The organism is Agromyces sp. NPDC055658, assembly GCF_053618155.1.
This window is the reverse complement of sequence record NZ_JBSHHD010000028.1, coordinates 1-54,732: the sequence shown is the minus strand read 5'-3', so window position 1 is coordinate 54,732 and position 54,732 is coordinate 1. Positions and strand designations below refer to the sequence as shown.

Sequence of the window (54,732 nt, the reverse complement as noted above, 5' to 3'; positions counted from 1 at the left end):
GGATGCCTCGGGGCCGGCCCCGAGGCATCCGTCGTCTGCGATCAGATGTGCCAGTCGTGCACGCCGCGCGCCGCGTCGGCCGTCGCGTGCGAGAGCGGGCGCACGGTCGCGGGCACGCCGACGACGAGCGAGTGCGGGGGAGCGCCGCGGGTCACCACGGCGTTCGCGCCGACGGCGCTCCACGCGCCGATCGTGATGTCGCCGAGGATCTTCGCCCCGGCCCCCACGGTGACGCCCTCCTCGAGGGTCGGGTGGCGCTTGGTGCCCGGCGGGGTGTGCCTGGGCGCCTTCCCGCCGAGGGTGACGCCGTGGTAGAGCATCACGTCGTCGCCGACGACGGCGGTCTCGCCGATGACGACGCCCATTCCGTGGTCGATGAAGAACCGGCGCCCGATGGTCGCGCCGGGGTGGATCTCGATGCCCGTCAGGAATCGGGCGAACTGCGAGATGAGCCGGGCTGGGAACCGCCAGCCGGCGACCCACATGCGATGGGTGAGCCGGTATGTCCAGATGGCGTGCAGGCCCGAGTACACGAGGAAGACCTCGAGGCCGCTCCGTGCCGCGGGGTCGTGGGCACGGGCGGTCTTGAGGTCTTCCTTCAGGCGCGAGCGGATCGTCACGCGATCAGTCAAGCAGACCCTCGTACAGGACGGTCGAGAGATACCGCTCGCCGTAGCTCGCGACGATCACGACGATGGTCTTGCCGGCGTTCTCGGGACGCTTGGCGAGCTCGAGGGCGGCGTACACCGTCGCACCCGACGAGATGCCGCCGAGGATGCCCTCCTCCTGACCGAGCCGGCGCGCGGTCGCGACGGCCTGGTCGATGTTGACGTCGAGCACCTCGTCGTAGACGGTGCGGTCGAGCACGTCGGGTACGAAGTTCGCGCCGATGCCCTGGATCTTGTGCGGGCCGGGCTGGCCGCCGTTGAGGATGGGCGACTCGGCCGGCTCGACCGCGACGACCTGCACCTCGGGCTTCCGCTCCTTGAGCACCTGGCCGACGCCCGAGATGGTGCCGCCGGTGCCGATGCCCGCGACGAAGATGTCGACGCCGCCGTCGGTGTCGTCCCAGACCTCCTCGGCCGTCGTGCGGCGGTGGATCTCGACGTTGGCCTGGTTCTCGAACTGGCGGGCGAGGATCGCGCCGGGGGTCGAGGCGGCGAGCTCCTCGGCCTTCGCGACGGCGCCCTTCATGCCCTCGGAGCCCGGGGTGAGCACGAGCTCGGCGCCGTACGCCTTGAGCAGCGACTTGCGCTCCTTCGACATGGTCTCGGGCATCGCGAGGATGACCTTGTAGCCCCGCGCCGCGCCGATCGCGGCGAGGGCGATGCCCGTGTTGCCGCTCGTGCCCTCGACGATGGTGCCGCCGGGCTTCAGCTCGCCCGATGCCTCGGCGGCGTCGACGATGCCCACGCCCAGGCGGTCCTTGACGCTCGCGGAGGGATTGTAGAACTCGAGCTTCGCGAGCACGGTCGCACCGGCGCCCTCGGTGAGGCGGTTCAGTCGGACGAGCGGCGTGCGGCCGAACGCCTGCGTGATGTTGTCGTAGATCTGAGCCATGGTCGGGCCTTTCTCGAGGGGCGGTGCGAGCGTGCCCAGCCTATGGGCGCGGCCGGGGCCGTGGGCGTGCGTTACATTCCATTGCGTGGATGCACCCGTTGAACAGCCAGGCCGGTCGCTGCGCGAGGTGCGCGACGAGATCGCGGCGACGCTCGCCTCGGCGGGCGTGCCCGACCCCGACGTCGACGCGGAGCTCCTCATCGGGCACGTGCTCGGGCTGAGCCGAGGCGGGGTGCAGGCGCGTCTCGTCGTCGGCGTCACGATCGAGACCGAGGATGCCTCGGCGCTCGCGTCGCTCGTCGCGCGGCGTGCCCGGCGCGAGCCGCTGCAGCACCTGACCGGCCGGGCGGCGTTCCGTTCGCTCGAGCTCTCGGTCGGCCCCGGCGTGTTCGTGCCGCGGCCGGAGACCGAGGGCGTCGCGCAGCTCGCGATCGACGCGCTGCGGGCGGCGGCCGAGCCAGAGCCGATCGGCGTCGACCTCGGCACGGGATCGGGCGCCATCGCGCTCGCGCTCGCGACCGAGGTGCCGCACGCGCGGGTCTGGGCGGTCGAGAAGTCGCCCGAGGCGTACGTGTGGACGCGCCGCAACGTCGAGGAAGTGGGGGCGCCGAACCTCGAGCTCGTCTTCGGCGACCTCGCCGACGCGCTGCCCGAGCTCGACGGCCGGGTCTCGGTCGTCGCGTCGAATCCGCCGTACATCCCGCTCGGCGCGATCCCGCGCGATCCCGAGGTGCGCCTCCACGACCCCGAGGCCGCGCTCTACGGCGGGGTCGACGGGCTCGACGTCGTGCGGGTGCTCTCGCAGCGCGCGCTCGCGCTGCTCCGGCCGGGCGGCGTGCTCGTGATCGAGCACGGCGAGGCGCAGTCGGCCGACATCGCCGCGATCCTCGCCGCCGACGGATGGCGCGCGATCGCCCACCACCGGGACCTGACGGGGCGCGACCGGGCGACGACCGCCCTGCGCTGAGCTACTTCGCCCGTTCGGCCTTCTCGCGCGCGGCCTTCTCGCGCTCGAGGGCGTGCTTGATCGCCTCGCGCTCGCGCTTCTGCGCCTCACGGAGCGCCTTCTGCGCCTCGCGCACCGACTTCTCGGCCTCGCGCCTGGCCTTCGCGGCGTCGCGCACGCGCTGGTCGCGGGGCAGGTCGAGCTGCGGTGGGAGCTCGGGAAGCGGCTCGGGCTCGGCGGGGGCGGTCGTGCCGCCCTGGTGGTCGACGTGGTGCTCGATGCCGTCGAGGATGCGGAGGAGCCCGAACGAGAAGTCCTCGTCCGTCTCGCCGGGGTGGGTGCCGGGCTCGGCGACGTACCCGCCGGCGGCGAGGAGCGGGCTCAGGTACGGGAATCGCTCAGGGGTCACGAGCTCCGAGAGTGCGGCGAAGGCGCTCTCGCCGGTGACCTCGCGCGGGTCTGCGGCCGCCTCGGCGGCGGCCCGGAGGTCGCGGTCCTGCGCACTGGTCGCGCGGGCGTAGCTCGTGAGCAGCAGCAGGGCCGACATCTTCTCGCCGTCGCTGAGCGGGAGGTCGCGGACCTCGCGCAGGAACCAGTCCACGATGAGCAGGCTGTTCGGCGTGATTGGGGCTCCCGAGATCGGGATGTCGACGAGCCACGGGTGCTCGCGGTAGGCGGCGCGCATGGCGAGCACCCACGCGGTCACGCCATCGCGCCAGGCACGCTCGACGTGCTCGTCCGGCACGGGCGGCTCGACGGCGCCCTCCTGCATCAGCAGGATCAGGTCGTCCTTGCTCGTCACGTACCGGTAGAGCGACATCGTGGTGAATCCGAGCGACGCGGCGACCCGGCTCATCGACACCGCCCCGATGCCCTCGGCATCCGCGATCTCGATCGCGGCGTCGACGATGCGCTCGATCGAGAGCTCGCGCTTCGGGCCGCGCTGCGGGTGGGCGGCGACGCCCCAGGCCAGGGCGACGCCGCGGGGGAGTTCGGGGTCGGCTCGCTCGTCGCTCATTCGGCTCCAGTCGGTCGGCGTCGGCCGGCTCGGGCCGGCTTCGGGTTGACCTCAGTCTAGAACTGTGTATTACTTAAACAACAGTGCATGACATAAACAGTTTGCGCCATACGCAACAGTGGTGCGAATCCCGACCGACAGGAGCACGACATGCAACTCGCCATCGAAGCGCGGGGCCTGCGCAAGGCCTTCGGCCGCACCGAGGTGCTCGCGGGCCTCGACCTCGCGGTCCCCGCCGGCAGCGTCTTCGCGCTGCTCGGGCCGAACGGCGCCGGCAAGACGACGACCATCAACATCCTCACGACCCTCGTGGCGCCCGACTCCGGCACCGCCGCGGTCATGGGTCGCGATCTGCTGCGCGAGCCGGCCGCGGTGCAGCAGTGCATCGCCCTGACGGGCCAGGCGGCCGCCGTCGACGAGGTGCTCACGGCGCGCGAGAACCTCGTGATGATGGGCCGGCTCTCGGGGCTCGCCCGGCGCGACGCCCGGCTCCGCGCGACCGAGCTCATCGCGCGCTTCGACCTCGAGCAGGCCGCCGACCGCCGGGTCGCCACCTACTCCGGCGGCATGCGTCGCCGACTCGACCTCGCCCTGAGCCTCGTCGTGCAGGTGCCGGTGCTCTTCCTCGACGAGCCGACGACCGGTCTCGACACCCGCAGCCGCCAGGAGCTCTGGGCCGTCATCCGCTCGCTCGCCGACGCGGGTACGACCATCTTCCTCACGACGCAGTACCTGGAGGAGGCCGACCGGCTGGCCGATCGCATCGCCGTGCTCGACCGCGGGCGCATCGCCGCCGAGGGCACGGCCGACGAGCTCAAGTCGCGGGTCGGCGGCGATGTGGTCGAGCTGCGCGACGCCGACGGCGTGCTGCTCCGCGAACTGCCCACCGACGGCAGCGTGCACGGGCTGCGGGCCGCCATCGACGAGCTCGACCGGGCCGCCCTCGCCGGGGCCGACGGCGTCCAGGTGACCATCCGCCGGCCGAGCCTCGACGACGTGTTCCTCGCCATCACGGCCGATCGTCCGGCGGCGGCGGCCGAGGCATCCGCCCCCGAACTCATCGCCACGAACTGAACGGAGCCCGACATGACCACGCTCACCGCAGCCCGTGCCGCCGCCGGGCCCGACGCCGTCGCACATCGTCCGCGCGTGCGCGGCTTCACCGCCGAGCGGGTGTTCATCACCCGCAGCTTCATCCACACCATCCGCGACGTCGACACAATGATGATGGCCGTCCTGCTGCCGACGATGCTCATGCTGATGTTCACCTACATCTTCGGCAACGCGATCGACCCGTCGGGCGGGTACGTCGACTACGTCGTTCCCGGCATCATCCTGCTGTGCGCCGGATTCGGCGCCTCCACGACCGCGATCTCCGTCTCGCGAGACATGTCGACGGGCATCATCGACCGGTTCCGCACGATGCCGCTGCGCAGCGGCGCGGTGCTCACGGGCCACGTCGCCGTGAGCCTCGTGCGAAACCTCATCGCCACGGCGATCGTGATCGGCGTGGCCCTGCTCGTCGGGTTCCGGCCGTCGGCGACCCCGCTCGAATGGCTCGCCGCCTTCGGCATGGTCGCGCTGTACATCCTCACGATCACGTACCTCTTCGCCGCGATCGGGCTCGCCGCACCGTCACCGGAGGCGGCGAGCGGCTACGGCTTCATCCTGCTGTTCCTGCCGTACGTGTCGAGCGCGTTCGTGCCGGTCGACACGATGCCCGAGTGGCTCCAGTGGGTCGCCGAGAACCAGCCGATCACCCCGGTCATCGAGACGATCCGCGCCCTGCTCATGGGCACGCCGGTCGGCGATTCCGCGTGGTGGGCGGTCGGCTGGTGCGCCGCGATCATCGCGATCGCCGCGGCCTGGGGAGCGTGGCTGTTCCGCCGCAAGTCCGGCCGCCGCTGAGCGGCGCGGCGTCGCGTCGGATGCCTCGGGCCCGTGCGGCCCGAGGCATCCGATCGTGGCCCGGCGCTGGTCTAGAATCGGGCAGGTCATGACTGCCACCTACGACTGCTCGGTCGACTCCCAGCTGCTCACCGGCATGCGACTCGCGCGGGGCGCGATCGGGCGCGGCGAACTCGTCGTGCTGCCGACCGACACGGTGTACGGCGTCGCCGCCGACGCGTTCAACGCGAAAGCGGTCGCGCGCCTGCTCGAGGCCAAGGGCCGCGAGCGCACGTCGCCGCCGCCCGTGCTCATCCCCGGACTGCCGACCCTCGACGCACTGGCGACCGAGGTGCCGCCCGCCGTGCGCGACCTGGTCGCCGAGTTCTGGCCGGGCGGGCTCACCGTCATCCTCCGCGCCCAGCCGTCGCTCCAGTGGGACCTCGGCGAGACCCGCGGCACCGTCGCGCTGCGCATGCCCGCGAACCCGATCGCCCTCGAGCTCCTCTCCGAGACCGGTCCGCTCGCGGTCTCGTCGGCCAACCTCTCGGGCCTGCCGTCGGCGACCACCGCCGGGGCCGCGGTCGAGATGCTCGGCGAATCGGTCGCCGTCTATCTCGACGGGGGCGAGGCCGGCACCGGCTACGAGGCCATCGGCGACCGGCCGGGCGACACGTCGTCGACGATCGTCGACGCCACCGGGCTCACCGAGTCGGGCGGCGTGCTGCGCATCGTGCGCGCGGGCGTCGTGTCGCGCGAGCGCATCGCCGCGGTCGTGGGGGAGGAGCTGCTCGAGCCCGCCGACGACGAGCCCGAGGCGTCCGAGCAGCTCGCGGACGAGGCATCCGCGCCCGTTGACGGTGGCGCGCCCGCTGACGGTGCCGCGCCCGCCGAGGGTTCCGCGCCCGCCGACGACGCGGACGCCGCCGTCTCATGACCCTGTTCCTCACCCTCGCGCTGCTCGCCGCGCTCGTCACGTTCGGCGGCTCGATCCTCGTCTGGAAGCTGAGCCTCAAGTACCGGCTGTACCCGAAGATCCGCGAGCGCGACGTGCACACCCGTCCGACGCCCCGGCTCGGCGGCGTCGCGATGTTCGTCGGCGTGCTCGTGGCGATCGGCGCGGCGGCGTTCATCTCGACGCTCGGCATCCAGCGGTTCGCGAACGTCGCGATCATCTTCCAGAACCCCGCGCAGATGCTCGCGATCCTCGGCGCGGCGCTGCTCATCGTGCTCATCGGCGTCGCCGACGACATCTGGGACCTCGACTGGACGACGAAGCTCGCCGGGCAGTTCATCGCCGCCGGGCTGATCGCCTGGCAGGGCGTGTCCATCGTGTCGCTGCCGATCGCCGGCATCACGCTCATCCCGTCGTGGGTCAGTGCGACGCTCACCGTGTTCACGATCGTGCTCGTGATGAACGCGGTCAACTTCATCGACGGCCTCGACGGGCTCGTCGCAGGCGTCTCGCTCATCGCGAACGGCGTGTTCTTCCTCTACACCTACCTGCTCGTGCAGCAGACGTCGCCCCTCAACTACTTCAACCTCGCGTCGCTGCTCGCGGTCGTCGTCGTGGGGGCGTGCGCCGGGTTCCTGCCGCTCAACTGGCACCCCGCGAAGCTCTTCATGGGCGACGCGGGGGCCCTCCTCATCGGCCTGCTCATGGCGACCTCGGCGATCGCGGTGACCGGCCAGATCAACCCGGTCGGCGTCGGCTTCAGCGAGCTGTTCGCCGCGTTTATGCCGATCATCCTGCCGTTCGTGGTGCTGATCATCCCGTTGCTCGATTTCGGCATGGCCGTCATCCGGCGCCTGCGCGCGGGCAAGTCGCCGTTCGCGGCCGACCGGAAGCACCTCCACCACCGGCTGCTCGACATGGGGCACTCCCACCTCAACGCGGTGCTCATCCTGTACGGCTGGACGGCGGTCGCCTCGGTCGGATGCCTCCTGACGTACGTGCTGCCCGTCTACTTCCACCTCAGCACGTGGTGGGCGTTCGTGTTCCTCGGCGTGGGCTTCCTCGCGTGCACGATCATCACGCTCGCCCCGCTCGGGCGGCGCAAGCGGCTGACGGTCGCCGCCGAGGAGCGCCCGTCGACGGCGACGCCCGCTGGGCCCGCCGCTACCGGGCCCGACGCCCCGATCGACGAACTCGCAGGTTCGTCCTCGGTAGAATCGGGCGACCCCTCGACTGGAGCATGATGACCGACGCCCGGCCCGAACCCGCCGACCGAACCCCCACCTCGAACCCCGTGCTGAAGCGCGCACTCGCGTGGGGTGGAGTGCTCGCGGCGGTGATCCTCGTCGTGAGCGCCGTGCTCGGCTACGTCTTCGCCGGCATGCCCGGCCTCTGGGGTGGTCTCATCGGCACGCTCATGGCGGTCGTGTTCATGGGCATCACCGCGGGCAGCATCCTCGTGGCGAACCGGTTCGCCGGGAGCGACCTGTTCGTCGGCATCTTCTTCGGAATCGTGCTCGGCGGATGGTTGCTCAAGTTCGTCCTCTTCATCGTGCTCGTGTTCGTCCTGCGAGGCGCCTCATGGCTCGACCCGATGGTCGTGTTCCTGAGCCTCGTGGCGGGCGTCATCGCCTCGCTCGTGGTCGACGTGCTCGTCGTCGCGAAGTCGCGACTGCCGTACGCGAGCGACGTCGAACTGCCGAAGGCGCCCGAGGACGAATAAGCTTCGATTCCGAATTCGTCTGCTCGTAGAAGTCTTGCTAGAGTAATGGCGATCCCCCACGGTTTTCGCCCTGCTCAGGCCTGTGCGAAATCCGTTTCCGATGTTCGTCGTCGCGAGAGCCCCTGCTCCACGCCCCGAAACAGGAGAGAGCCCTGCTAGCACACGCTCTGAACCAGCTGGTTCTGACCGCCGCCGACGAAGGCGGATTCCACGGGCCCAGTCTCGACGAGTTCTTCCCCGAAATCTTCCTCTTCGAGGGCACGCCGTTCGCGATCAACCGGGTCATGATGGTCCGCATCATCGCGATCATCGCGCTGCTCGTGATCTTCTGGCTCGGCACCCGCCGCATGCGGGTCGTGCCCGGGCGCTTCCAGAGCCTCGTGGAGATGGGCCTCGACCTCGTCCGCGTGAACATCTCCGACGATCTGCTCGGCAAGAAGGACGGCAAGCGGTTCCTGCCGATCCTCACGACGATGTTCTTCATGATCCTGTTCATGAACCTGACGGGCATCTTCCCCGGCCTGAACATCGCGGGCACCTCGGTCATCGGCGTGCCGTTCGTGCTCGCGGCGATCTCGTACGTCACGTTCATCTACGCGGGCGTCAAGAAGAGTCCCGCGAACTTCTTCAAGAACGCGCTGTTCCCCGCGGGCGTGCCGTGGCCGGTGTACTTCATCGTCACCCCGATCGAGTTCATCTCGACGTTCATCATCCGACCGGTGACGCTGACGCTCCGACTCCTGATGAACATGCTCGTCGGCCACATGCTGCTCGTGCTCTGCTTCTCGGCGACCTGGTTCTTCCTGTTCTCGGCGCCCGGCTGGTTCAAGCTCATGGGCGTCGGCACCTTCGCCTTCGGGTTCGCCTTCACGGTGTTCGAGATCCTCGTCGCGGTGCTCCAGGCGTACGTCTTCACCGTGCTGACGGCGGTCTACATCCAGCTGGCCGTCGCCGAAGAGCACTGATCGCACGACTCGGGCATCCCCGCCCACAACTCCACCACAACGAAAGGTAAACAACGTGGACGCAACGACCGTTCTCGCGGAGATCAACGGACACATCGCCTCGGTCGGTTACGGCCTCGCAGCCATCGGCCCGGCCATCGGCGTGGGCATCGTCGTCGGCAAGACGATCGAGGGCGTCGCTCGCCAGCCCGAGCTCGCCGGCCGCCTGCAGGTCCTGATGTGGATCGGTATCGCCTTCACCGAGGCGCTCGCCTTCGTCGGCATCGCCGTCGCCTTCATCCCGTTCCCGTAAACCCTCCAGCCCCGCGAGGAGTCAACACATGCTTCACTCTGTAGTGAGCGCCGCGGAGGAGAGTACGACGCGCAACCCGCTGATCCCCGAGGTCTACGACCTCGTCTGGTCGGGGGTCATCTTCGTCATCCTCCTCCTCTTCTTCTGGAAGTACGTGCTTCCGCGCGTCCAGAAGCTGCTCGACGAGCGTGCTGAGGCGATCGAAGGCAACATCGCGAAGGCCGACGAGGCCCAGCGCAAGGCCGAGGCGGCCCTCGAGGAGTACACCGCCCAGCTCGCCGACGCGCGCACCGAGGCCGGACGCATCCGCGAGACGGCCCGCGAAGACGGCAAGAAGATCGTCGCCGAGGCGAAGGACACCGCCGTCGCCGAAGCCGCTCGCGTCACCGCGAGCGCCCAGGCGCAGATCGAGGCCGAGCGCCAGAGCGCGCTCGTCTCGCTCCGCTCCGAGGTGGGCACGCTGGCGATCGACCTCGCGTCGGGCGTCATCGGCGAGTCGCTCTCCGACGACGCGAAGGCGACCGCGGTCGTCGATCGCTTCCTCGCCGACCTGGAGGCCTCCGAGGCGGCCGCCGGAGGGAAGAAGTAATCCATGGGTAGCGCTACGAGAGAGGCCCTGGCCGGGTCGCGGGCTGCGCTCGCCGAGCTCGGCCGGGCCGAACTTCCGGTCGCCGAGGGCCTCCTCGCCGCCGGCCGGGTGATCGGTTCGTCCGCGCAGCTGCGCACGGCGCTCACCGACGCCGAAGCCGACGTCGCCCAGAAGCGCGCGCTCGTCGAGCGCGTGTTCGGATCGCAGCTTCCGGCCGAGTCGGTCGCACTGCTCGTGACCGCGGCGACGCGCCGCTGGTCGTCGGGCGACGACTTCCTCGCGGGTGTCGAAGACCTCGGCTACCGCGTCGCGGCCGACTCCGCCGCGAAGGGCGTCGACATCGACGCCGAGCTCTTCGCGTTCGACCGTACGGTCGCGTCCGACTCCGAGCTCGAGCTCGCGCTCGGTTCGAAGCTCAGCGCGCCCGAGGCGAAGACGCGGCTCGTCAACCGGCTGCTCGACGGCAAGGCCGCGCCGCAGACCGTCGCGATCGTGCGCCATCTCGTCGAGCAGCCCCGCGGCCGTCGCATCGGCGAGGCGCTCAGGCACGCGGCATCCGTCGTGGCCGACCAGCGCGGGTTCGACGTGGCGACCGTCACGACCGCCGTCCCGCTCTCGGCCGAGCAGCTCGGTCGCCTCGAGCAGGGCCTCGCCGCCCAGGCCGGGCGCCCCATCCGATTCGACACGATCGTCGACCCCGCCCTCATCGGCGGAGTCCGCATCCAGATCGGCGACGACGTCATCGACGGCAGCGTCGCCAGCCGCCTCGGCTCGCTGAGGCAGAAGCTTGCCGGCTGACGCCGGTTGAAACCACGACCGGCGTGCAGCGCCGCCACACAGAGAAGCTGAAACCGGCGCCCACACGGCCCGGCCCAGAAAAGGAAATGGCAATGGCAGAACTCTCCATCAGCCCCGACGAGATCCGTTCGGCTCTCTCGGAGTTCGTCTCGTCGTACGAGCCGGGCCAGGCGCAGAAGACCGAGGTCGGGTACGTCACCGACGCCGCCGACGGCATCGCGCACGTGGGCGGTCTCCCGTCGGTCATGGCGAACGAGCTCGTTCGCTTCGCCGACGGCACGCTCGGCCTCGCGCTCAACCTCGAAGAGGACGAGATCGGCGTCGTCGTGCTCGGCGAGTTCACCGGCATCGAAGAGGGCATGGAGGTGACCCGCACGGGCGAGGTCCTCTCGGTGCCCGTGGGCGAGGGCTACCTCGGCCGCGTCGTCGACCCGCTCGGCAACCCGATCGACGGTCTCGGCGAGATCACCGGCATCGAGGGCCGCCGCGCCCTCGAGCTGCAGGCGCCCGGCGTCATGCAGCGCAAGTCGGTGCACGAGCCGCTCCAGACCGGCATCAAGGCCATCGACGCGATGATTCCGGTCGGCCGCGGCCAGCGCCAGCTCATCATCGGCGACCGCCAGACCGGCAAGACCGCGATCGCGATCGACACGATCATCAACCAGAAGGCGAACTGGGAGTCCGGCGACCCGTCGAAGCAGGTCCGCTGCATCTACGTCGCGATCGGCCAGAAGGGCTCGACCATCGCCTCGGTGAAGGGCGCCCTCGAAGACGCCGGCGCGATGGAGTACACCACCATCGTCGCCGCCCCGGCCTCCGACCCGGCGGGCTTCAAGTACCTCGCGCCGTACACCGGCTCGGCCATCGGCCAGCACTGGATGTACGACTCGAAGCACGTCCTCATCATCTTCGACGACCTGTCGAAGCAGGCCGAGGCGTACCGCGCCGTGTCGCTCCTCCTCCGCCGCCCGCCGGGCCGTGAGGCGTACCCCGGTGACGTCTTCTACCTGCACTCGCGTCTCCTCGAGCGTTGCGCCAAGCTCTCCGACGAGCTCGGCGCCGGTTCGATGACGGGCCTCCCGATCATCGAGACCAAGGCGAACGACGTCTCGGCCTACATCCCGACGAACGTGATCTCGATCACCGACGGCCAGATCTTCCTCCAGTCCGACCTCTTCAACGCGAACCAGCGCCCGGCCGTCGACGTCGGCATCTCGGTCTCGCGAGTCGGTGGCGACGCGCAGGTCAAGTCGATCAAGTCGGTCTCGGGCACGCTGAAGCTCGAGCTCGCCCAGTACCGCTCGCTCGAGGCCTTCGCGATGTTCGCCTCCGACCTCGACGCGGCGAGCCGTCGCCAGCTCGCCCGCGGCGCGCGCCTGACCGAGCTGCTCAAGCAGCCGCAGTACTCGCCGTACCCCGTCGAAGACCAGGTCGTCTCGATCTGGGCCGGCACGAAGGGCCACCTCGACGAGGTTCCGGTCGAGGACATCCTCCGCTTCGAGGCCGAGTTCCTCGACTACCTGCGCCGCAACACCGACGTGCTCGACGTGCTCCGCTCGACGAACAAGCTCGAGGACGAGACCATCTCGAAGCTCGAGTCGTCGGTCTCGACCTTCAAGGGCGAGTTCCAGACCGGCGAGGGCAAGCCGCTCGCCTCGGTCGGCTCGGAGCAGTTCGAGGCCATCGCCGCCGAAGACGTCAACCAGGAGAAGATCGTCAAGGGTCGCCGCTGAGGCGATCGGACGATCTGAACCGCTGACGTAGGGATACAGGAGAGACATGGGAGCGCAACTTCGGGTCTACCGGCAGAAGATCAAGTCTGCCCAGACGACGAAGAAGATCACCAAGGCGATGGAGCTCATCGCCGCCTCGCGCATCCAGAAGGCGCAGGCGAGGGTGGCGGCTTCGACGCCGTACTCGCGGGCGATCACCCGTGCCGTCTCGGCCGTGGCGACGTACTCGAACGTCGACCACGTGCTGACGACCGAGCCCGAGAAGATCGAGCGTGCGGCGATCGTGATCCTCACGAGCGACCGCGGCCTCGCCGGTGCGTTCAACTCGCAGGTGCTTCGCGAAGCGGAGGAGCTCGCCGAGCTCCTCCGCTCGCAGGGCAAGGAGGTCGTGTACTTCCTCGTCGGGCGCAAGGCGGTCGGGTACTTCCAGTTCCGGCACCGCGAGTTCGAGCAGGACTGGGTCGGATCGAGCGAGAGCCCCGAGTTCGAGCTGGCCAAGGAGATCGCGGACGCGGTGCTCGAGTCGTTCCTGCGCGACGCCTCCGACGGCGGCGTCGACGAGATCCACGTCGTCTACAACACCTTCGTCAGCATGATGACGCAGACCCCCACGGTCGTGCGTCTCCTGCCGCTCGAGGTCGTCGAAGGCGTCGAAGAGCCCGATGCCACGGTGCAGCCGCTGTACGAGTTCGAGCCCGACGTCGAGACCGTGCTCGACGGCCTGTTGCCGGTGTACATCGAGAGCCGCATCTTCAATGCCCTGCTGCAGTCGGCCGCCGCCAAGCACGCGGCCACGCAGAAGGCGATGAAGTCGGCGTCCGACAACGCCGACAAGCTCATCACCGACTACACCCGCCTGGCGAACAATGCCCGCCAGGCCGAGATCACGCAGCAGATCTCCGAGATCGTGGGCGGCGCGGACGCGCTCGTCGCCGCCAAGTAGCAATCCAGAAAGAGTGAGCAGAAATGACTGACACCATCGACATGGTCGCCGACCAGGCCGTCGCCGTCGGCCGCATCGCCCGCGTGACGGGCCCCGTCGTCGACATCGAGTTCCCGCACGACTCGATCCCCGAGATCTACAACGCCCTCCAGACCGACGTCACCATCGGCGGCACGACCACGACTCTGAACCTCGAGGTCGCGCAGCACCTGGGCGACGACGTCGTGCGTGCGATCGCCCTCAAGCCGACCGACGGCCTGGTCCGCGGCCAGGAGGTTCGCGACACCGGCGCCCCCATCTCGGTGCCCGTCGGCGACGTCACCAAGGGCAAGGTCTTCAACGTCATGGGCGAGGTGCTGAACCTCGAGCCCGGCGAGACCATCGAGGTCACCGAGCGCTGGCCGATCCACCGCAAGCCCCCGGCCTTCGACCAGCTCGAGTCGAAGACGCAGCTCTTCGAGACCGGCATCAAGTCGATCGACCTCCTCACCCCGTACGTGCAGGGTGGAAAGATCGGCCTCTTCGGCGGTGCGGGCGTCGGCAAGACCGTCCTCATCCAGGAGATGATCCAGCGCGTCGCGCAGGACCACGGCGGCGTGTCGGTGTTCGCCGGCGTCGGCGAGCGCACCCGTGAGGGCAACGACCTCATCCACGAGATGGAGGAGGCGGGCGTCTTCGACAAGACCGCCCTCGTCTTCGGCCAGATGGACGAGCCGCCCGGGACGCGTCTGCGCGTCGCCCTCTCGGCCCTCACGATGGCCGAGTACTTCCGCGACGTGCAGAAGCAGGACGTGCTGCTCTTCATCGACAACATCTTCCGCTTCACCCAGGCGGGCTCCGAGGTGTCGACGCTGCTCGGCCGCATGCCCTCCGCTGTGGGCTACCAGCCGAACCTCGCCGACGAGATGGGCATCCTGCAGGAGCGCATCACCTCGACGCGCGGCCACTCGATCACCTCGCTGCAGGCGATCTACGTCCCGGCCGACGACTACACCGACCCGGCCCCGGCGACCACGTTCGCCCACCTCGACGCCACGACCGAGCTCTCGCGTGAGATCGCGTCGAAGGGTCTGTACCCCGCGATCGACCCGCTGACGTCGACGTCGCGCATCATGGACCCGCGCTACCTGGGCGCCGACCACTACCGCGTCGCGACCACGGTCAAGCAGATCCTCCAGAAGAACAAGGAACTGCAGGAGATCATCGCCATCCTCGGTGTCGACGAGCTCTCCGAGGAAGACAAGATCACCGTGGCCCGCGCGCGCCGGATCCAGCAGTTCCTTTCGCAGAACACCTACATGGCGAAGAAGTTCACGGGTGTCGAGGGTTCGACGGTCCCGCTGAAGGACACCATCGAGTCGTTCGACGCGATCGCCCGGGGCGACTTCGACCACGTCGCCGAGCAGGCGTTCTTCAACGTCGGCCCGATCTCCGACGTGGAAGAGAAGTGGGCGCAGATCCAGAAGGAGAACGGCTGAGCATGGCCGCCCTCAACGTGAGCGTCGTCTCGGCCGACCGCGAAGTGTGGTCGGGCGAGGCGGCCATGGTGGTCGCCAAGACCGTCGAAGGCGAGATCGGCATCCTCCCGGGGCACGAGCCGATGCTCGCGATCCTCGCGAGCGGCGAGGTGCGCGTCACCCTGCCGGGCGGCGAGAAGATCACCGCCTCGGCGGAAGACGGATTCCTCTCAGTCCAGTCCGATCAGGTGCAGGTCGTCGCGTCCCGCGCCGAACTCGCCTGAGGGGGAGCGGATGCCGGGGGAGCAACCGTTCGACCGTCAGTTCGGTGACCTGAGCGTCACCCAGCTCATCGTCATGGCCGGGCTGCCGGGTGCGGGCAAGTCGACGATCGCCCAGATCGTCGGCGCCCGCCTCGGCGCCACGGTCGTGTCGGTCGACCCGATCGAGTCGGCCATTCTGAAGGCCGGGATCGACGCCGACCAGCCCACCGGCCTCGCCGCGTACCTGGTCGCCGAGGAGATCGCCGAGAAGGAGCTCGCCTCCGGCCGAACCGTCATCGTCGACGCGGTGAACGCCGCGGAGGCGGCGCGACTGCAGTGGCGGGACCTCGCAGCCCGCACCGACGCCCGGCTCCGGGTGATCGAGGTCGTCTGCTCCGACGAAGCGCTGCACCGCTCGAGGCTCGAGAAGCGCGAGCGCGGCCTGCCGCACCTCGAGGAGACCACCTGGCGAGCCGTCGAGCAGAGCCTCGAGGGCTACGCCGCCTGGACCGGCCCGTCGTCGGCGCTTCCGCGCGTCACCATCGACAGCATCGAATCGCTGGGCACGAACGTCGAAGCCGCACTCGCATTCATCGGTTCGTAGTGCTGCTGCTTCTCCCGCCGTCCGAGACGAAGCGCGACGGCGGCCCCGGTGCGCCATTGTCGCTCGACGCGCTCTCCTTCGACGGCCTCCGAGAGCCGCGGGAGCAGCTGACCAGCGCTCTCGTCGACCTCGCGGCCGACCACGACGCGACGATGCGGGCGCTCAAGCTCGGACCGCGCCAAGCCGCCGAGGTCGCGCGCAACCGCGAGCTCGCCACGGCCCCGACGATGCCCGCGATCGACCGCTACACCGGTGTGCTCTTCGACGCCCTCGACGCGCCGACGCTCGACGACGCGGCTCGCGAGTTCGCCGCTCGCACGGTCATCGTGCATTCCGCACTCTTCGGCCTCGTCGGTGCGCTCGACCCGATTCCCGCATATCGGCTCTCGCACGACTCGCGAGTGCCCGGCGTGCGCCTCAAGTCGTTCTGGCGCGATCACCTCGCCGGCGTGCTGGAGCGCGAACCCGGTCTGATCATCGACCTCCGGTCGGAGGGCTATGCGGAGCTCGGCCCGGCGCCCGCCCGCCGGGACAGCGTGTACGTGCGCGTCGTCTCGATCGACGGCGCCGGCCGCAAGCGCGCCCTCAACCACTTCAACAAGCAGGCGAAGGGGCGCTTCACGCGGGCCGTGCTCGCTCGGCGCCCCGAGCTCGCCACCGTCGACGACCTGATCGACTGGGCAAAGGTCGAGGGGTTCTCGATGCGGCTCGGCGAAGACCGCGGGGCGACCCAGCCGCGCGAGGTCGAACTCGTCGCCTGAATCGCCGTCTCGCGATCCCGGGTCCGCCATCTCGCGAGTGCGACGGCTTCCTGCACCACCGACGCGTGCAGCCGCGCCCTGTGGCCCGCCACCGTGCACCGTGCACGAGGAGGAAGACGGGGGCGGGCCCGTTGCGCATCGCCTCGAGCTGAACGCTGGGTCCGGTCGAACACGACCGGACCCAGCAGACTCAGACGGGAGACCTCAGAAGCGGTGTCTCAGTTGCCGTAGAGTGCGACAACGCCCGCGCGGTCGCTGCTCGTCATGGACAGGTCGTCGGACGAGCCGTTGCACTGCGGGTAGTGCATGATCGACGCCGAGTCGTACGGCGTCAGCGGACGCCAGTTGTTGTCTTCGAAGCACGTGCCCGATTCGGGGCGCGTGTGCTCGTGCCGGAAGCCGAGGGTGTGGCCGAGCTCGTGGCCGAGGATGTTGGTCGGCGTCCAAGCGCCCGAGCTCCAGATCGAGTCGTCGATGAGCACGTTCTGCTGTCGGTCGGGCGAGCTCGGGAAGAAGGCGCGAGCGATGTACTGCGAGGTCTGCACCGGCTCGACCGAGAACAGGACCGACTTGTTGCGCGTCGTGCACTGGCTGTCGGCGCTGCTCACGTAGACGAAGTCGATCTTCGACGATGCGGACTCCCAAAGGGCGGCGCCGCTCGCCATCGCACTGACGACGTCGGCGTGACGAGTGCCGAACTTCGTGCTGACGCAATAGGTGAGGTTGCCCACCTGCGAAGCGGACCACTTGTCGTCGGCGCCGTTGACCGTGTTGACGATGAGGCCGTCGGTCGGCGTCTCGGGTCCGACGAGCTGCTCGTAGAACGACCGCAGGTCGCTCTGGCCCGAGATCAGTTCGTCTCCGTTGACGATGTAGCCGCCGTCGATGTCTCGGTACGTCGATGCCGCGAACTCCTGGTAGGAGGGGACGTCGGAATCGAGCGGGGTTGCGCCGGCAGCCGGGATGACGGTGCCGACAGTGAGCGCGGCAGCCGCGGTGGCGGCCAGCGCGAGCGTTCTCGTGAATCGCATGCAGTGCTCCTTCTATGATGAGCGTCTCCGCTCGCCCAGCCGGCGAGCGGCTTCGGATCGATGGTCCGGGCGTCGTTGCCTGTCCCCCGAAGTGGGCTCAACGTAGCCTGCGGGATTCGACGGTGTCAAGGATCTCAGGGGCGTGCCGCGCGCCCGGCCCGGCGGCCGTCAGGCGCCGCCGTGATGCCTCGCCCTGAAGCAGCCGGCGACGTGATCGTCGACCATTCCCGCGGCCTGCATGAGCGCGTACATCGTGGTCGGGCCTACGAAGGCGAACCCGCGGCGGCGCAGTTCTCGGCTCATGGCGATGGACTCCGGCGTCGTCGCCGGGACCTCGGCGAACGAGGCCGGCGCGATCGTTCGCGGTGGCGGTGCGAACCCCCAGAGCAGCTCGTCGAGGGAGCGATCGAGGGCGAGGGTGGCGCGGGCGTTCGTGATCGTCGCCCGGATCTTGCCGCGGTGCCGGATGATGCGGGCGTCCCCGAGCAGGCGCTCGACATCGTGGTCGGTCATCTCCGCCACGCGTGCGGGATCGAATCCGTGGAACACCTCCCGGAACGCCTCGCGGCGGCGCAGGATCGTGATCCACGACAGTCCGGCCTGGAATCCCTCGAGGCAGACCTTCTCGTAGAGCCGTACCGGATCGTGTTGCGGCGTGCCCCACTCCTCGTCGTGGTAGCGGCGGTACTCGGGGTCGCTCGCGCCCCACGCGCAGCGGGCACGACCGTCGTCGCCGACGACGACGTCGGGGCGGGGGATGACGCTCACGCGGCGAAGCCGATGCGCTCGTGCCCGAGCAGCCAGAGCTTGGTCGGGATGCCCTCACCGGCCGAGTAGCCGGTGATCCGGCCGTCGGCCGCGAGCACGCGATGGCAGCCGACGAGGATCGGCACCGGATTGGCCCCCACCGCACCACCGATCGCACGCGACGCGCCGGGCCGGCCGACGGCCGCGGCCAGCGATCCGTACGAGGTCGCCTCGCCCCAGCCGAGTCTCGAGAGCTCGCGCCACACCGACTCCTGGAACGGGGTGCCGTGCCACCGGACGGGCACGTCGAATTCGGTGCGCGTGCCGGCGAAGTACTCGTCGAGCTCGCGCCTCGCGTGTTCGAGGACGGGATTGGAGCGCTCGGGCTCGCCGTCGCGGGGGAGGACGCCGTCTCGTTCGATCGTCAGCGCGGTCACGGCCGCATCGTCGGCGACGACCTCGAGCCGGCCGATCGGGCTGTCGAGGCGGATGAGGTACTCGTTGGTCATGCGTCGAGCGTAACTGCGGCCGCTGACGGCGGCTCGCGGAATTCAGACATCGCGGAACACCCGAGTGAGGCCGCGACGGTCGAGGACGGGTGGCCGTCCCGTCCTCCACACCTCCGTGGGCGGCGACCGAACCTGCGCGGCGAGCCTCAAGTGGTCGACGGCAGCCAGTCTCGGTCCATGACCACGATCATCCGCGCCGGTTCGGCGCAAGAGTTCCTCGCCCTCGTGCCGAGGCTCGCAGGCTTCATGCCGGCGCAGTCGCTCGTGTGCGTCGCGTTCGAGGGGCGCCGCACCCTCGGCGTCCTGCGTCACGACCTGCCGCGCCGGTCGCGCGATCGCACTGCGCTCGTCTCGGCCGTCATCTCGTCCCTGTGCAGGATGCCGGGCGTCGATGCGATCGCACCGGTCGTCTACACCGACGAGGGGTTCGCCGACCACGGCGGCGCGCCCGAACGGAGGCTCGTCGAACTGCTGTGCCGTCGCGCCGCGGAAGCCGGCTTCGGCGTGCGCGACGCGCTCTGCCGTGCCGCCGACGGTTGGGGGTCCTTCCTCGACGCAGAGCTGCCGTCCGGCGGGCGGCCGCTCGAGGAGCTCGACGTCGTGCCGGCGCGCGGCCTCCATCCGCACGACGAGCTCGCCGAGGGGCCGTCGGCGCCGGCGAGGCTGCCGGAACCCGACGAGCACCGCGCCGCGGCGATCGCGCGCGAGCTGCGACGGATCGAGCGAGCCGACGCCGGCGACACGATCTTCCGTGCGCTGGGCGACGACGTCGACCCCGTCGAGCTCGTCGAACGGCTGCTCGCACCGCGGGCGTCCTCGGCGCTGCGGCGGGCGTGGTTCCTGCACCTCGCTTCGCGACCGGTGTTCCGCGACGGCATGATGCTGCAGTTCGCCTTCGGCCCCGTCGTCGGCGCCGCGGCGCACGACGACGCCGTCGACCTCGCCGAACGCGCAGAGGCCCAGGGCGAGTCGGTCGATGCGCTCATCCGCCGAGAGTTCGCCGGGCACGGCCCGGGGCTCGAGGTCAGCGAGTTCCTCTCGCGGCTCATGCTCGGCAGGACTGGCCTGCAACCGGATCGCGCGCGGCTCGAGCGCGCACTCGTCGTCGTGCGCGAGGTCGTCGCAGACGCCCCGGCGAGCCATCGCTCGGGCCCGCTCTGCATCGCCGCATGGCTCTGCTGGGCGCTCGGGCGCGGATCGGCCGCCGGTGCGCTGCTCGACGCCGTGCTCACTGCGGACCCCGACTACTCGATGGCTCGGCTGCTCGAACACTACCTCGGCACGGGAGCGCTGCCGGACTGGGCGTTCACTCGACCCCCACGACTCGATGAGGCGTGACGGCCGAAGACGACGAACCCGGTGGCGGACTCACGGGAGCCCGCCACCGGGTTCGAAGGACGAAGGGGCAGCGATCAGATGCGGTTCGACGCCTCGGTCAGCACGCTCCGGAGGATCTGCTCGATCTCCTGGAACTCGGGCACGCCGATCGTGAGCGGCGGCGAGAGCTGGATCACGGGATCGCCTCGGTCGTCGGCGCGGCAGTAGAGGCCGGCGTCGAACAGCGCCGTCGAGAGGAAGCCGCGGAGCAGCCGCTCGGACTCGTCCTCGTTGAAGGTCTCGCGCGTGGCCTTGTCCTTCACGAGCTCGACGGCGAAGAAGTAGCCGGCACCGCGCACGTCGCCGACGATCGGCAGGTCGCTGAGCTTCTCGAGCTCGGCGCGGAACAACGGCGAGTTCTCCCGCACGTGCTCGAGGAGGTGCTCCTCTTCGAAGATGTCGAGGTTCTCCAGTGCGACCGCGGCCGAGACCGGGTGACCCGCCCACGTGTAGCCGTGGTAGAAGGTCGTGTCGCCCTTCGAGAACGGCTCGTAGATGCGCTCGTTGATGATCGTCGCGCCCATCGGGGCGTAGCCCGAGGTCATCGCCTTGGCGCAGGTGATCATGTCGGGCACGTAGCCGTACTCGTCGCAGGCGAACATGTGGCCGATGCGGCCGAAGGCGCAGATGACCTCGTCCGAGACGAGCAGCACGTCGTACTTGTCGCAGATCTCGCGCACGCGCTGGAAATAACCGGCGGGCGGCGGGAAGCACCCGCCGGAGTTCTGCACGGGCTCGAGGAAGACGGCCGCGACGGTGTCGGGGTCCTCCATGAGGATCTGCTCCTCGATGCGGTTGGCAGCCCAGATGCCGAACGCCTCTTCGCTCTCGGTCGGCGCGCCCATGTCGGCGGCGCGGTAGAAGTTCGTGTTCGGCACGCGCAGGCCACCGGGGGTGATCGGCTCGAACGGCGCCTTGATCGGCAGTCCGGTCACGGCGAGAGCGCCCTGCGGCGTGCCGTGGTACGCGAGGGCGCGCGAGATGACCTTGTACTTGCTCGGCTTGCCCATGAGCTTCCAGTAGTTCTTCGCGAGCTTGTAGGCGGTCTCGACCGCCTCGCCGCCGCCGGTCGAGAAGAACACGTGGTTGAGGTCGCCGGGTGCGTAGCCGGCGAGGCGGTCGGCGAGCTCGATCGCCTTCGGGTGCGCGTACGACCAGATCGGGAAGAACGCGAGCTCCTCCGCCTGCTTGGCGCCCGCCTGCGCGAGACGCTTGCGGCCGTGGCCGGCGTTGACCACGAAGAGTCCCGCGAGGCCGTCGATGTAGCTCTTGCCGTTGATGTCGAAGACGCGGTGGCCCTCGCCGCGGGTGATGATCGGCACGCCCGAGGTCTCCATCGTGGACTGCCGGGCGAAGTGCATCCAGAGATGGTCCTTCGCCTGTTGCTGCAGTGCAGCGTTGTCGTAGACCGTGTCGGTCATGTTCTTCCCTTCTTAGCGAGTGCCCCAGTTGTAGAACTGCTTCTGGAGCTTGAGGTAGACGAACGTCTCGGTCGCGTTCACGCCGTCGAGGCTGCGGATGCGCGTGTTGAGCAGGGTGATGAGTTCCTCGTCGTTCTCGCACACCACCTCGGCGAGCAGGTCGAAGCTGCCCGCGGTGAGCACGACGTAGTCGATCTCGGGGATCTCGCCCAGCTGTTCGGCCAGGACGCGGGTGTCGCCGGACGCGCGGATGCCGATCATCGCCTGCCGGGTGAAGCCGAGCTGCATGGGGTCGGTGACCGCGACGATCTGCATCACCCCCGACTCGGTGAGTCGTTGCACGCGCTGGCGCACGGCCGCCTCGGACAGTCCGACCGCTTTGCCGATGTCGGCGTACGACCGACGGCCATCGGCCTGCAGCTGCTCGATGATCGCCTTCGACACCTCGTCGAGCTGCACGGGTCGATGCCCGTTGGAACGACCTGCGTTCGTCATGGCTCGATTGTGACAGTGAAGGATGCCTCTGGCAAGTGATTCCGTCGATTCTCGAGCCATTCACGACTGATTCCATGGTGCTGGCTGGTAATCGAGGTCCATCTCGGGCGTGCGCCGCGGCCTCGGCTGGTGGATGCGCGTCGCGCGGCGCGGTCCGGTCGGTGGAAGACTGGACGACATGCCACGAGGGACGGTGTCGAGCCACGCGATCCCGGGCGCCGCAGCCTGGGACGCCATCGTCGGCGAGCGCTTCGTCGTCGTGCTCGCCGCCCCCGCAGCCGATGACGTCCTCGCGGCGCTCGCCGGTGTCGCCGCCGACCACGGGCTGGCGCTCGAGTCGCTCGTGGCTGCGATCCCGGCGCGGCTTGATGACGACGAGCAGGATTTCGCGCTCGTGTGGTGGATGGGCGACGACCCCGGATCCGTGACCGCCGTCGTGCGCGGGGGAGCGGTCGTCGACCTCGAGTCGCCCGGCGGCAGTCGACGATTCGACGGGCGAGGCATCAAGCCCTGGCATCTCGCGGAGTTCCACGACGTGTCGGCCGTTCGACTCACCGGCGCCGCATCCGTGCTCGAACCCGTCACGGGTGGCACGGTCGTCGCGCACGCGCGGGCGAGGCTGCGAGCGTCCGCCGTCGAATGGCAGCGCGCCGTCGCCTCGGCCGACGCGGACACGGTCTACAGCGCGAGCGCGGCGGCCATCGACGCCGAGGACGGCGGCACGGGACCGGATGGCACGATCGCGGCGTCGGCCCCGGAGCTCCCGGCCCCCGCGCTCCCGCAGGTGCGCGTGGCCGGGGGAGACCCGTTCGTGCCGCAGGGCTCGGTGCTCATCGGCCGGAGGCCCGGTGCCCCGAGGATCCCGGGCGTCCACGGCGTGCCCCGGCTCATCGCCGTCGACTCGCCGGGCAGGATCGTCTCGTCGACCCACCTCGAGCTCAGGGTCGAGGGCGCACGTCTGGTCGCGAGCGACCTGCGCTCGACGAACGGCACGACCGTGATCGGGCCGCGCGCGCCCCGGCGATTGCGTGCGGGCGAGTCGATCGTCGTCGTGCCGGGCATGAGCCTCGATCTCGGAGACGATACGATCGTCGAGATCCTCCCACCCCCCGGAGTCGATCACCCCACGCGAGACAGGCCGAACACGTGACGCAGATAGGCAACGGCAACGCGCGCCATCGGATCGCGCTGCCCGACGGCACCGAGATCACCCTCGCGTGGGCCGCGATCACCGACACCGGCCTGCGGCGCGAGGTCAATGAGGACAGCTACGTGGCGCAGGCACCCGTCTTCGCGGTGGCGGACGGCATGGGCGGACATGCGGCGGGCGATTTCGCGAGCGCCGCCGTCGTGACGCGGCTCGCCGAGCACGGCGGCAAGCCGGTCATCGGCACGGCCGAGATCGACGCGTCGCTGCATCGCGCCGTGCAGGACATGGGGCGGGGCGCCGGCGTCACCGACGAGGGCAGCGGGACCACGGTGACCGGCGCGGCCCTCGGGCTCATCTCGGGCGAACCGGCATGGATCGTCTTCAACATCGGAGACTCGCGGGTCTACCGCCTCGTCGGCGGCGTCCTCGAGCAGCTCACGGTCGACCACTCGATCGTGCAGGAGCTCGTCGATGCCGGGCAGATCACGCGCGAAGAGGCCGACACGCACCCGCACTCGAACGTCATCACGCGGGCGGTCGGATTCCACGAGGCGCCCATCCCCGACTATCGGGCGATCGCCGTCGAGGAGGGCATGCGGCTGCTCGTCTGCTCCGACGGGCTCACGAAGGAGCTCACGTCCTACGGCATCCGCCACTTCCTCGTCGCCAATCCGAAGGCCGAGAAGGCCGCCACCCAGCTGGTCGACGCCGCACTCGGAAACGGCGGGCGCGACAACGTGACGGTCGTCGTGATCGACGTCGTCGAGGTCGTTCCGCCCCCGTCCGAGCCCGGCGAGCACGACGACGACGCAGGTGAGACCGCGAGGGCCTGACCGCCCCGCGGCGGTGCGCCCGCGGCGACCTACAATGGGGGGCAGCGGGCCCACGTCGGCACCGAACCCTGCCGCGCCGTCCCGATGAGCGCTGTCCCGATGAACACTGGGAGGATCGTGTCGCGACGACTGCCGTCCACCCCGCCGACCCTTCCGGGCTTCGAGTTCATCCGCGTGCTCGGTTCGGGCGGCTTCGCCGACGTGTTCCTCTACGAGCAGAACATGCCGCGCCGGCTCGTCGCCGTGAAGGTGCTGCTCGCCGGCGTGGTCAACGACGACCTCCGGCAGATGTTCCAGGCCGAGGCGAATCTGATGGCCCAGCTGAGCTCGCACCCCTCGATCCTCACGGTGTACCAGGCGAGCGTTGCCGCCGACGGACGCCCGTACCTCGTGATGGAGTACTGCTCGGCTTCGATCGGCCAGCGCTACCGTGCCGTGCAACTGCCGCTCGGTGAGGTGCTCTCGATCGGGGTGCGCGTCGCGAGCGCCGTCGAGACGGCCCACCGATCCGGTGTGCTGCATCGCGACATCAAGCCGTCCAACATCCTGACGACCGCATACGGTCACCCGGTGCTCAGCGACTTCGGCATCGCGGCAACGCTCGGCCAGGCCGAGACCACCGAGGCGGTCGGACTCTCGGTGCCGTGGTCGGCACCCGAGGTGCTCCGCGACGAGACCAGCGGCACCGTCGCGAGCGAGGTCTGGGCCCTCGGAGCGACGGTCTACTCGCTGCTCGCCGGGCGGAGCCCGTTCGAGGTCCCGGGCGGCGACAACTCGCCGCAGGCGATCACGGCACGCATCGGGAAGTCGAAGCTCGCGCCGACCGGCCGCATCGACGTGCCGGCGAGCCTCGAGGCGGTGCTCGCCCGGGCGATGTCGAAGCAGCCGAAGGCGCGACAGTCCGGGGCGCTCGAGTTCATCCGCGACCTGCAGGCCGTGGAGGAGGAGCTCGGGCTCCCGCAGACGCCGATCGAGGTGGCCATGGACGACTGGGCGCTCGCGACCGCCGTCGACCTCGACGAGCGGACCCGCGTGAGTCCCGCCCGCTCCGGCATCGACCAGGCGCGGCGGCGACGGCGATCAGCCGCGCGAACCACCGTCGATCCGGCGTCGGCGGAGACGACCGCGGGTCGCGCGCGATCGACACCACCCACCGCTCGCCGACTCGCATGGGGCATCTCGATCGCGGCCGTGCTGCTCGTCGCGCTCGTCGGGGCGGGCATCGCGACGGTGATCCAGAACACCAGAACGATTCCGGTCGTCACCGATCTGCGCGGCGCCGCCGCGGGCGAAGAGGTGACGTTCGAGTGGAGCGATCCGGGTCTCCGCCAAGGTGACGCGTACCTCGTGCTCGTCGACGGCGAGGCATCGCCGATCCAGCGCGCGACGATCCTGTCGGTCGATGCGGCGGGTCGCGACCGTGTGTGCGCGAGCGTGACCGTCACACGCGACGGGAAGCCGGGCACGCCGAGCGCCGAGCGCTGCGTCGACGTCGAAGGGGTCGGGTGATGCGACTCGCGATCCCGCGTCGTCATCGGTCCGCCATCGTCACCGCGGCCGCGGTCACGGCCGTCGTCGCGGTCGTCGCCACGATCGCGGTCACGAGCGGCGGGTATGCGGCGCAGCGCGTCGAGCTCGGCGACGCCGCCGTCTGGGTCGCGAACGAGCGCTTGCAGTCGGTCGGCCGCGCGAGCACCGCCGCGCTCGAGCTCAACTCGATGGTCGAGACGGGCGGCGGCTCGACGATCGTGCAGCGCGGCGCGACCGTGCTCGTGTTCGACCCCGACCGCTCGAGCGTCGGCGTCGTCGACGCCGCGGACTCGACCCTCACCGACACCGTGCCGGTTCCCCCCGACGCCTCGACCATCGCGCTCGCGGGCGACCAGGTCGTGATCGCCGCCGACGGCGAGCTCTGGACGACCCCGATCGACGACTTCGCCGATTTCGAGGAGAGCGCGGACTCCGATCTCAACTTCGGACCGGGCGCCGTCATCTCGGCCGCGCCGTCCGGCCTGCTGTTCGCGTACACGCCGTCGACCGGCGATCTCGCGGAGGTCTCGGCCGCCGACGGCGACCAGATCGCCGCCGACTGGTCGCTCGAACCGTTCCCGACCGACCACGAGGTGCAGCTGACCTCGGTCGGTGGTCGCTGGGCCGTCTTCGACGCGGACGACCGGGTGCTCGAGCTCGACGGTCGCCGGGTCGAGCTCGCCGACGAGATCGGTGCGTCGGCGGCGCCTCGGCTGCAGGTTCCGGCCGACGAGGGCCATGAGGTCTGGATCGCGCATCGAGGCGGGCTCGTCGCGGTGGATCTCGACAGCGGTGCAGTGCGCTCGGCCGTGACGGATCTCGACGGGACGCCCGCGGCGCCCGTCGTGCACTCGGGCTGCGTGTACGCGGCCTGGGCCGGCGGTTCGGCGTGGCGCTCGTGCGACGACGGCGACCGGCCCGTCGAACTCGGCGCGGCGAGCGACGAGCTCGCATTCGCCGAGAACGGCCGGGCCATCGTGCTCAACGACCGCGCCAACGGTCGGACCTGGGTCGCCGATCGCGGCTTCGAGCGCATCGACGACTGGCAGCGACTGATGAAGACCGAGCGCGATGATCGCGAGGTCGAGCGCAACGACCCCGACCGCGATCCCGAGATCGAGAAGCGCCGGACGCCGCCCGTCACCGAGGACGACGAGTTCGGCGCGCGACCGGGCCGGACGACGGTGCTGCCCGTCCTCCTGAACGATTACGACGCGAACGGCGACGTGCTCGCGATCGCCGGGGTGGACGCGGAGCTGCCCGAGTGGGCGCGGCTGGACGTCATCTCCGACGACCAGCAGCTCCAGCTGACCCTCGATGCGGACGCAGCGGGCACCGTGCGCTTCGACTACTCCGCCGACGACGGGCACGGCGGTTCGAGCCGGGCCTCGGTGGCGGTCGTGGTACGCGCCGCGGAGGAGAATGCGCCGCCGGTCCAGCGTCGATCGATCCGCGCCGACGTCGGAGTCGGCGAGCGGGTGTCGACAGCGGTGCTCGGCGACTGGGTCGATCCCGATGGCGACCCGATGTTCCTCCGGCGCGCCGAGGTCGCGGAGCCCGATCAGGTCTCGTCGACGGCCGAGGGCACGGTCGGGTTCATCGAGCGCGGCGGGACGGGCGACGGCCGCACGGTCTCGCTCGTCGTCTCGGACGGCCGGGACGAGACGGTCGGCACGCTCGAGGTCGACGTGCATCCGGCCGGCGCCGTCCCGCTCGAAGCCGAGCCGTTCATCGCCCTGGCCACGGCCGGCCGCGAGATCGTCATCGATCCGCTGCGTCACGTGCGAGGCGGCGGCGGCCGGGTCGAGCTCAGCGCGGTGCCGGCGAAGCCCGACGTGACGATCACCCCCGACTACGACGGCGGCACCTTCCGGTTCACGAGCGACGAGATCGGCACCCACTACCTCGAGTACACCGTCACCGACGGAGCCACGCCGGCCACGGGCTTCGTCCGCGTCGAGGTGCAGGCGCCACCCGACCGCGACACCACTCCGGTCACCGTGCCGCACACGGCCTTCGTGCGAGTTGGGCAGCCGGCGGACATCGACGTGCTCGCGACCGACATCGACCCGACCGGCGGCGTCCTCGTCGTGACGGATGCGGAGCGGTCCCGGCCGGGTGACGGATTCCGCGTCGAGGTCGTCGACCACCGGCTGCTGCGGGTGACGCTCATCGCACCGCTCGAGACCGGCTCGACCGTGTTCGGGTACCGGGTCAGCAACGGGCTCGCCGAGGCGGCCGGCCAGGTGACGCTGGTCGAGATACCGGAACCCGAGGCCGCCCAGCCTCCGGTCGCGGCGCCCGACACGATCTCGATGCGCACGGGCGACGTCATCGACATCCCCGTGCTCGAGAACGACGAGCAGCCCGACGGGCTGCCGTTCGAACTCGTTCCCGACCTCGTGGAAGAGCCCGACGCCGGACTGCTCTTCGCGTCAGGCGAACGGTTGCGCTACTTCGCCCCCGAGGTGGCGGGCGACTACCGTGCGCGCTACCGCATCGAGTCGGGCGGCCAGGTCGCCGATGCCGTCGTCGCGATCTCCGTCCGCGAGGCCGAACCCGAGACGAACACACCGCCCGTACCGGAGACGGTGACGGCGCGCGTCATCGCGGGTGAGAAGGTGCGCATCCCCGTCCCGCTGTCTGGCGTCGACCCCGACGGCGACTCCGTGCAACTGCTCGGCCAGCAGTCGAATCCAGAACGAGGTGTCGTCGAAGCGACGGGCCCGGACTGGCTCGACTACCGGGCCGGCGTCTACGCGTCCGGTACCGAGGAATTCGCCTACTCGGTCGTCGACGCCCTCGGTGCCCGCGCGGAGGGCACGGTGCGCGTCGGCATCGCTCCGCGCGTCGACCGGCCTGCCGCCCCGATCGCGGTCGAAGATCTCGTCACCGTGCGTCCGGACCGCACTGTGACGGTGCAGGTGCTCGACAACGACTCCGATCCCGGTGGCGGCGATCTGCGCGTCATCCGCGTCACGAGGAACCGCGGCGACGCGACGGCTCGCACCGTCGAGGAGGGGCGTATCGAGGTCGACGTCCCGCCCGGCTCCGGCAAGTCCTCCTTCATCTACACGATCGAGAACGAGGCGCTCGGACAGGCCACGGCCTTCCTCACGGTGGTCGCGGACCCGGATGCCCCGCTCGCCCGGCCCGAGGCATCCGACACGGTGCTCGGCCTCACCGACATCGTCGGCGAGGAGTCCGTCGTCGTCCCGGTGCTGGAGAACGTCTTCCTCGCCGACGGCGACGTCGACGGCGTCGGCGTCGACCTCGTCGACGGGTACCGGCGTGGCGCCCAGGTGCTGCGTGACGGGTCGATCAGGGTCGAGATCGAAGACCGTCGACGGGTCGTGCCGTTCGTCGTGAGTCACCCGGAGGACCCGAGCCTGGTGGCCTATGCCTTCATCAGGGTCCCCGGACGAGACGACGCCCTGCCGCAGCTGCGCGCCGATGCGCCCGATGTCGAGGTCGCGAGCGGCGAGAGCGTCGAACTCGAACTCGCCGACTTCGTCATCGCCGCGTCCGGCAAGCCCGTCCACATCACGGACGAGGCGAGCGTGCTCGCCTCGCACAGCGACGGGACCTCGCTCGTGGTCGATCGCGACACCCTGAGGTTCCGAAGCGAGCAGGGCTACTCAGGTCCGGCCTCGATCTCGTTCACCGTGACGGACGGCGACGGCCCCGATGACCCGACCGCGCGCACGGGCACGATCGTGATCCCCATCGAAGTGCGTGCGAACGACGACGAGCCGCCGGCCATCACCGGCACCGTGATCGACTTCGAGCCGGGCCAGACGAAGCAGATCGACCTGCGCCGACTGACGAGCCCGCCCGCCGCGACGGCGTCGGCGGACCTCAGCTACCGTGTGCTGCCGCCGCAGGCCGAGGGCTTCGACGTGCGTCTCGACGGCGACGAGCTCACGGTCGCAGCGCGCGCCGACACCCCGATCGGCGCGCGGTCCGCCGTCGTCGTCGACGTCGCCGATGCGTCGGGATCCGGCTCGGGCGGGCGCATCGAGCTGCGCGTCGTGCCCTCGACGAAGCCCGTCGCCAGCCCGATCGACGACCGGGCGATCGCAGCCCGCGGGCGGACGACGACGATCGACGTGCTCGCGAACGACGAGGAGACGAACCCGTTCCCCGAGACGCCGCTGCGCGTCGTCGCCGTCGACCTCGAGGGAATCGGCGACGGCATCGAGATCACGCCGAGCGCCGATCGTTCGACGCTCACCGTGACGGCGGCAGCCGATGCGCCGCCCGTCAACACGACGGTGCGGTATCAGGTCGAGGACGCGACGGGCGAGGCGTCGCGACGAGCCTGGGGCTCCGTGACCGTTTCGGTCCAGGACCGCCCGGATCCCGTCGTCGCGCCGACCGTGACGGGCTTCGGCGACGGCACGCTCGACGTCGCCTTCGGGGCCGGCGGTTTCAACAACTCGCCCATCACGGGCTACGAGATCGCGCTCACCGACCCCGGCACGGGCGATGCGCTCGCCACCACGATGTGCCAGGCCACGACCTGCACCGTCGACACCCCGGGCAACGGCCGCGGGAACGCCGTCGACGTACGCATCCGGGCGCGCAACGGCATCGGCTTCTCCGATCCCCAGGTCGCGCCCGGACCCGTCTGGTCCGACGTCATCCCCGCCCCTCCCGGCGGCCTCACCGCGCTCCCGCTGGACGGGCGGCTCGGCATCGAATGGGACCCGGTCGCGACGGGATCGGGGAGCCCCGTGCACTCGTACGTGGTCACGGTCGCCGGAGTCGCGACGGAGGTGGCCGCGGCATCGGCCTGCACGCCGAGCGAATGCCGCGTCGACTCGCAGGCCCTCGCGAACGGCAGCCGGGTACCCGTCAGCGTCAGCGCACGCAACGAGGCGTATCCCGCGCTCGCCGTGTGGACTGCGGCATCGACCGCCGGCACGCCCTTCGGGCCGCCCGTCGCCGGATCGATCGATGTCGCGGGCGACGCGGCCGCGGGCGCGGTGACCGTCACCTGGTCGCCGTTCGCGGCGAACGGCGACGCCCTCGCGGGTTATTTCGTGCAGCGGCTCGTCGACGGCGCGACCGGGGTTCCGAGCGGGGCGCAGTCATGCCAGGTCACCTCGCCGGCGCCCGGCAGCGTCGTACCGCCGTCGTCGGGAGGCAGCGTCGCCGAGACGGTCCGCGTCGGCCCCGAGGCATCCAGCCTGCGGTTCTCGGGGACTGCCGCGGAGTCGACCCGCTACTCGTTCGTCGTCTGGGGCTACAACCGGGCGGGGTGCGCGCACACCGCGGTCGCCGGGACCGTCGTGCGGCCGGGCCCCGGGGGCGTCGACGGCGTCGACAGCGAGATGGCGTGGAACGGGCCGGAGGTCTGGGACCGCTACATCGACGACGTCGACGTCGCGGCCTCGCGGATCGAGATCGTGGGCGTCGACGAGCAGGGGACGCAGATCGCCGGAACGAAGCGCGAGTTCCGCGGATCCGGCTGGCTGCGGGAGCTGCTGAGCGAGCGGTTCGACTTCGGCGAGACCGGCCGATTCCAGGTGCGCGGGTGCACCGTCTGGGGAAGCTGCGGACGCTGGTCGGACATCCTGCCCGCCGGAGAGTCGCCCACCCTCACGTTCGCGCTGCCGAGCCGGCAGTGGGACTCCCGCCGCTCGACGTGGTCGTGGACGGACGCGCCCGACAATTCTGGCCTCCCGGTCGAATTCAGCTGCGGAGTGGACGGCGATGCGCGGGGTCGCCCCGCGCAGACCCCGACGAGCTGCGAGATCGTCGGGGCCGGGCCAGGGGACACGGTCTGGTTGGATGTCAGGATCGCCGGCGTGAGCGCGCGATACGAGGCGAAGAACGAGGAGAAGCAATGACGATGACCCCCGACGAGGCCGCCGGCTTCGCTGCGACGCTCGACCGGCTGGTCGGCGCCGTGGAGGAGGTGCTGCTCGGCAAGAACCGCGTCGTGCGGCTCGCGTTCACCGCCCTGCTCAGCGAAGGCCACCTGCTCCTCGATGACGTGCCGGGAACCGGCAAGACCTCGCTCGCCCGCGCGATGGCGCAGTCGGTGTCGGGCACGAGCAATCGCGTGCAGTTCACGCCCGACCTGCTGCCGGGCGACATCACGGGCGTCACGGTGTACGACCAGCGCGAGGGGGTGTTCGAGTTCCACCCCGGCCCGGTGTTCGCGAGCATCGTGCTGGCGGACGAGATCAACCGGGCGAGCCCGAAGACCCAGTCGGCGCTCCTCGAGGTGATGGAGGAGGGACAGGTCACGGTCGACGGGCAGACGCATCCCGTCGGGCACCCGTTCATGGTGATCGCCACCCAGAACCCGGTCGAGCAGGCCGGCACCTATCGGCTGCCCGAGGCCCAGCTCGACCGCTTCGTCATGCGCACGTCGATCGGCTACCCCGACCACGCGTCGACGATCCGGATCCTCGAGGGGGCCGACCAGCGCGCGCACGACCAGCGGGTCGAGCCGGTCGTCGACGCGGAAGAGGTCGTCGCCCTCGCAGCGCTCGCGCGCACGGTGTACGTCGATCCGACGATCCACGACTACGTCTCGCGCCTCGTCGACGCGACCCGCACGGCCCGCGAGGTGCGACTCGGCGTGAGCGTGCGCGGCGCGCTCGCGCTCATCCGGACGGCGAAGACGCATGCGGCCGGCCGCGGCCGGCACTACGTCGTGCCCGACGACGTGAAAGCGCTCGCCGAGCCGGTGCTCGCGCACCGGCTCATCCTCGATCCCGAGGCCGAGTTCGACGGCGTGACGACGTCGAACCTGGTCGCGCAGGTGCTCATCGAGACCCCGCCGCCATCGACGAAGCAGGTCGTGTGAGCCTTTCCGCGACGCGAACGACGATCCCCGAGGAGGCACGGAAGCAGGGCCTGCTCGCGGTCGTCATCGCGCGTGCGGTGCTCGGCGGTCGATCCGCCGCCGGCGCGGCGATGCGGTGGACCGCCGCCGTGCGCGGCGTGGTCACGCCGCTCGGCTGGTCCGTCGCCGCAGCGGCGGCCGTCTCGCTCGTCGTCGGCTACAGCTGGGGGCTCGTCGAGATCATCGCGCTCGGCTGGGCCTTCGTCGTGCTCGTCGCGGTCGCGGCGCTGTGGCTCGTCGGGCGCGGCGCCGGCGAGGTCCGCCTGTCGTTGCCGATGCCTCGCGTCGTCGTCGGCGATCACGCCGAGGCGCGCCTCGTCGCGAGCAACCCCGGTCCGCGGCGCTTCGGCGGCGTGCAGCTCGAGGTCCCGGTCGGCGAACGGGTGATCGAGCGCGTGCTGCCCGGCCTGCCGCGCGGCGGCACGGTCGACGAGGTGCTCCGCATCCCGACCGAACGGCGCGGGATCGTTCCGATCGGACCGGCGCGGACGGTGCGCGCCGACCCGATCGGGCTCATGCGGCGCGAGATCGTCTGGTCCGACACGGCCGAGCTCCGGGTGCACCCGCGCACGGTGGCGGTGTCGGCGCTCAGCACGGGGTTCATCCGCGACCTCGAGGGATCGCCGACCCGCGACCTCACGACGAGCGACATCGCGTTCCACGCGCTCCGCGAGTACCTGCCGGGCGATGACCGCCGATACATCCACTGGCGGTCGAGCGCGAAGACCGGCACGTTCATGGTGCGCCAGTTCGAGGAGTCGAGGCGAAGCCGGCTGATGGTGCTGCTCGACCTCGAGCCCGGCGCGTACACCGACGACGCCGAGTTCGAGCTCGCGGTGGGCGCCGCGGCATCGGTCGGGGCGCGCGCCATCCGGGACGCGCGGAGCGTCGCATTCGTGGTGTCCGGGCGCCACGCCGGTCGCACGGGTGCGATGCGCGAGCTGCCGACCGTCTCCCGCGACCGGCTCGTCGACGCCCTCTGCGTCGTCGAGCGCGACGACCGCGTCGCGCCGCTGCCAGACGTCGCGCGGAGCGCGGCCGAGACGCTGCACGGGCTCTCGCTCGCCTTCCTCGTCACCGGCTCGGCACGCGGGGTCGGTCCGCTGCGCTCGGCGGCGAGCCGGGTACCGGCCGGCGTCGAGGTGGTCGCCGTGCAGTGCGCGCCGGAGTCGCAGCCGACGGCACGCACCGTCGGCGGCCTCACCGTGTTCGGCATCGGCTACCTCGAGGACCTGCGTGCGATGCTCGCGAGATCGGCCTCGGTCGCATGACGGCGCGGATGGGACCCGGACCGGGTCGGGGTTGGTCGGTCGCGATCAGCATCGCGCTCGTCGCGGCGATGCTCGCGGCGGCGATGATCCCGTGGTGGCCGATCTACGAGAGCCCCGCGTTCTTCGCCGCCGCGGGAGCGGCGATCCTCGCCGGTTGCGGGATCGGCCTCGCCGGGGCGCGCTGGTCGTGGCCCGCCTGGCTCGTCGCCGTCGCCGTCGTGGCCGCGTATCTCGTGCTGGGGGTTCCGGTCGCGGTGCCCGACCGGGCGCTCTTCGGCGTGCTGCCGACGCCCGACGGACTCGTCGAGCTCGTCGCGGGCGCCGCCCTGTCGTGGAAGCAGCTCGTCACGATCGCGGTGCCGGTCGGCTCGTATCAGGCGCTGCTCGTGCCGCCGTTCCTGCTCGGTCTCGTCGCCTCGACCGTCGCCGTCACGATCGCGTTGCGCACGAACCGCCCCGCCGCCGCGGCGCTGCCGCCCGCGCTGCTGCTCGTCGCGGGCATCGCGCTCGGCGTCGTGCACGACGACTTCGCCCTCGAGGCCGGCCTCGCATTCTTCGTCGCTGCCGTCGCGTGGTTCGTGCGGATCGGGATCGCCGACCGGCGGGCGATCGCGGGCGGCCGCCGAGTCGAGACGACGCTCGCCGACGCACGGCGCGTGCTCGGGGCATCCGCGCTCGTCGCCGTCGCGCTCGTCGGGGCGACCGCTGCGGCGGTGGCGCTGCCGACGCCGCCGCGCAGCGTCGTCCGCGCCGAGCTGCAGCCGCCGTTCGAGCCGAACGATCACGACAGCCCGCTCGCGGGGTTCCGCACGGCCTTCGCCCCCGACTCCGCCGATGAGCCGATGCTCGACGTGGGCGGCCTGCCGGAGGGTGCGGGACTCGTGGTCGCGGTGCTCGACACGTACGACGGCATCGTGTACTCGGTCGGCGGCTCCGACGGCTCGGGTCCGTCGGGCCGGTTCAGCCGCGTGCCGTACCGGCTCGACCAGCCCGTCGACGGCGGCACGACCGAACGCATCGATGTCGCCGTCGAGGGCTACCGCGACGTCTGGGTGCCGGGCATCGGCCGGCTCAAGCGCATCGAGTTCGCCGGGCCCCGCGCCGACCGGCTCGCCGAGTCGTACTTCTACAACGACGCCACTGGCACCGGTGCGGTCGTCGACGGCCTCCGGTCGGGCGACCGGTACGTCGCGGACTCGGTGGTCCCGGCGTCGCCGTCCGACCTCGCATCACTCGAACCCGGTACGAGCGTGATGCCGCCCCTTCCCGAACTGCCTGCTCGCCTCGTCGACCTCATCGACGAGTGGGCGCCGGCGACCGCGACGCCGGGCGAACGGCTCGCCGGGGTGATCGAGGGATTCCATCGCGACGGATACGTCAGCCACGGGCTCGAGGGCGAGGAGCCGAGCCGGTCGGGGCACGCGCTCGACCGGATCGAGGAGCTCGTGACGGAGCAGCCGATGGTCGGCGACGGCGAGCAGTATGCCGTCGCCGCGGCGCTCATGGCCCGCGAGATCGGCTTCCCGGCACGCGTCGTCGTCGGCTACCTGCCGGGTCCAGGTTCCGAACGGGATGCCTCGACAGGGAGCGTGCGCTTCACGAGCGCCGACCGTCAGGCGTGGATCGAGGTGCAGACCTCCGACGGGGCGTGGCTGCCGATCGATCCGAATCCCGTGCCACGACCCATCCCCGAGCGCGAGCCCGAGCAGGCCAAGGTCGTGTCGCGCCCCGAGTCGGTGCTGCCGCCGCCCGCGGAGCGCACGCCGCTCGTCGACGACGATGCCGGTCCCGGCTCGACGCCGGATGGCGGCGACGACGGCGACGATTGGCTGCAAGCCATGTTCGCAGGCCTTGAGATCACCGGTATCGTGCTCGTCGGCGCGGTCGCCCTGTGCAGCCCCTTCCTCGCGATCGTGGTGGCGAAACTCCGGCGGCGTCGCCTGCGCCGACGCGCGCCGACGGCGGTCGAGCGCATCGAGGGCGGCTGGCTCGAGTTCGCCGACTCGGCCGCGGACTACGGGTACGCGATCGTGCCGACCGCGACGCGCGCCGAGCAGGCGGCCACGGTGGGCGGGCTCGCCCCGCTCGTCCTCGCGTCCGTCGTCGACCGTGCGGTCTACGCACCCGGGGGACCGGGTCACGGCGACGACCACCGCGTGTGGGAGACGGTCGACGAGCTCCGCCGTCGACTCGGCGTCTCGCGGAGTACTCGCGACCGGCTCCGGGCGGCGATCTCGCTCAACTCGCTCGGCGGGTACGCTGTCAGCCGGAGAGGAGTGCGTTCGTGAACTGCCGGATCTGCGGTGCCGAGTTGCCCGCCGACGCGATGTTCTGCGGCGAGTGCGGCAGTTCGACGAGCGCGACCCCGGAGTCGCGCCGCAGGCCCGATCCGCGTCCGGGCGACACGACCCGGGTCGAGCGGCTGCCGCGCACGTCGCAGCGCAACAGCGGGGTGATCAGCGTTCCGATCGAGGGATTCCGGCCGGCCGAGCCCATCGAGGATGCACCGGCTCCGGCCGACCCGTCGGTCGACGAGCCCGGTCGCCCGCGCTTCTCGCTTCGGTTCAGCACCGGCGAGACGCGCACGGTGTTCGGCTCGGGGCTCATCGGCCGGAAGCCGATGCCGCAGCCCGGCGAACGGTTCGACCACCTCGTGCAGATCGCCGATCACACGCTCTCGGTCTCCAAGACCCATCTCGAGTTCGGCGAGCACGAAGGAACGATGTGGGTCGCCGACCGGTTCTCGAGCAACGGCACCGTCGTGCGACGTCCCGACGACGGCGCGCTCCGGTGCGAGCCCGGCCGCCGCTATCTCGTGCCTCGCGGCAGCCGGGTGGAGCTCGCCGAGCAGTACTTCTCGGTGGACTGACCCGTCCTCCACAGTCGCGTCGCGGCCGGATCGGTGCACGGCGGGCGGCGGACGCACGACGACCGGGGTGCACGGATGTTCGGATGACCGGGTGGACCAGACCGAGCTCGCCGAACCCGTCGTGCATCTGCCGCTGAGCCTGCCGCCGGCGCCGGCCGAGCCGGAGCGACCCGGCTTCCCGATGCTCGCGGCGGTCGCGCCCGTCGCCGGGGCCATCGCGCTGTGGGCGGTCACCGGGTCGATGTACTCGCTCATGTTCGCGGCGCTGGGGCCGCTGGTGGCGGTCGCCTCGGTGCTCGACGCTCGTCGGCAGGTCCGCCGTCGCCGGCGCCGTGCGGAGCTCGAACGTGCTGGGCTGCTCGCGTCGCTCGAGGCGGAGATCCACGCCCGTCACGATGAGGAGCGCCGTGCGGCCTGGCGGGCGACCCCATCGGCTGCCGCACTGGTCGAGCGCGCGGTCCGGCCTGCCTGGGCAGGCGAGCGCCCGGGGCCGGTCGTCGTCGGCGTCGGCGCCGTGCGCAGCGCGGTCCGCGTCGACGGCGTGGTCGCCGATGCCCGCGACCGCGCCGTGCTCGAAGCGGCTGCCCGGCTCGGCGGCGCACCGGTGGTGGTCGACGCGTCGCAGGGCATCGCGTTCGTCGGGTCGCCCGGACTCGCGCGGGCGGCTGCCCGCGCCGCCCTCGTGTCGTGCGCGCACCACGCCGATCCGCGCACGGTGGAGCTCGACCTCCCCGACGCGCCCGAGTGGGCGTGGGCCGCTCGACTGCCGCACGCGGGCGACGGCGGCGACCGGGACCGCTCGGTGCGGCATGCGGTGCGCGTCGGCGCACCGGCCTCCGGGCGCGCGGCGGGTCCGATCCGCGTCGTCGACCAGGTGGCCGATCCCGAACAGGCGAAGCGCGTCGGTGCGCCGGCCGCGGCGCGCATCGTGATCGCGAGCGACGTCGGGTCGATTCCGCCGGGCCTCGGAGCCGTCGTGCGGCTGCTGGGCCCGGGGCGCGCCCGCCTCGAGACGACGACGGGCGCCGCGCCGGCGACGATCGAGCCCGTGCTCGTGTCGCGCGCGGCGGCGCGCGGGTGGAGCGAGTCGGCCGCCGCGCTCGCCGAGCGGATCGCAGGTCCGCAGGCGTCGCTGCTGCCCAGTCGCGTCGCGCTCACCGAGTTGCCTGCGCCGGCAGCCGGTCGCAGAGGCGTCGAGCGTGCGAGCCTGGCCGTCGCGGTCGGGTGCACGGCGACCGGCCCGCTCGAGCTCGACCTCGTGCGGCACGGCCCGCATGCACTCGTCGGCGGGACGACCGGCAGCGGCAAGAGCGAGTTCCTGCTCGCCTGGCTCACCGCGCTCGCGCGCGCGTACGCGCCGGATGAGGTGTCGTTCCTGCTCGTCGACTTCAAGGGCGGCGCCGCGTTCGAGCCGATCCGCGAGCTGCCGCATGTGACCGGTGTGGTCACGGACCTGGACGGTGCGGAGGCGCGCCGCGCCGTCGAGAGCCTGCGCGCGGAGCTGCGCCATCGTGAGTCGGTGCTCGCCGACGCCGGAGCGCGCGACGTGCGCGAACTGGCCGACGCGGTCGATCTCCCGAGGCTCGTGATCGTCGTGGACGAGTTCCAGGCGATGATCGAGCAGTTCGGGGAGCTCGGCGCGGTCGTCGCCGACATCGCGGGGCGGGGACGCTCGCTCGGCGTGCACCTCGTGCTCGCCTCGCAGCGACCGAACGGCGTCGTGCGCGAGCAGATCACGGCGAACTGCGCGATCCGGGTATCGCTCCGAGTCATGCAGCGATCCGACAGCCTCGCGGTCGTCGGCACCGAGGCCGCGGCCGCGATCCCGCCCGACGCGCCAGGTCGTGGCGTCATCGATCGGGGCGACGGCGACGCCATGCTGTTCCAGTCGGCCGTCGCCGACCAGGCCGCCGTGCTCGGGGCGAAGGTCGCCGCCGCGGGCCTCGGCAGGGCGCGCCGCCCGTGGCTCGATCCGCTCCCGGCGGTGATCACGAGCGAGGAGCTCGCAGCGTTCACCGCCTCGATCGCAGGCCGATCCGCGGCGGGAGGCTCAGAGGCCGGACTCGTCTTCGGCATCGTCGACGAACCCGATCGGCAGCGGCGCGGTGCTGCCGAGTGGCGCGCGGGGTCCGACGGGCACCTGCTCGTCGCCGGGACGCCCGGCAGCGGGCGGTCGAGCGTGCTCGCCTCGCTCGGCGAATCAGCGACGCGGCGTAGCGGTCCCGGGTCGGTCGTCCGATTGACCGGCGCCCGCAGCCAGGTGTGGGACACGCTCGAGTCGCTCGAGCATGCGATCGCCGCGCACTCGGCAGTCCGGTTGCCGCAACTCGTGATCATCGACGACCTCGATCGGCGATTCCGCACCTGGCCCGACGACTACCGCGCGCTCGCCCTCGAGCGAATCGGCCGTCTCGCGCGAGAGGGCCGCGGCCGCGGCGTCGCGGTGGTCGCGTCGGTCGTGCAATGGCTCGGCGTCCCGCACGAGCTGCGCGATGCGTTCGGCGCGCGCCTGCTCCTGCGCCAGCCCACGAAGGCCGACCTGCTGCAGGCGGGGGGAGTGGGGGAGCTGTGGCGGGCCGACGACGTCCCCGGGGCGGGGCAGTGGCGCGGTCATCGCGTGCAGTGCGCCCTGCCTGCGGCCGCATCGGCCGCGGCCGGCCCTCGTCCCGTCGACCCTCGCCCGGACGCTCACGAGTTCGGGGTCTCGCCCGCCGGTGCGGCGCCACCCGTCGAACTCGCCGAGGGCGGTCGGTACGCCGTCGTGACGGTCGACCCCGCCGGCGACGCCGAGCGGTTCGGAGCGCTCGGCGCGATCGTCGTCCCGGTGGTGCCGGGCTCGCCTGTCGCGCCGGTCGACGTGGGCCCGGCGACCGCGACGTCCGCGACGCCCACGGTCTTCGTGGGTAGTGCCGACGGGTGGTCCGCGAACTGGTCGCTGGCCGCCCCCGTCCGCGAGCGGGCGGTCGTGCTCGTCCGAGGCGGGGCGACCGAGTACCGCGCGCTCGTGACCGAGCGGGGCCTGCCGCCGCTTCTCGACGACGGCGCCGGGCAGGGGTGGATGCGACCGCCGGGCGGCCCTGCACGTCGGATCAGTTGGCCTGCAGGCGGGTCGGCAACCGAATCCGCTGTCCCGGACGCGATCCGGAACTGATTCCGTGCAGAACGTTCTCAGAAATTAACGATTCGGACACCATGTACTGCACAACCGGTGCACCCTGTGTCAGGATCATCCCACCCCGTATGCGCTTGCCACCGAAATGGAGTCCCCCGTGAGCTCTCGGCCCCTGCCTCAAGACCCGATGATCCGTGCACTGATCGCGAAGGCGCGCCAGTCGCAGCTGAATCGCCGAACCCTCCTCGCCGGCGCCGGCGCCGGCGCGACCGCCCTCGCGCTCGCCGCCTGCTCGACCGGCGGCGGCAAGGCGAAGCCGACTCCCGCCGCCGACAAGTCGGAGACGGACAAGACCCTCAACTGGGCCAACTGGGCCGCGTACATCGACGAAGACGACGCGGGCAACTACCCGACGCTCCAGGCGTTCACCGAGCAGACGGGCATCGAGGTCAACTACGACGTCGCCGTCGACGACAACAACACCTACTACGGCAAGGTGAAGGACCAGCTCGCGCTCGGCCAGGACATCGACGCCGACCTCGCGGTGCTCACCGACTGGATGGCCGCCCGATGGATCCGCCTCGGCTACACCCAGGCGCTCGACCATGCGAACATCCCGAACCTCGCGAACCTCAACCCGGCGCTCCGCGACCCCGACTTCGACAAGGGCCGCGAGTTCACCGTGCCCTGGCAGGGCGGCTTCGCCGGCATCGCCTGGAACAAGGAGGCGATCCCCGGCGGGCTCACGAGCGTGTCCGACCTGTGGGACCCGTCGCTCAAGGGCCGCATCGGCGTGCTCTCCGAGATGCGCGACACGATGGGGTGCATCATGCTCGAGAACGGCACCGACATCGCCGGCGACTGGGGCGACGACGAGTACACCGCCGCCATCGAGATCCTGCGCGAGCAGGTCGAGAACGGCCAGGTCCGCAACATCAAGGGCAACTCGTACCTCGAGGACCTGAAGAGCGAGGACACCCTCGCCGCCATCGTGTGGTCGGGCGACATCACCGTGATCAACGCCGAGGCCGGCGACAAGTGGGAGTTCGCCCTCCCGTCGGCCGGCGGCACGCTGTGGAACGACAACTTCCTCGTGCCGATCGGGTCGCCCCGCAAGACGAACGCCGAGACGCTCATCAACTACTACTACGAGCCCGAGGTCGCCGCCGAGGTCGCCGCGTGGGTGAACTACATCACGCCGGTCGTCGGCGCGAAGGAGGCCGCCGCCGCGATCGACCCCGAACTCGCCGAGAACCAGCTCATCTTCCCGAACGAGGAGACGCTGCAGCAGGCGCACATCTTCCGCTCGCTGTCGGGTGCCGAGGAGCAGAAGTACCAGGCCGAGTTCCAGAGCATCCTGCTGGGGTCGTGACGATGGCGATCCGAGAATTCGCCGAACGCGGGGCCGACCTCGAACTCGTCGGCATCCAGAAGCGGTTCCCCGGCTTCACGGCCATCGAGAACCTCGACCTGAAGATCCCCGCCGGCTCGTTCTTCGCCCTGCTCGGTCCGTCGGGCTGCGGCAAGACGACGACGCTCCGACTCGTCGCCGGCCTCGAGGAGCCGACGCAGGGCCGCATCCTCATCGGCGGCAGCGATGTCACGAGCACGCGGGCGCACGAGCGCCCCGTGAACACGGTCTTCCAGAGCTACGCGCTCTTCCCGCACATGACGATCATCGAGAACGTCGCGTTCGGGCTCAAGCGCCGCAAGATCGCCGACCCGATGGCGAAGGCCCACGAAGCGCTGAAGCTCGTCGAGCTCGATCACATCGCGCAACGCAAGCCCCAGCAGCTCTCGGGCGGTCAGCAGCAGCGCGTCGCGCTCGCCCGTGCGATCGTGAACCGCCCGGCGCTGTTGCTGCTCGACGAGCCGCTCGGCGCACTCGACCTCAAGCTGCGCCGCCAGATGCAGCTCGAGCTCAAGGCCATTCAGGAGGAGGTGGGCCTCACCTTCCTCCACGTGACCCACGACCAGGAGGAGGCCATGACCATGGCCGACACCGTCGCGGTCATGAACAAGGGCGCGATCGAGCAGATGGGCGCTCCCGAGGAGCTCTACGAACTGCCTCGCACGGCGTTCGTCGCGAACTTCCTCGGTCAGTCGAACCTGTTCACCGGCCAGGTCGTCTCGACGACCGCCGACGCGATCACCGTCGAGTCGGCCGGGGCGCGCATCGTCGTGCCCGCGGCTCGCGCGCAGCGCCATCAGGGCGAGGTCACGGTCGGCGTCCGGCCTGAGAAGGTCTCGCTGCACCGGGAGGCGCCCGCCGCCGACGCGAACCGCAACGTCCTCGCTCCCGGTCGTGTCGTGGACGTGTCGTTCTCGGGTGTGAGCACCCAGTACCTCGTCGAGATCCCGGGCCACGGCACGGTCATGGTGTTCGCCCAGAACATCGGCTTCGGGCCCGTCGCCGGTCTCGGCAGCGAGGTGTGGATCAGCTGGGCCGTCGAGCACGGCTTCGGCCTCGAAGACGGCCCCGACGAGACCCGCTTCCAGGACGACGCGTCGACGACCTCGCTCGCCGCGCTGCACCGCGAGGCGCTCGTCTCGGAGCTCGAGGAGCACTGACATGGCCTTCGCAGCGTTCTCGACCGCCGAGGCGCAGCCGCAGGCACAGCGAAAGCGCAGCCCCATCGCGCTGTTCCTGCTGCTGCCCGGCATCGCCTACCTGGTGCTGTTCTTCCTGACCCCGCTGGTCTCGCTCATCCTCACCTCGCTGCAGGCGCCGAGCGAGTTCGGCGACATCGGCGTCTACGACTACGCCTTCAACTGGCAGAACTACGTCGACGTCGTCACCCTGTACTGGCCGCACATCCTGCGTTCGTTCGGCTACGCGCTCGTCGCCACGATCGCGGCGCTCGTGATCAGCTACCCGCTGGCGTACTTCATCGGCGTCAAGGCGCGCCGCTGGCCGCTCCTGCAGAGCCTCATGCTCGTGCTCGTGATCGCCCCGTTCTTCATCAGCTTCCTGCTGCGCACGCTCGCATGGAAGCAGATCCTGTCGGACGAGTCGTTCATCATCACCTCGCTCAAGGCCCTGTCGCTGATGGCCCCCGACGCCCACTTCACGGGCACGCCGTTCGCCGTGATCTTCGGTCTGACGTACAACTTCATCCCGTTCATGACGCTGCCGCTGTACACCACGCTCGAGCGCCTCGACGTGCGGTACCTCGAGGCGGGCAGCGACCTGTACGCGAACCCGTTCCACGTGTTCCGCAAGGTCACCATCCCGCTGTCGATGCCCGGCATCGTCGCGGGCACGCTGCTCACCTTCATCCCCGCCGCGGGCGACTACGTGAACGCGAGCCGCGACTTCCTCGGCGGTCCAGACACCCAGATGATGGGCAACGTGATCGAGGCGAACTTCCTCGTGCTGCTCAACTATCCGGCAGCGGCGGCGTTGTCGATCATCCTCATGGCGGCGATCCTCGTGCTCGTCGGCATCTACGTGAAGCGCTCTGGGACGGAGGACCTGCTGTGAGCGGAGAAGTCCAGGCGGCCGCCGTCCTCGGCGGGCTCAGCGAGAACGAGCAGCTCGACGCGAACAAGCCGGCCGGCGGCCGGGTCCGCCCGCGCCGGCTCGGGCTCGGCGACTGGCTGCTGCCGGTCTACACGGTCATCGCCTTCGTGTTCCTGCTGATCCCGATCGCGTACACGTTCGTGTTCAGCTTCAACGACTCGATCAAGTCGAACATCTCGTGGCGCGGCTTCACCTTCGACAAGTGGATCAACGTCTGCAACGTCGAGGGCGGCGCGGTGTGCGAGGCCTTCGCGAACAGCATCGTGATCGGCCTCGTCGCGACGGTCGCCGCGACGGTGCTCGGCACGATGATCGCCATCGCGATCGTGCGCTACCGGTTCCGGGCACGCTCGGCGATCAGCCTGCTGCTGTTCCTGCCGATGGCGACCCCCGAGGTCGTGCTCGGTGCCGGCCTCGCCGCCCAGTTCCTCGCGGCCGGGGTGGCGAAGGACATGACGACGATCATCCTGGCGCACACGATGTTCTGCATCAGCTTCGTCGTGGTGACGGTGAAGGCCCGCGTGGCGAGCCTCGACCCGGCCCTCGAAGAGGCCGGTCGAGACCTCTACGGTTCGCCCGCACAGGTGTTCTGGCGGGTCACCTTCCCGCTCCTCATGCCGGGCATCGCGGCGGCCGCACTGCTGTCGTTCGCGCTGAGCTTCGACGACTTCATCATCACGAACTTCAACTCCGGTTCGGTGTCGACGTTCCCGAAGTACATCTACATCTCGGCGGCGCGCGGCATCCCTGCGGAGGCGAACGTCATCGCGTCGGCGGTGTTCATCATCGCCCTCGTGCTCGTGGTCGGCGCCCAGGTCTCCCGGGCGGCGCGCCAGAAGCGTCTCGCCAGGCTGGGCTGACGACCGGCTGCTGCGCCGCCGGTCGCCGGCGGCGCGGCAGCAACGAACGAGGGATGCCTCGGCGGGATGGATCCGGCCGAGGCATCCCTCGTTCGTCGTGCGCGCGGCGCGGCGCGGCTCAGACGGTCGCGCGGACCTCGCCGACGCGCCGCTCGCCGCCCATGACCCAGAGGTCGAGCTCGGTCTGCACGTCGTCGATCGCGGCGTCGTCGACCGCGCCCGCAGCGGCGAGCAGCCGCAGTGCGATGATCGTCGACGCGCGGTTCGAGCCGTCGAGCACCTTGACGGCGGTCGTCGTGCCGTCGGGGGCCGACATGATCATGACGCCCTCGGCGCCGAACTTCGCGAACACGCCGAGGCGCTCGATCGCGACCGTGTCGGGCTGGCCCGGGCCGGCCACGGCCCAGCCGTGCTCGCGCGCCGCGGCGGTGAGCGCCGCGGATTCGCGGTACAGCGCGAACGGCGATCCGGCCTGGGCGGTCGTGATCTTGTGGACCCCGCGGGCGAGCCCCGTGAGGCTCACCGCGTGCACGGGGGCTCCGCACCCGTCGATCGCGGTCGCAGCCGGCCGTTCGCCCGTGAGGCGTTCGAGCACGTCGAGGATGCGCTTCTGCAACGGATGCTCGGGGTCGAGGTAGCCGCCCGGCGGCCACTCGTTCGCCGCGCATGCCAGCAGCATGGCGGCGTGCTTGCCCGAACAGGTCATGTAGCCGCGACGCTTCGGCGAGCCGCGGCGGATGAGCTCGTCGCGGGCGACGCGGTCGCCCGGCATGGCGGGCGGGCAGCCGAGCGACGACTCGGGGATGCCGGCACGGGCGAGCAGACCCTCGACGAGGGCGACGTGCGCGGCCGTGCCGGAGTGGCTGGCCATCGCGATCGCCGCGTCCTCGCCGCGGAGCGTGACGCCCGACGTCATCACGGCGACGGCCTGGAACGGCTTCATCGCCGAGCGAGGGAAGACGGGGGTCGCGACGTCGCCGAGCGAGCGCACGACCTCGCCTTCTGGGGAGAGCACGACGGCGGAGCCGGCGTGCCGGGACTCGATGAAACCACTGCGTTCGACCACGGCGAGCTGGACGGAATCGGCGACGGAGAAGGTACCGGACACGGGCTCAGCCGAGGGCCGCGAGGCCGTCGTCGAGCACGCGCAGGCCGTCTTCGATGAGCTCGTCGCTCATGGCGAGGCTGGGCAGGAATCGCAGCACGTTGCCGTACGTGCCGGCGCTGAGGAACAGGACGCCCTGCTGCGCGGCGTAGGCGACGAGCGACGCGACCGCCTCGGGGTTCGGACGCTTCGACGTGTCGCGGGTGCCGGGCTCGACGAGCTCGATCGCGATCATCGCGCCCTTGCCGCGGATGTCGCCGATCGTGTCGTAGCGCTGCTGCAGCCGCTCGAGCCCCGACATGAGCGTCGCCTCGATGCGGCGGCCCTCGGCGAGCAGGTCGTTCTCCTCGATCGCCTCGAAGACCGCGATCGCCGCCGCGCACGCCACGGGGTTGCCGCCGAACGTGCCGCCGAGGCCGCCGGGGTGGGAGGCATCCATGATCTCGGCCCGGCCGGTGACCGCCGCGAGCGGGAGGCCGCCCGCGATGCCCTTCGCGCTGAGGACGAGGTCGGGCTCCCACCCGAAGTGCTCGCTCGCGTAGTAGCGGCCGGTGCGGGCCATGCCCGACTGGATCTCGTCGGCGATCATGACGACGCCGTGCTCGGTGCACCACGCCTGCAGCGTCGGCAGGAAGCCCTCGGCCGGCACCATGAATCCGCCTTCGCCCTGGATCGGTTCGACCACGAGGCAGGCGAGGTCGGCGGCGCCGACGACCTTCTCGAGATAGCCGATGGTGCGGGCGGCCGCGTCGGCGCCCGAGAGGCCGTCTCGGTAGGGGTACGAGCCCGGCGCGTGGTAGACGTCGCCGGCGAAGGGGCCGAAGCCCGCACCGTACGGCATGGCCTTGTAGTTCATCGCCATCGTGAGGTTCGTTCGGCCGTGGTACGCGTGGTCGAGCACCGCGACGGCGCGGCGACCGGTGTGCTTGCGGGCGATCTTCACGCCGTTCTCGACGGCCTCGGCGCCCGAGTTCACGAGCACCGACTTCTTCGCCCAGTTGCCGGGCGTGTGCTCGGCCAGCAGCTCGGCCACGCGCACGTACTCCTCGTAGGGCGTGACGGTGAAGAGCGTGTGGATGACGTCCTGCAGCTGTGCGGCGGCCGCGGCGACGACGCGCTCCTCCGTGTGGCCGATCGTCGTGACGCCGATGCCGGCGCCGAAGTCGAGGAACCGGTTGCCGTCGACGTCGACGAGGATCGCGCCGTTCGCACGCTCGATGAAGACGGGCAGTGCGCTCGACACGCCGGCCGAGACGACGTTCGCGCGACGGGCCTGCAGCTCCTGCGACTTGGGGCCGGGAACGGCGGTGACGATCTTGCGCTCCTGCGGCACGGTGTACACCGGCGCGGCTGCGGTCTGGGCGGGCATCTGGGAGTCAGTCATGGTGCCTCCACCATATCGCCGCAGGCCCCCGCGCTTCGAGGCCGGGAGCGGTCGGGACCGCCGGTGGAGGCGGCAGAATCGGAGGAGGAGTCGGGAGGAGACGGCATGCTCGGGCGGCACGAGTACGAGGTCGAGGTCGAGTGGCAGGGCGACCGCGGCACGGGCACCAGCGGGTACCGCGCGTACAGCAGGCGCCACGTGGTCCGGGTCGCGGGCAAGGAGCACGAGATCGCGGGGTCGAGCGATCGGGTGTTCCACGGCGATGCCGAACGCTGGAACCCCGAGGATCTCCTCATCGCGGCGCTCAGCCAGTGCCACATGCTCTCGTACCTGCACGTCGCGACCAACCACGGCGTCGTCGTGCGCGGCTATGCCGACGTCGCGGCTGGGGTCATGCAGGAGGACGGCCGCGGTGGCGGCCGGTTCACCGAGGTCGTCCTGCGGCCACGGGTCGTGGTGGCGGATGCCTCGATGCGCGAGCTCGCGCTCGAGCTGCACGCCGAGGCATCCGAGAAGTGCTTCATCGCCGCCTCGGTCGCGTTCCCGGTGCGGCACGAGCCGACCGTCGTCGTCGCCGGCTGAGCCGCGGCCGTGCGGTGGCCGGGCGCCCCCCGCGGCGCCCCCGCGCGCGACCCGCGGCGCGCCCGAGGCCGGCGCGGTCAGGCGCCGGGGCCGCCGGAGGCGGGTCGCGCGGGCAGCGTGGGACCGGGCGGGCACGTGTGACCGCCGACCAGTCGCGTGCACTCCGGCAGGAAGCCGGGATAGCGCTCGGCCTCGGGGTCGCCGAACCAGCGGTGCCAGAGACGCCAGAAGTTGAGGTTGCCGAACGCCGAGCAGTCATCGCCCGCCTCGGGATCGGCGAGGGTCGTGTCGCTCGGCTGGTAGGGCGTGTAGTTGTAGAGGTTGGCGGTCGCCTGGTTGCGGATCGCGACCTTCGCCGCACCGCAGGCCGCGTCGGGATTGAACGCGACGCGGACGTTGCCGATGCGGTACTGGCGCTTCGGCTCCTCGGTGTACTGCCGGAACTGCCACGCCGCGTTGTACACCTGGTTGAAGAACCCGAAGTACTCCTGGTCGCAGTCCGCGGTGTCGGGACAGCCGTACCCGGTCGCCCGCAGGTACCCGTCGGCGCTCGGACGGGTGAGCAGCGACTGCTCCTTCTGCAGCAGCACGAGCAGTGTGCGCGGGCTGATGCCGCACGCCCGCGCGGCCTTCGCGATGATCGCCGACGCGCGCTCGCGATACTCGCCCTCGTAGGCGGCGCAGTGCTCGCCGCCCACGGCGGGCTGCGTCGTGGTCGTCTGCCGGTAGTCGGCGAGGCACGGCACATCGCCGTCGGGGCGGCAGTCGATGCCCTCGAGGAAGGCCTGGATCTCACCCGCCGACATCGCTGCGCTGTCGTAGAACGCGTCGTCGCTGACGATGAAGCCGGGGTCGAACCCGGTCGTCGCGTCGGGGATCGCGAACTCGGGTGTCGGCGTCGCACGGTTCGCCGCGCCGCCCTCCCACGTCGCGTCCCGACCGTCGGGCGGGGCGCACGCCGCGAGCCCGACCACGGCGAACAGGGCCGCGGCCGCGAGCCCGGCGGCGCGCACGATGCGCGTGCGCGCGGCGGTGCGGGCACGGGCGACGGGCTTCGCGGAGGTCACCGGAGCGACGATACCGGGTGCGTGCGCGGCCGGGCTGGGAATCGCGTCAGATCCGCTCGCGCGGCACGACCTTGTCGGCGAGCTTCGCCAACGCGCCCTGCGGCGGGGCCTCGTTGTAGACGCCCGCGAGCTCCTGGCCGCTGAGCGCGTGGATCGCGGCCATGATCTCGTCGGTCGCCGCGCGTCGGGCGCGCCCGCTCGTGGCGGCGCCGTGGCGGGAGACGTCGATGGGTTCGCCGAACCGCACGGTGACGGGACGCACCCGGGGGAACTTGGCGCCGACCGGCTGGATCTCCTGCGTGCCGATGAGCCCGACGGGCACCACCGTGGCGCCCGTCATGAGCGCGAGCCACGCGACGCCCGTGCGGCCGCGGTACAGGCGGCCGTCGAGCGATCGCGTGCCCTCGGGGTAGAGGGCGAAGGCGTTGCCGCCCTCGAGGATGCCGCGGCCCGCGTCGAGCGCCTCCTGCGCCTGCGATCCGGCGCCGCGCTCGACCGGCACTGCGCCGATCGCGCCGAAGAAGGTGCGCGAGAGCCAGCCCGAGAACCCGGTGCCGGTGAAGTACGTCGACTTCGCGAGGAACTGCACGGGTCGCGGCGATGCGAGCGGGATCACGATGCTGTCGACGAACGACAGATGGTTCGAGGCCAGGATCACCGGTCCGGTGGCGGGCACGTGCTCGGCGCCCGTGATCTTCGGGCGGTACACGAGCCGCACGAGCGGTTTCAGGATGCCTCGGAAGATGCGGTAGACCGGACCCTGTCGCACCTGCTTGATCGACGGAGCACTCACCATCCGACCATACGAGCCGCGATATGCGACCGGCGGCATATTGCCCCGGCGGTGCGGAAAGCCGGACATGCGGGAGAATCGGGGCATGGAAGCGATCGGCGACGACGAGCTCATCGAGCTCGCGGGCGGCGACACGCGCGTGCTGGTGGCCACGCGGGGCCGCCGCGGGCCGGCCGCCGATGCGGTGCTGCGCCGGCTGGTGGCGCACGGATCGGGCGTGCCGTCCGAGGACGTCGAGCTCGTGCACGCGTGCGAGGTCTGCGGCAACCGGCACGGTCGGCCCTCGGTCGGGTACCCGACGACGCCGACCGGAGCGCCGTGGTTCGTCGACGTGGGCGTGGCCGGCGAGGTCGTCGTCGCCGCAGCCGCCACGAGTCGCAGGGTCGGCGTCGGCATCGAGCCCGCGGGCGACAGCGTGCGCGAATCGGTCGACGAGGCCGCCCTCCATGCGAGCGAGCGCGCCGCGCTCGCGGCGCTCGACCCGGCCGAGCGGCCGCGGGCGCGGGCGCTCATCTGGGCGCGCAAGTCGGCGCTGCTGCGCGCGATGGGGCACACCGGCTTCATCGAGCCCTCGACGCTCGCGGTCACGATGCCGGGCGATGACGGCGGAATCGGTCGCATCGAGCGCACGGTGCCCGAGTTCGGGCCGGGCTGGCGCGGCGTCCGATTCCACGACCTGCCCGTCCCCGAGCCGGTGGTCGCGTCGGTCGCCGTACTCGTGTGACGGCCGGCCGTCGGTCACCGTCGTCGACGGCGCAGGTCCCGCGAGGCCGGCGCGCCGTAGGCTGTGCTCGTGCGCAGCGTCATCATCCTCGGGTCCTCGGGTTCCATCGGCGTCCAAGCCCTCGACGTCATCAGGGCGAACCCGCGCCGGTTCGAACTCGTCGGCCTCGGCGTCGGCTCGAACCGGGCGCTCCTCGCCGAACAGGCCGCGGAGTTCGGGGTCGAGCACACCGCCGTCGGCATCGACGAGGCCGTGCAGCTCGTGCGCGACGTCGACGCCGACGTCGTGCTCAACGGCATCACCGGGTCCGTCGGCCTCGGACCGACCCTCGCCGCGCTCGAACGCGGCGCCACACTCGCCCTCGCCAACAAGGAGTCGCTCATCGTCGGCGGCGACCTCGTCACCCGGCTCGCGAAGCCGGGGCAGATCGTTCCGGTCGACTCCGAGCACTCGGCGATCGCGCAGGCTCTGCGCTCGGGCACCGACGACGAGGTGCGCCGGCTCGTGCTCACGGCGTCGGGCGGCCCGTTCCGCGGCCGCCGCCGCGAGGACCTCGCCGGCGTCACGCCGGCGCAGGCGCTCGCGCACCCCACCTGGGACATGGGCCTCGTGATCACGACGAACTCGGCGACCCTCGTGAACAAGGGCCTCGAGGTCATCGAGGCGCACCTGCTGTTCGACGTCGACTACGACCGCATCGACGTCGTGGTGCACCCGCAGTCGATGATCCACTCGATGGTCGAGTTCGTCGACGGCTCGACGGTCGCGCAGGCCTCGCCGCCCGACATGCGCCTCCCGATCTCGCTCGGCCTCGACTGGCCGAACCGCGTCGCCGCCGCGGGCCGCCCGATCGACTGGACGCAGGCGCAGGCCTGGACGTTCGAGCCCCTCGACGAGGAGGCGTTCCCCGCGATCCGACTGGCCAAGCAGGTCGGTCGCGCCGGCGGCGAGTATCCGGCCGTCTTCAACGCGGCGAACGAGCAGGCGGTCGCGGCGTTCCACGCGGGCCGCATCGGCTTCCTCGACATCGTCGACACCGTGCGCGACGTGGTCGAGCACCACGAGGCGTCCGGCCCGGTGACCCTGGCGTCGCTCGCGGCCGCCGAGTCGGCGGCCCGGCGCGCCGCCGACGCGCGGATCGCCCGCTCAGCGGATCGATAGCGCTCGCCCAGCGCGCTCCGAGCCGCCCGCAGTACGCTGTCGACCGTGGATTCCGTGCTCGCGTTCGTCATCGGCGTCGCCATCATCGTCGTCGGCCTCGCCGTGTCGATCGGCCTGCACGAGATCGGGCACCTGGTGCCCGCGAAGCTCTTCGGGGTCAAGGTGACCCAGTACATGATCGGCTTCGGGCCGACGGTGTGGTCCCGACGCAAGGGCGAGACCGAGTACGGCGTGAAGGCCATCCCGCTCGGCGGCTACATCTCGATGATCGGCATGTTCCCGCCCGGCAGGAAGGGCGAGGTGAAGGCCGACTCGACGGGCTTCTTCCGGGGGCTCGTGCAGGACGCGCGCGACTCGAGCGCGGAGTCGATCACGCCGGGCGACGAGGATCGGGCGTTCTACCGGCTCCCGGTGTGGAAGCGCATCGTCGTGATGTTCGGCGGCCCGTTCATGAACCTCGTGCTCGCGACCGTGCTGTTCGGCGTGCTGCTCATGGGCTTCGGCGTGACGCAGGCCTCGACGACGGTCGGCACCGTCTCGGAGTGCGCACTGCCCGCGACGAGCGAGCGCCAGACGTGCGAGCCCGGTGATCCGAAGGCGCCGGGCGCCGCTGCCGGCATCGAGCCCGGCGACCGCATCGTCTCCGTCGCTGGCGAGCCGATCGACTCGTGGTCGGAGTCGACCGCGATCATCCGCGAGCACCCCGGCGACCCGGTCGCGCTCGTCGTCGAGCGCGACGGCGCCGAGGTCGCGCTCACCGTCACGCCCATGCTCAGCACCCAGTACGCGATCGGCGAGAACGGCCAGGTCGTGAAGGACGCTTCGGGCGAGCCGGTCACGGTCGACGTCGGGTTCGTCGGCATCGGCGCGGCATCCGAGACGGTGCAGCAGCCGATCACGGCCGTGCTGCCGGCCGTCGGCGACCAGATGAACGCCGTCGCCGGAGTCATCTTCAACCTGCCGCAGCGCATGGTCGACGTCGCACAGGCGGCGTTCGGCCCCGAGGAGCGCGACCCGAACGGGCCGATGTCGGTCGTCGGCGTCGGCCGAGTCGCCGGCGAGGTCGCCGCGCTCGACGACGTCGCCGTCGTCGACAAGGCGGCCTGGATGGTCGGCATCCTCGCCGCGCTGAACGTCATGCTCTTCGTGTTCAACATGATCCCGCTGCTCCCGCTCGACGGCGGGCACATCGCCGGGGCGCTCTGGGAGGGCATCAGGCGGGGCTTCGCGAAGCTGTTCCACCGACCGGATCCCGGGCCCGTCGACCTCGCCAAGCTCATGCCCGTGACACTCGCGGTCGTCGTCGTGTTCGGCGCGATGAGCGCGCTGCTCATCTACGCCGACATCGTGAAGCCGGTCTCGCTCTTCTGATGCCCGCGCGCGTCGAGCGGGCCGGCGCGTACTCCCGCGGGAGTACCCGATGAGCCGCCGCCGGGCAGACGCCGCCCGGCCGGGCCGGCGATACGATCGGGCCGTGCCCGATCCACGCAGCCCCGTCGAGACCTGGAACGGCCGTCCGCCGTGGGCGGGCGGCGAGCGCCGGCCGCCGGCCGGGTTCGTGCTCTGGGCACCCGTCGTCGTCAGCCTGCTCGTGCAGCTGCCCGCGGCGATCGGCATCGCGTTCTGGCTCCGGCTCGACGCGGGCACGGCCGCGCTGCAGATCGCCCTCGCCGTCATCGGGCCGTTCGCCCTGCTCGCCTCGCGGCGGTTCCCGGGTCCGACGGTCGCCGTCGTGACGCTCGCGGCGCTCGCCGACGTGCTGCTGACCCCCGATGCAGGGCCGCCCTACGCGGCCCTCGCGTTCGCCATCGTGCTCGGCGTCGCGCGCGGCGCCGTCGTCTGGGCCGCGGCCTCGGTCGTCACGGGCTGGGCCGCGGCGATCGCACTCGGCCCCGTGCTCGGCGTGTCGTGGCATCCGGCGCGGATCGCGATCACGACGCTCGCGCTCGCGGCGTGCTTCGGCATCGGCTGGTTCGCCCGGGCCCGCCGGGCACGCTTCGCCGCCATGCGCGCCGATGCGGCGAACCGCCGGCGCACCGCCGAGGAGCGGGAACGGGTGCGCATCGCCCGCGAGCTGCACGACGTGATCGGGCACGCCCTCTCGCAGATCAACGTGCAGGCGAGCGTGGGACTGCACCTCATGGACCGCGATGCCGAGCAGGCTCGCACCGCGCTCGCGAACATCAAGGAGACGTCGAAGACCGCGCTCGACGAGGTGCGGAGCGTGCTCGGCGTCATCCGCGACGGCGACGGCGGGGCGCCCCTCGTGCCGCAGGCCGAGCTGGCCGAGCTCCCGCGCCTCGTGCGCGGGCTCGCGTCGCCCGGATTCTCGGTCGCGCTCGACGACCGGCTCGACGCGCCGCCGGGGCGGGCCGTGCAGTTCGCCGCCTACCGCATCGTGCAGGAGGCGCTCACGAACGTCGTGCGGCACGCGGGCGCACGCCACGCGGACGTCGTGCTCGAGCGGGCGGACGACCTGCTCGTCGTGACGGTCGACGACGACGGGAGCGGACTCGGCGCCGCCGCGGACGAGGCCGGCGAAGGCCGCGGCATCCTCGGCATGCGCGAACGCGCCGCACTCCTCGGCGGCACCGTCGAACTCGGTCGCGGTCCGCTCGGCGGCACGCGGGTGCGTGCCGAACTGCCCTGGGGAGGCACCGCATGACGATCCGCGTCGCACTCGCCGACGACCAGGTGCTCGTGCGCGCCGGCTTCCGCGCGCTGCTCGACGCGGAGCCCGACCTCGACGTCGTCGGCGAGGCATCGACCGGCGAGGAGCTCCTCGGCCTCGTGCGCCGCGAACCCGTCGACGTCGTGCTCATGGACATCAGGATGCCGGGCGGCGACGGGCTGTGGGCCACCGAGCAGATCGCCGCGGACCCCGCCCTCGCAGGAGTGCACGTCGTGATCGTGACGACGTTCGAGCTCGACGAGTACGTCGCGCGGGCCGTACGAGCGGGGGCGAGCGGCTTCCTCGTGAAGGACACCGAGCCGGTCGACCTCATCCGTGCGGTTCGGGTGGTCGCAAGCGGGGAGGCGCTGCTCTCGCCGGGCGTGACCAAGCGGCTCCTCGCGCGCTTCGCGACCGGCCTGCGCGATGCCGACGAGGCATCCCTCTCGGTGCTCACCGAGCGCGAGCGCGAGGTGCTGCGCCTCGTCGGCCAGGGGCTCACGAACGACGAGATCGCCGAGCGGCTCGTGCTGAGCCCGCTGACCGCGAAGACCCACGTGTCGCGCATCATGCAGAAGCTGCACGCTCGCGACCGGGTGCAGCTCGTGGTCGTCGCGTACGAATCGGGCCTCGTCGCGCCCGGCTGGCAGGAGTAGCCGAGCCGCTCCGGCCCGGCAGCGGCGGGTCGTACCCCGCGGCGGCGCGGATGCTCCCGGGGGAGCAGTCGAAGTGCCTCCGCCGGGCGGATTCGCCGCGGCCCCGTGGTCGCGAGACTCGAATCGACGGTCGAGACGCGACCGCACGAATCAACCGGGAGCACCTCATGTTCACGACCCTCGCCGCCACCGCGGCCACCCACGCCGGCCCCTGGGCCGCCGGGTTCGGGTGGGTCTTCTTCCTCATCCCGATCTTCTGGATCCTCGTCATCGGGCTCATCGTCTTCCTCGTGAGCCGCAATCGCCGCCGCTACTGGGCCGAGGCCCAGGCGTCGGGCTACGGGCCGCCGTGGGCGCGCGGCGCCCGCACGGCCGAGCAGACGTTGGCCGAGCGATTCGCGCAGGGCGACATCGACGAGACCGAGTACCGCGCACGCCTCGAGGTGCTGCGCGCGAACCGGCCGAACGCCTGACGCCGAAGGACGACGCGGATGCCGCGGCCGAG

General features: G+C 71.3%; 49 protein-coding genes. 37 read left to right on the top strand and 12 right to left on the bottom strand.

All coding sequences use genetic code 11. The features are described from left to right. Window positions 1-41: 41 nt before the first annotated feature. Both epsC and cysK read right to left on the bottom strand, forming a co-directional pair. The gene (gene epsC / locus ACWGPE_RS13895; protein WP_231431489.1) at window positions 42-620 is read right to left on the bottom strand and encodes a serine O-acetyltransferase EpsC; all 579 of its coding nucleotides are present in this window, start codon (window positions 618-620) and stop codon (window positions 42-44) included. Window positions 621-624: 4 nt separating this feature from the next. Next, window positions 625-1,560, bottom strand: coding sequence for a cysteine synthase A (cysK, locus tag ACWGPE_RS13890; RefSeq protein WP_231431488.1), 936 nt, complete (start codon window positions 1,558-1,560; stop codon window positions 625-627). Window positions 1,561-1,645: 85 nt separating this feature from the next. Here cysK and prmC point away from each other — a divergent pair, with 85 nt between their 5' ends. Further along, entirely contained in the window at window positions 1,646-2,527 is an 882-nt protein-coding gene (prmC, locus tag ACWGPE_RS13885; RefSeq protein WP_231431487.1) for a peptide chain release factor N(5)-glutamine methyltransferase, read from the top strand. A gap of 1 nt (window position 2,528) precedes the next feature. Here prmC and ACWGPE_RS13880 read toward each other — a convergent pair whose 3' ends face one another. Then, window positions 2,529-3,524, bottom strand: a complete 996-nt coding sequence (locus ACWGPE_RS13880; protein ID WP_231431486.1) for a TetR/AcrR family transcriptional regulator — start codon at window positions 3,522-3,524, stop codon at window positions 2,529-2,531. A gap of 150 nt (window positions 3,525-3,674) precedes the next feature. Here ACWGPE_RS13880 and ACWGPE_RS13875 point away from each other — a divergent pair, with 150 nt between their 5' ends. The 15 genes from ACWGPE_RS13875 (at window position 3,675) to ACWGPE_RS13805 (ending at window position 16,494) form a co-directional block, all read left to right on the top strand. Next, window positions 3,675-4,598 carry an ATP-binding cassette domain-containing protein gene (locus tag ACWGPE_RS13875; protein ID WP_231431485.1) on the top strand — a complete coding sequence of 308 codons (924 nt, stop codon included), beginning with the start codon at window positions 3,675-3,677 and terminating at the stop codon, window positions 4,596-4,598. 12 nt (window positions 4,599-4,610) lie between these two features. After that, window positions 4,611-5,432 (top strand): ABC transporter permease, encoded by an 822-nt coding sequence (locus tag ACWGPE_RS13870; RefSeq protein ID WP_231431484.1) that lies wholly within the window; start codon window positions 4,611-4,613, stop codon window positions 5,430-5,432. A gap of 88 nt (window positions 5,433-5,520) precedes the next feature. Then, the gene (locus ACWGPE_RS13865) at window positions 5,521-6,348 is read left to right on the top strand and encodes an L-threonylcarbamoyladenylate synthase (protein ID WP_231431483.1); all 828 of its coding nucleotides are present in this window, start codon (window positions 5,521-5,523) and stop codon (window positions 6,346-6,348) included. After that, window positions 6,345-7,610 carry an MraY family glycosyltransferase gene (locus ACWGPE_RS13860; RefSeq protein ID WP_231431482.1) on the top strand — a complete coding sequence of 422 codons (1,266 nt, stop codon included), beginning with the start codon at window positions 6,345-6,347 and terminating at the stop codon, window positions 7,608-7,610. Before ACWGPE_RS13865 ends, ACWGPE_RS13860 begins: the two co-directional genes overlap by 4 nt. Beyond that, window positions 7,607-8,089 carry a hypothetical protein gene (locus tag ACWGPE_RS13855; RefSeq protein ID WP_376931117.1) on the top strand — a complete coding sequence of 161 codons (483 nt, stop codon included), beginning with the start codon at window positions 7,607-7,609 and terminating at the stop codon, window positions 8,087-8,089. The genes ACWGPE_RS13860 and ACWGPE_RS13855 overlap by 4 nt, the downstream gene beginning before the upstream one ends. Before the next feature lie 167 nt (window positions 8,090-8,256). After that, window positions 8,257-9,054: a F0F1 ATP synthase subunit A gene (gene atpB / locus ACWGPE_RS13850; protein WP_231432362.1), complete on the top strand. Its 798-nt coding sequence runs from the start codon at window positions 8,257-8,259 to the stop codon at window positions 9,052-9,054. 55 nt (window positions 9,055-9,109) lie between these two features. Continuing rightward, entirely contained in the window at window positions 9,110-9,346 is a 237-nt protein-coding gene (gene atpE / locus ACWGPE_RS13845) for an ATP synthase F0 subunit C (RefSeq protein ID WP_231431480.1), read from the top strand. Between the two features lie 28 nt (window positions 9,347-9,374). Further along, window positions 9,375-9,935: a F0F1 ATP synthase subunit B gene (locus ACWGPE_RS13840; protein ID WP_231431479.1), complete on the top strand. Its 561-nt coding sequence runs from the start codon at window positions 9,375-9,377 to the stop codon at window positions 9,933-9,935. 3 nt (window positions 9,936-9,938) lie between these two features. Continuing rightward, complete coding sequence (locus ACWGPE_RS13835; RefSeq protein ID WP_231431478.1) at window positions 9,939-10,733, top strand: F0F1 ATP synthase subunit delta; 795 nt, start codon at window positions 9,939-9,941, stop codon at window positions 10,731-10,733. A gap of 92 nt (window positions 10,734-10,825) precedes the next feature. Next, the gene (gene atpA, locus ACWGPE_RS13830) at window positions 10,826-12,466 is read left to right on the top strand and encodes a F0F1 ATP synthase subunit alpha (protein ID WP_231431477.1); all 1,641 of its coding nucleotides are present in this window, start codon (window positions 10,826-10,828) and stop codon (window positions 12,464-12,466) included. 46 nt (window positions 12,467-12,512) lie between these two features. Then, window positions 12,513-13,409 carry a F0F1 ATP synthase subunit gamma gene (locus ACWGPE_RS13825; protein WP_231431476.1) on the top strand — a complete coding sequence of 299 codons (897 nt, stop codon included), beginning with the start codon at window positions 12,513-12,515 and terminating at the stop codon, window positions 13,407-13,409. A gap of 23 nt (window positions 13,410-13,432) precedes the next feature. Beyond that, window positions 13,433-14,887, top strand: a complete 1,455-nt coding sequence (gene atpD / locus ACWGPE_RS13820; RefSeq protein ID WP_231431475.1) for a F0F1 ATP synthase subunit beta — start codon at window positions 13,433-13,435, stop codon at window positions 14,885-14,887. Between the two features lie 2 nt (window positions 14,888-14,889). After that, window positions 14,890-15,150 carry a F0F1 ATP synthase subunit epsilon gene (locus ACWGPE_RS13815; protein WP_231431474.1) on the top strand — a complete coding sequence of 87 codons (261 nt, stop codon included), beginning with the start codon at window positions 14,890-14,892 and terminating at the stop codon, window positions 15,148-15,150. A 10-nt stretch (window positions 15,151-15,160) separates the two neighbouring features. Further along, complete coding sequence (locus tag ACWGPE_RS13810; RefSeq protein ID WP_231431473.1) at window positions 15,161-15,733, top strand: AAA family ATPase; 573 nt, start codon at window positions 15,161-15,163, stop codon at window positions 15,731-15,733. Then, on the top strand, window positions 15,733-16,494 hold the full coding sequence (locus tag ACWGPE_RS13805; protein WP_231431472.1) for a YaaA family protein: 762 nt from the start codon (window positions 15,733-15,735) through the stop codon (window positions 16,492-16,494). Before ACWGPE_RS13810 ends, ACWGPE_RS13805 begins: the two co-directional genes overlap by 1 nt. 218 nt (window positions 16,495-16,712) lie before the next feature. On the opposite strand, the gene ACWGPE_RS13800 is transcribed toward ACWGPE_RS13805, so the two are convergent. The 3 genes from ACWGPE_RS13800 to ACWGPE_RS13790 all read right to left on the bottom strand — a co-directional run bounded on the left by ACWGPE_RS13800 (window position 16,713) and on the right by ACWGPE_RS13790 (window position 18,781). Then, window positions 16,713-17,525 carry a M57 family metalloprotease gene (locus tag ACWGPE_RS13800; RefSeq protein ID WP_231431471.1) on the bottom strand — a complete coding sequence of 271 codons (813 nt, stop codon included), beginning with the start codon at window positions 17,523-17,525 and terminating at the stop codon, window positions 16,713-16,715. 168 nt (window positions 17,526-17,693) lie between these two features. Beyond that, window positions 17,694-18,284, bottom strand: a complete 591-nt coding sequence (locus tag ACWGPE_RS13795) for a DNA-3-methyladenine glycosylase I (RefSeq protein ID WP_231432361.1) — start codon at window positions 18,282-18,284, stop codon at window positions 17,694-17,696. Window positions 18,285-18,289: 5 nt separating this feature from the next. Further along, window positions 18,290-18,781, bottom strand: coding sequence for a methylated-DNA--[protein]-cysteine S-methyltransferase (locus ACWGPE_RS13790; protein ID WP_231431470.1), 492 nt, complete (start codon window positions 18,779-18,781; stop codon window positions 18,290-18,292). 177 nt (window positions 18,782-18,958) lie between these two features. Between ACWGPE_RS13790 and ACWGPE_RS13785 the strand changes: the two genes are divergently transcribed. Further along, on the top strand, window positions 18,959-20,119 hold the full coding sequence (locus tag ACWGPE_RS13785; protein ID WP_231431469.1) for a DUF4192 family protein: 1,161 nt from the start codon (window positions 18,959-18,961) through the stop codon (window positions 20,117-20,119). A gap of 74 nt (window positions 20,120-20,193) precedes the next feature. Here the strand turns inward: ACWGPE_RS13785 and ACWGPE_RS13780 are convergent, their stop codons facing one another. Further along, a complete protein-coding gene (locus ACWGPE_RS13780) occupies window positions 20,194-21,579 on the bottom strand; it encodes an aspartate aminotransferase family protein (RefSeq protein ID WP_231431468.1) in 1,386 nt (461 codons plus the stop codon). 12 nt (window positions 21,580-21,591) lie between these two features. Beyond that, window positions 21,592-22,074, bottom strand: coding sequence for an Lrp/AsnC family transcriptional regulator (locus ACWGPE_RS13775; protein WP_231431467.1), 483 nt, complete (start codon window positions 22,072-22,074; stop codon window positions 21,592-21,594). A 178-nt stretch (window positions 22,075-22,252) separates the two neighbouring features. On the opposite strand from ACWGPE_RS13775, the gene ACWGPE_RS13770 reads away from it, so the two are divergent. From ACWGPE_RS13770 to ACWGPE_RS13710, 13 genes are all read left to right on the top strand, one after another. After that, window positions 22,253-23,224, top strand: a complete 972-nt coding sequence (locus ACWGPE_RS13770; RefSeq protein WP_231431466.1) for an FHA domain-containing protein — start codon at window positions 22,253-22,255, stop codon at window positions 23,222-23,224. Continuing rightward, window positions 23,221-24,057 (top strand): PP2C family protein-serine/threonine phosphatase, encoded by an 837-nt coding sequence (locus ACWGPE_RS13765; RefSeq protein WP_231431465.1) that lies wholly within the window; start codon window positions 23,221-23,223, stop codon window positions 24,055-24,057. The genes ACWGPE_RS13770 and ACWGPE_RS13765 overlap by 4 nt, the downstream gene beginning before the upstream one ends. A gap of 117 nt (window positions 24,058-24,174) precedes the next feature. Further along, window positions 24,175-25,566 carry a serine/threonine-protein kinase gene (locus ACWGPE_RS13760; RefSeq protein WP_231431464.1) on the top strand — a complete coding sequence of 464 codons (1,392 nt, stop codon included), beginning with the start codon at window positions 24,175-24,177 and terminating at the stop codon, window positions 25,564-25,566. Then, the gene (locus ACWGPE_RS13755) at window positions 25,566-31,442 is read left to right on the top strand and encodes an Ig-like domain-containing protein (RefSeq protein WP_452048914.1); all 5,877 of its coding nucleotides are present in this window, start codon (window positions 25,566-25,568) and stop codon (window positions 31,440-31,442) included. Before ACWGPE_RS13760 ends, ACWGPE_RS13755 begins: the two co-directional genes overlap by 1 nt. Next, window positions 31,439-32,410 (top strand): AAA family ATPase, encoded by a 972-nt coding sequence (locus tag ACWGPE_RS13750; protein WP_231431462.1) that lies wholly within the window; start codon window positions 31,439-31,441, stop codon window positions 32,408-32,410. The genes ACWGPE_RS13755 and ACWGPE_RS13750 overlap by 4 nt, the downstream gene beginning before the upstream one ends. Further along, window positions 32,407-33,720 carry a DUF58 domain-containing protein gene (locus ACWGPE_RS13745; RefSeq protein ID WP_452048913.1) on the top strand — a complete coding sequence of 438 codons (1,314 nt, stop codon included), beginning with the start codon at window positions 32,407-32,409 and terminating at the stop codon, window positions 33,718-33,720. Before ACWGPE_RS13750 ends, ACWGPE_RS13745 begins: the two co-directional genes overlap by 4 nt. Before the next feature lie 8 nt (window positions 33,721-33,728). Then, the gene (locus ACWGPE_RS13740; protein ID WP_452048912.1) at window positions 33,729-36,008 is read left to right on the top strand and encodes a transglutaminase family protein; all 2,280 of its coding nucleotides are present in this window, start codon (window positions 33,729-33,731) and stop codon (window positions 36,006-36,008) included. Then, complete coding sequence (locus ACWGPE_RS13735; RefSeq protein ID WP_452048911.1) at window positions 36,005-36,589, top strand: hypothetical protein; 585 nt, start codon at window positions 36,005-36,007, stop codon at window positions 36,587-36,589. The genes ACWGPE_RS13740 and ACWGPE_RS13735 overlap by 4 nt, the downstream gene beginning before the upstream one ends. A gap of 91 nt (window positions 36,590-36,680) precedes the next feature. Further along, window positions 36,681-39,740: an FtsK/SpoIIIE domain-containing protein gene (locus tag ACWGPE_RS13730; protein ID WP_452048910.1), complete on the top strand. Its 3,060-nt coding sequence runs from the start codon at window positions 36,681-36,683 to the stop codon at window positions 39,738-39,740. Between the two features lie 118 nt (window positions 39,741-39,858). Beyond that, complete coding sequence (locus tag ACWGPE_RS13725; protein ID WP_231431457.1) at window positions 39,859-41,073, top strand: polyamine ABC transporter substrate-binding protein; 1,215 nt, start codon at window positions 39,859-39,861, stop codon at window positions 41,071-41,073. 2 nt (window positions 41,074-41,075) lie between these two features. Then, window positions 41,076-42,272 carry an ABC transporter ATP-binding protein gene (locus ACWGPE_RS13720; protein WP_231431456.1) on the top strand — a complete coding sequence of 399 codons (1,197 nt, stop codon included), beginning with the start codon at window positions 41,076-41,078 and terminating at the stop codon, window positions 42,270-42,272. A 1-nt stretch (window position 42,273) separates the two neighbouring features. Further along, the gene (locus tag ACWGPE_RS13715) at window positions 42,274-43,185 is read left to right on the top strand and encodes an ABC transporter permease (protein WP_231431455.1); all 912 of its coding nucleotides are present in this window, start codon (window positions 42,274-42,276) and stop codon (window positions 43,183-43,185) included. Between the two features lie 116 nt (window positions 43,186-43,301). Then, entirely contained in the window at window positions 43,302-44,084 is a 783-nt protein-coding gene (locus ACWGPE_RS13710; RefSeq protein ID WP_231432360.1) for an ABC transporter permease, read from the top strand. A 118-nt stretch (window positions 44,085-44,202) separates the two neighbouring features. Here the strand turns inward: ACWGPE_RS13710 and ACWGPE_RS13705 are convergent, their stop codons facing one another. Together ACWGPE_RS13705 and gabT are read right to left on the bottom strand one after the other, a co-directional pair. Then, the gene (locus tag ACWGPE_RS13705; protein WP_452048909.1) at window positions 44,203-45,192 is read right to left on the bottom strand and encodes an asparaginase; all 990 of its coding nucleotides are present in this window, start codon (window positions 45,190-45,192) and stop codon (window positions 44,203-44,205) included. Between the two features lie 4 nt (window positions 45,193-45,196). After that, on the bottom strand, window positions 45,197-46,573 hold the full coding sequence (gabT, locus tag ACWGPE_RS13700) for a 4-aminobutyrate--2-oxoglutarate transaminase (protein WP_376931109.1): 1,377 nt from the start codon (window positions 46,571-46,573) through the stop codon (window positions 45,197-45,199). Between the two features lie 105 nt (window positions 46,574-46,678). Here gabT and ACWGPE_RS13695 point away from each other — a divergent pair, with 105 nt between their 5' ends. Continuing rightward, window positions 46,679-47,155 carry an OsmC family protein gene (locus ACWGPE_RS13695; RefSeq protein WP_452048908.1) on the top strand — a complete coding sequence of 159 codons (477 nt, stop codon included), beginning with the start codon at window positions 46,679-46,681 and terminating at the stop codon, window positions 47,153-47,155. Between the two features lie 77 nt (window positions 47,156-47,232). On the opposite strand, the gene ACWGPE_RS13690 is transcribed toward ACWGPE_RS13695, so the two are convergent. Both ACWGPE_RS13690 and ACWGPE_RS13685 read right to left on the bottom strand, forming a co-directional pair. Beyond that, window positions 47,233-48,222, bottom strand: coding sequence for a hypothetical protein (locus ACWGPE_RS13690; protein ID WP_452048907.1), 990 nt, complete (start codon window positions 48,220-48,222; stop codon window positions 47,233-47,235). Window positions 48,223-48,268: 46 nt separating this feature from the next. Continuing rightward, window positions 48,269-49,018 carry a lysophospholipid acyltransferase family protein gene (locus tag ACWGPE_RS13685; RefSeq protein WP_275506671.1) on the bottom strand — a complete coding sequence of 250 codons (750 nt, stop codon included), beginning with the start codon at window positions 49,016-49,018 and terminating at the stop codon, window positions 48,269-48,271. Window positions 49,019-49,100: 82 nt separating this feature from the next. Between ACWGPE_RS13685 and ACWGPE_RS13680 the strand changes: the two genes are divergently transcribed. The 6 genes from ACWGPE_RS13680 (at window position 49,101) to ACWGPE_RS13655 (ending at window position 54,700) form a co-directional block, all read left to right on the top strand. Further along, complete coding sequence (locus ACWGPE_RS13680; RefSeq protein WP_231431449.1) at window positions 49,101-49,739, top strand: 4'-phosphopantetheinyl transferase family protein; 639 nt, start codon at window positions 49,101-49,103, stop codon at window positions 49,737-49,739. A gap of 69 nt (window positions 49,740-49,808) precedes the next feature. Beyond that, entirely contained in the window at window positions 49,809-50,900 is a 1,092-nt protein-coding gene (gene dxr / locus ACWGPE_RS13675; RefSeq protein WP_452048906.1) for a 1-deoxy-D-xylulose-5-phosphate reductoisomerase, read from the top strand. Between the two features lie 45 nt (window positions 50,901-50,945). Then, window positions 50,946-52,271 carry a M50 family metallopeptidase gene (locus ACWGPE_RS13670; RefSeq protein WP_376931108.1) on the top strand — a complete coding sequence of 442 codons (1,326 nt, stop codon included), beginning with the start codon at window positions 50,946-50,948 and terminating at the stop codon, window positions 52,269-52,271. Window positions 52,272-52,374: 103 nt separating this feature from the next. Beyond that, window positions 52,375-53,565, top strand: a complete 1,191-nt coding sequence (locus ACWGPE_RS13665; RefSeq protein ID WP_452048905.1) for a sensor histidine kinase — start codon at window positions 52,375-52,377, stop codon at window positions 53,563-53,565. Next, complete coding sequence (locus tag ACWGPE_RS13660; RefSeq protein WP_231431445.1) at window positions 53,562-54,227, top strand: response regulator; 666 nt, start codon at window positions 53,562-53,564, stop codon at window positions 54,225-54,227. The genes ACWGPE_RS13665 and ACWGPE_RS13660 overlap by 4 nt, the downstream gene beginning before the upstream one ends. A gap of 167 nt (window positions 54,228-54,394) precedes the next feature. Next, on the top strand, window positions 54,395-54,700 hold the full coding sequence (locus ACWGPE_RS13655; RefSeq protein WP_231431444.1) for an SHOCT domain-containing protein: 306 nt from the start codon (window positions 54,395-54,397) through the stop codon (window positions 54,698-54,700). The last annotated feature ends 32 nt before the right edge of the window (window positions 54,701-54,732 follow it).

Bases quoted from the DNA above. Each gene is read 5' to 3' on its own strand.
- ACWGPE_RS13780 (WP_231431468.1), bottom strand. From the start codon at position 21,579: ATGACCGACACGGTCTACGACAACGCTGCACTGCAGCAACAGGCGAAG.
- ACWGPE_RS13875 (WP_231431485.1), top strand. From the start codon at position 3,675: ATGCAACTCGCCATCGAAGCGCGGGGCCTGCGCAAGGCCTTCGGCCGC.
- ACWGPE_RS13740 (WP_452048912.1), top strand. From the start codon at position 33,729: ATGGGACCCGGACCGGGTCGGGGTTGGTCGGTCGCGATCAGCATCGCG.
- ACWGPE_RS13655 (WP_231431444.1), top strand. From the start codon at position 54,395: ATGTTCACGACCCTCGCCGCCACCGCGGCCACCCACGCCGGCCCCTGG.
- ACWGPE_RS13785 (WP_231431469.1), top strand. From the start codon at position 18,959: ATGACCACGATCATCCGCGCCGGTTCGGCGCAAGAGTTCCTCGCCCTC.
- ACWGPE_RS13810 (WP_231431473.1), top strand. From the start codon at position 15,161: ATGCCGGGGGAGCAACCGTTCGACCGTCAGTTCGGTGACCTGAGCGTC.
- ACWGPE_RS13870 (WP_231431484.1), top strand. From the start codon at position 4,611: ATGACCACGCTCACCGCAGCCCGTGCCGCCGCCGGGCCCGACGCCGTC.
- ACWGPE_RS13770 (WP_231431466.1), top strand. From the start codon at position 22,253: ATGCCACGAGGGACGGTGTCGAGCCACGCGATCCCGGGCGCCGCAGCC.
- ACWGPE_RS13680 (WP_231431449.1), top strand. From the start codon at position 49,101: ATGGAAGCGATCGGCGACGACGAGCTCATCGAGCTCGCGGGCGGCGAC.
- ACWGPE_RS13815 (WP_231431474.1), top strand. From the start codon at position 14,890: ATGGCCGCCCTCAACGTGAGCGTCGTCTCGGCCGACCGCGAAGTGTGG.
- ACWGPE_RS13660 (WP_231431445.1), top strand. From the start codon at position 53,562: ATGACGATCCGCGTCGCACTCGCCGACGACCAGGTGCTCGTGCGCGCC.
- ACWGPE_RS13835 (WP_231431478.1), top strand. From the start codon at position 9,939: ATGGGTAGCGCTACGAGAGAGGCCCTGGCCGGGTCGCGGGCTGCGCTC.
- ACWGPE_RS13790 (WP_231431470.1), bottom strand. From the start codon at position 18,781: ATGACCAACGAGTACCTCATCCGCCTCGACAGCCCGATCGGCCGGCTC.
- atpA (WP_231431477.1), top strand. From the start codon at position 10,826: ATGGCAGAACTCTCCATCAGCCCCGACGAGATCCGTTCGGCTCTCTCG.
- ACWGPE_RS13755 (WP_452048914.1), top strand. From the start codon at position 25,566: ATGCGACTCGCGATCCCGCGTCGTCATCGGTCCGCCATCGTCACCGCG.
- ACWGPE_RS13800 (WP_231431471.1), bottom strand. From the start codon at position 17,525: ATGCGATTCACGAGAACGCTCGCGCTGGCCGCCACCGCGGCTGCCGCG.
- ACWGPE_RS13880 (WP_231431486.1), bottom strand. From the start codon at position 3,524: ATGAGCGACGAGCGAGCCGACCCCGAACTCCCCCGCGGCGTCGCCCTG.
- ACWGPE_RS13840 (WP_231431479.1), top strand. From the start codon at position 9,375: ATGCTTCACTCTGTAGTGAGCGCCGCGGAGGAGAGTACGACGCGCAAC.
- ACWGPE_RS13685 (WP_275506671.1), bottom strand. From the start codon at position 49,018: ATGGTGAGTGCTCCGTCGATCAAGCAGGTGCGACAGGGTCCGGTCTAC.
- ACWGPE_RS13825 (WP_231431476.1), top strand. From the start codon at position 12,513: ATGGGAGCGCAACTTCGGGTCTACCGGCAGAAGATCAAGTCTGCCCAG.
- ACWGPE_RS13775 (WP_231431467.1), bottom strand. From the start codon at position 22,074: ATGACGAACGCAGGTCGTTCCAACGGGCATCGACCCGTGCAGCTCGAC.
- ACWGPE_RS13750 (WP_231431462.1), top strand. From the start codon at position 31,439: ATGACGATGACCCCCGACGAGGCCGCCGGCTTCGCTGCGACGCTCGAC.
- ACWGPE_RS13695 (WP_452048908.1), top strand. From the start codon at position 46,679: ATGCTCGGGCGGCACGAGTACGAGGTCGAGGTCGAGTGGCAGGGCGAC.
- gabT (WP_376931109.1), bottom strand. From the start codon at position 46,573: ATGACTGACTCCCAGATGCCCGCCCAGACCGCAGCCGCGCCGGTGTAC.
- cysK (WP_231431488.1), bottom strand. From the start codon at position 1,560: ATGGCTCAGATCTACGACAACATCACGCAGGCGTTCGGCCGCACGCCG.
- ACWGPE_RS13720 (WP_231431456.1), top strand. From the start codon at position 41,076: ATGGCGATCCGAGAATTCGCCGAACGCGGGGCCGACCTCGAACTCGTC.
- ACWGPE_RS13715 (WP_231431455.1), top strand. From the start codon at position 42,274: ATGGCCTTCGCAGCGTTCTCGACCGCCGAGGCGCAGCCGCAGGCACAG.
- ACWGPE_RS13865 (WP_231431483.1), top strand. From the start codon at position 5,521: ATGACTGCCACCTACGACTGCTCGGTCGACTCCCAGCTGCTCACCGGC.
- ACWGPE_RS13855 (WP_376931117.1), top strand. From the start codon at position 7,607: ATGATGACCGACGCCCGGCCCGAACCCGCCGACCGAACCCCCACCTCG.
- ACWGPE_RS13860 (WP_231431482.1), top strand. From the start codon at position 6,345: ATGACCCTGTTCCTCACCCTCGCGCTGCTCGCCGCGCTCGTCACGTTC.
- atpD (WP_231431475.1), top strand. From the start codon at position 13,433: ATGACTGACACCATCGACATGGTCGCCGACCAGGCCGTCGCCGTCGGC.